The sequence below is a fragment of the Paenarthrobacter sp. AB444 genome (assembly GCF_028736865.1).
GTDB classification, from domain to species: Bacteria; Actinomycetota; Actinomycetes; order Actinomycetales; family Micrococcaceae; genus Arthrobacter; species Arthrobacter nicotinovorans_B.
Genome location: NZ_JAQZBY010000008.1, coordinates 115,344 through 173,014 on the forward strand (window position 1 = coordinate 115,344; position 57,671 = coordinate 173,014).

45 protein-coding genes and 1 tRNA gene (1 of these 46 only partly in view) are annotated in these 57,671 nt (G+C 64.1%); 28 read left to right on the plus strand and 18 right to left on the minus strand.

Translation table 11 applies throughout. From position 1 onward, the window contains the following. The 3 genes in view from PQ627_RS11700 to PQ627_RS11710 are tightly spaced (at most 11 nt apart) and all read right to left on the minus strand, a layout consistent with a single transcriptional unit that may run on beyond the window. Window positions 1–1,491, minus strand: the 5' portion of a protein-coding gene (locus tag PQ627_RS11700) for an LCP family protein (RefSeq protein ID WP_274261154.1). Its footprint begins 150 nt before the window's first position; only the first 1,491 of its 1,641 coding nucleotides appear in the window; its start codon is at window positions 1,489–1,491; the stop codon falls past the left edge of the window. Window positions 1,492–1,502: 11 nt separating this feature from the next. After that, a complete protein-coding gene (purE, locus tag PQ627_RS11705; RefSeq protein ID WP_274261156.1) occupies window positions 1,503–2,066 on the minus strand; it encodes a 5-(carboxyamino)imidazole ribonucleotide mutase in 564 nt (187 codons plus the stop codon). After that, the gene (locus PQ627_RS11710; RefSeq protein ID WP_274261157.1) at window positions 2,063–3,250 is read right to left on the minus strand and encodes a 5-(carboxyamino)imidazole ribonucleotide synthase; all 1,188 of its coding nucleotides are present in this window, start codon (window positions 3,248–3,250) and stop codon (window positions 2,063–2,065) included. The genes purE and PQ627_RS11710 overlap by 4 nt, the downstream gene beginning before the upstream one ends. A 179-nt stretch (window positions 3,251–3,429) precedes the next feature. On the opposite strand from PQ627_RS11710, the gene PQ627_RS11715 reads away from it, so the two are divergent. Next, window positions 3,430–3,996 carry a GtrA family protein gene (locus PQ627_RS11715; RefSeq protein WP_144661919.1) on the plus strand — a complete coding sequence of 189 codons (567 nt, stop codon included), beginning with the start codon at window positions 3,430–3,432 and terminating at the stop codon, window positions 3,994–3,996. 36 nt (window positions 3,997–4,032) lie between these two features. On the opposite strand, the gene PQ627_RS11720 is transcribed toward PQ627_RS11715, so the two are convergent. Further along, window positions 4,033–4,728: a TIGR03089 family protein gene (locus PQ627_RS11720; protein WP_274261159.1), complete on the minus strand. Its 696-nt coding sequence runs from the start codon at window positions 4,726–4,728 to the stop codon at window positions 4,033–4,035. A 375-nt stretch (window positions 4,729–5,103) separates the two neighbouring features. Here PQ627_RS11720 and PQ627_RS11725 point away from each other — a divergent pair, with 375 nt between their 5' ends. The 3 genes from PQ627_RS11725 to PQ627_RS11735 are packed head-to-tail and all read left to right on the plus strand — an operon-like array spanning window position 5,104 to window position 10,758. Next, window positions 5,104–5,649, plus strand: a complete 546-nt coding sequence (locus PQ627_RS11725) for a WhiB family transcriptional regulator (protein WP_144661921.1) — start codon at window positions 5,104–5,106, stop codon at window positions 5,647–5,649. An 11-nt stretch (window positions 5,650–5,660) separates the two neighbouring features. Beyond that, window positions 5,661–9,029 (plus strand): glycosyltransferase, encoded by a 3,369-nt coding sequence (locus tag PQ627_RS11730; protein ID WP_274261161.1) that lies wholly within the window; start codon window positions 5,661–5,663, stop codon window positions 9,027–9,029. Next, window positions 9,022–10,758, plus strand: coding sequence for a DUF5719 family protein (locus PQ627_RS11735; RefSeq protein WP_274261163.1), 1,737 nt, complete (start codon window positions 9,022–9,024; stop codon window positions 10,756–10,758). Before PQ627_RS11730 ends, PQ627_RS11735 begins: the two co-directional genes overlap by 8 nt. A gap of 7 nt (window positions 10,759–10,765) precedes the next feature. Here the strand turns inward: PQ627_RS11735 and PQ627_RS11740 are convergent, their stop codons facing one another. Next, window positions 10,766–11,284, minus strand: coding sequence for a metallopeptidase family protein (locus PQ627_RS11740; RefSeq protein WP_144661924.1), 519 nt, complete (start codon window positions 11,282–11,284; stop codon window positions 10,766–10,768). A gap of 142 nt (window positions 11,285–11,426) precedes the next feature. Between PQ627_RS11740 and PQ627_RS11745 the strand changes: the two genes are divergently transcribed. From PQ627_RS11745 to PQ627_RS11765, 5 genes are all read left to right on the plus strand, one after another. Further along, window positions 11,427–11,804 (plus strand): DUF3499 domain-containing protein, encoded by a 378-nt coding sequence (locus PQ627_RS11745; protein WP_186313630.1) that lies wholly within the window; start codon window positions 11,427–11,429, stop codon window positions 11,802–11,804. Between the two features lie 173 nt (window positions 11,805–11,977). Then, complete coding sequence (locus tag PQ627_RS11750; protein ID WP_144661926.1) at window positions 11,978–12,196, plus strand: Trm112 family protein; 219 nt, start codon at window positions 11,978–11,980, stop codon at window positions 12,194–12,196. A gap of 70 nt (window positions 12,197–12,266) precedes the next feature. Then, window positions 12,267–13,745, plus strand: a complete 1,479-nt coding sequence (ahcY, locus tag PQ627_RS11755) for an adenosylhomocysteinase (RefSeq protein ID WP_274261166.1) — start codon at window positions 12,267–12,269, stop codon at window positions 13,743–13,745. A gap of 105 nt (window positions 13,746–13,850) precedes the next feature. After that, on the plus strand, window positions 13,851–15,083 hold the full coding sequence (locus tag PQ627_RS11760) for a L,D-transpeptidase (protein WP_400420889.1): 1,233 nt from the start codon (window positions 13,851–13,853) through the stop codon (window positions 15,081–15,083). Between the two features lie 204 nt (window positions 15,084–15,287). Further along, complete coding sequence (locus PQ627_RS11765) at window positions 15,288–16,112, plus strand: pentapeptide repeat-containing protein (protein ID WP_274261170.1); 825 nt, start codon at window positions 15,288–15,290, stop codon at window positions 16,110–16,112. A 30-nt stretch (window positions 16,113–16,142) separates the two neighbouring features. On the opposite strand, the gene PQ627_RS11770 is transcribed toward PQ627_RS11765, so the two are convergent. Beyond that, complete coding sequence (locus tag PQ627_RS11770; RefSeq protein WP_274261173.1) at window positions 16,143–16,949, minus strand: RDD family protein; 807 nt, start codon at window positions 16,947–16,949, stop codon at window positions 16,143–16,145. A gap of 138 nt (window positions 16,950–17,087) precedes the next feature. On the opposite strand from PQ627_RS11770, the gene PQ627_RS11775 reads away from it, so the two are divergent. Together PQ627_RS11775 and PQ627_RS11780 are read left to right on the plus strand one after the other, a co-directional pair. Continuing rightward, the gene (locus PQ627_RS11775; RefSeq protein WP_274261175.1) at window positions 17,088–18,083 is read left to right on the plus strand and encodes a stage II sporulation protein M; all 996 of its coding nucleotides are present in this window, start codon (window positions 17,088–17,090) and stop codon (window positions 18,081–18,083) included. Between the two features lie 137 nt (window positions 18,084–18,220). Next, window positions 18,221–19,342 (plus strand): TIGR01906 family membrane protein, encoded by a 1,122-nt coding sequence (locus tag PQ627_RS11780; protein ID WP_274261178.1) that lies wholly within the window; start codon window positions 18,221–18,223, stop codon window positions 19,340–19,342. 59 nt (window positions 19,343–19,401) lie between these two features. Here PQ627_RS11780 and PQ627_RS11785 read toward each other — a convergent pair whose 3' ends face one another. The 6 genes from PQ627_RS11785 to PQ627_RS11810 form a co-directional block, all read right to left on the minus strand. Beyond that, the gene (locus PQ627_RS11785) at window positions 19,402–20,316 is read right to left on the minus strand and encodes a sporulation-delaying protein SdpB family protein (protein WP_274261180.1); all 915 of its coding nucleotides are present in this window, start codon (window positions 20,314–20,316) and stop codon (window positions 19,402–19,404) included. 10 nt (window positions 20,317–20,326) lie between these two features. After that, on the minus strand, window positions 20,327–20,830 hold the full coding sequence (locus PQ627_RS11790; protein ID WP_274261286.1) for an SdpA family antimicrobial peptide system protein: 504 nt from the start codon (window positions 20,828–20,830) through the stop codon (window positions 20,327–20,329). Window positions 20,831–20,961: 131 nt separating this feature from the next. After that, window positions 20,962–21,663, minus strand: coding sequence for a hypothetical protein (locus PQ627_RS11795; protein ID WP_274261182.1), 702 nt, complete (start codon window positions 21,661–21,663; stop codon window positions 20,962–20,964). Continuing rightward, window positions 21,660–22,130 carry a hypothetical protein gene (locus tag PQ627_RS11800; RefSeq protein ID WP_274261184.1) on the minus strand — a complete coding sequence of 157 codons (471 nt, stop codon included), beginning with the start codon at window positions 22,128–22,130 and terminating at the stop codon, window positions 21,660–21,662. The genes PQ627_RS11795 and PQ627_RS11800 overlap by 4 nt, the downstream gene beginning before the upstream one ends. A gap of 152 nt (window positions 22,131–22,282) precedes the next feature. After that, window positions 22,283–24,115 (minus strand): AMP-dependent synthetase/ligase, encoded by a 1,833-nt coding sequence (locus PQ627_RS11805; protein WP_274261185.1) that lies wholly within the window; start codon window positions 24,113–24,115, stop codon window positions 22,283–22,285. A 10-nt stretch (window positions 24,116–24,125) separates the two neighbouring features. Then, window positions 24,126–25,817, minus strand: coding sequence for a dolichyl-phosphate-mannose--protein mannosyltransferase (locus PQ627_RS11810; RefSeq protein WP_400420986.1), 1,692 nt, complete (start codon window positions 25,815–25,817; stop codon window positions 24,126–24,128). Window positions 25,818–26,043: 226 nt separating this feature from the next. On the opposite strand from PQ627_RS11810, the gene rsmI reads away from it, so the two are divergent. After that, the gene (gene rsmI / locus PQ627_RS11815) at window positions 26,044–26,934 is read left to right on the plus strand and encodes a 16S rRNA (cytidine(1402)-2'-O)-methyltransferase (protein ID WP_400420984.1); all 891 of its coding nucleotides are present in this window, start codon (window positions 26,044–26,046) and stop codon (window positions 26,932–26,934) included. 159 nt (window positions 26,935–27,093) lie between these two features. After that, window positions 27,094–28,575, plus strand: coding sequence for an NAD-dependent succinate-semialdehyde dehydrogenase (locus PQ627_RS11820; RefSeq protein ID WP_144661936.1), 1,482 nt, complete (start codon window positions 27,094–27,096; stop codon window positions 28,573–28,575). 152 nt (window positions 28,576–28,727) lie between these two features. Here PQ627_RS11820 and PQ627_RS11825 read toward each other — a convergent pair whose 3' ends face one another. Genes PQ627_RS11825 through PQ627_RS11835 form a run of 3 tightly spaced genes read right to left on the minus strand, consistent with a single transcriptional unit; the run spans window position 28,728 to window position 33,777 of the window. Then, the gene (locus tag PQ627_RS11825; RefSeq protein WP_274261192.1) at window positions 28,728–31,229 is read right to left on the minus strand and encodes a transglutaminase TgpA family protein; all 2,502 of its coding nucleotides are present in this window, start codon (window positions 31,227–31,229) and stop codon (window positions 28,728–28,730) included. Next, a complete protein-coding gene (locus PQ627_RS11830; protein WP_274261194.1) occupies window positions 31,226–32,677 on the minus strand; it encodes a DUF58 domain-containing protein in 1,452 nt (483 codons plus the stop codon). The genes PQ627_RS11825 and PQ627_RS11830 overlap by 4 nt, the downstream gene beginning before the upstream one ends. Window positions 32,678–32,688: 11 nt before the next feature. Continuing rightward, window positions 32,689–33,777 carry an AAA family ATPase gene (locus PQ627_RS11835; protein ID WP_274261287.1) on the minus strand — a complete coding sequence of 363 codons (1,089 nt, stop codon included), beginning with the start codon at window positions 33,775–33,777 and terminating at the stop codon, window positions 32,689–32,691. Between the two features lie 164 nt (window positions 33,778–33,941). On the opposite strand from PQ627_RS11835, the gene PQ627_RS11840 reads away from it, so the two are divergent. From PQ627_RS11840 to PQ627_RS11860, 5 genes are all read left to right on the plus strand, one after another. Continuing rightward, entirely contained in the window at window positions 33,942–34,838 is an 897-nt protein-coding gene (locus PQ627_RS11840; protein WP_274261196.1) for a TatD family hydrolase, read from the plus strand. Window positions 34,839–35,129: 291 nt separating this feature from the next. Further along, complete coding sequence (locus tag PQ627_RS11845; protein ID WP_274261198.1) at window positions 35,130–36,284, plus strand: resuscitation-promoting factor; 1,155 nt, start codon at window positions 35,130–35,132, stop codon at window positions 36,282–36,284. A 26-nt stretch (window positions 36,285–36,310) separates the two neighbouring features. After that, on the plus strand, window positions 36,311–37,192 hold the full coding sequence (gene rsmA, locus PQ627_RS11850) for a 16S rRNA (adenine(1518)-N(6)/adenine(1519)-N(6))-dimethyltransferase RsmA (RefSeq protein WP_274261200.1): 882 nt from the start codon (window positions 36,311–36,313) through the stop codon (window positions 37,190–37,192). Beyond that, window positions 37,189–38,181 carry a 4-(cytidine 5'-diphospho)-2-C-methyl-D-erythritol kinase gene (locus PQ627_RS11855; protein WP_144661942.1) on the plus strand — a complete coding sequence of 331 codons (993 nt, stop codon included), beginning with the start codon at window positions 37,189–37,191 and terminating at the stop codon, window positions 38,179–38,181. Before rsmA ends, PQ627_RS11855 begins: the two co-directional genes overlap by 4 nt. 43 nt (window positions 38,182–38,224) lie before the next feature. Beyond that, on the plus strand, window positions 38,225–40,060 hold the full coding sequence (locus tag PQ627_RS11860; RefSeq protein WP_274261202.1) for an ABC-F family ATP-binding cassette domain-containing protein: 1,836 nt from the start codon (window positions 38,225–38,227) through the stop codon (window positions 40,058–40,060). 125 nt (window positions 40,061–40,185) lie between these two features. On the opposite strand, the gene PQ627_RS11865 is transcribed toward PQ627_RS11860, so the two are convergent. Next, the gene (locus tag PQ627_RS11865; protein WP_274261203.1) at window positions 40,186–40,587 is read right to left on the minus strand and encodes a VOC family protein; all 402 of its coding nucleotides are present in this window, start codon (window positions 40,585–40,587) and stop codon (window positions 40,186–40,188) included. Between the two features lie 124 nt (window positions 40,588–40,711). Beyond that, window positions 40,712–41,311: a TetR/AcrR family transcriptional regulator gene (locus tag PQ627_RS11870; protein WP_144662034.1), complete on the minus strand. Its 600-nt coding sequence runs from the start codon at window positions 41,309–41,311 to the stop codon at window positions 40,712–40,714. Window positions 41,312–41,587: 276 nt separating this feature from the next. Here PQ627_RS11870 and PQ627_RS11875 point away from each other — a divergent pair. The 10 genes from PQ627_RS11875 (at window position 41,588) to sufU (ending at window position 56,302) form a co-directional block, all read left to right on the plus strand. Further along, a tRNA-Gln gene (locus tag PQ627_RS11875) sits at window positions 41,588–41,659 on the plus strand. A 123-nt stretch (window positions 41,660–41,782) separates the two neighbouring features. Next, a complete protein-coding gene (gene glmU / locus PQ627_RS11880; RefSeq protein WP_274261204.1) occupies window positions 41,783–43,282 on the plus strand; it encodes a bifunctional UDP-N-acetylglucosamine diphosphorylase/glucosamine-1-phosphate N-acetyltransferase GlmU in 1,500 nt (499 codons plus the stop codon). After that, window positions 43,279–44,259, plus strand: coding sequence for a ribose-phosphate diphosphokinase (locus tag PQ627_RS11885; RefSeq protein WP_011774071.1), 981 nt, complete (start codon window positions 43,279–43,281; stop codon window positions 44,257–44,259). Before glmU ends, PQ627_RS11885 begins: the two co-directional genes overlap by 4 nt. Window positions 44,260–44,574: 315 nt before the next feature. Further along, window positions 44,575–45,153 (plus strand): 50S ribosomal protein L25/general stress protein Ctc, encoded by a 579-nt coding sequence (locus PQ627_RS11890; protein WP_274261208.1) that lies wholly within the window; start codon window positions 44,575–44,577, stop codon window positions 45,151–45,153. 119 nt (window positions 45,154–45,272) lie between these two features. Next, entirely contained in the window at window positions 45,273–45,857 is a 585-nt protein-coding gene (pth, locus tag PQ627_RS11895; protein ID WP_144661947.1) for an aminoacyl-tRNA hydrolase, read from the plus strand. 142 nt (window positions 45,858–45,999) lie between these two features. Next, window positions 46,000–48,732, plus strand: a complete 2,733-nt coding sequence (locus PQ627_RS11900) for a LuxR C-terminal-related transcriptional regulator (protein WP_274261210.1) — start codon at window positions 46,000–46,002, stop codon at window positions 48,730–48,732. Between the two features lie 41 nt (window positions 48,733–48,773). After that, the gene (locus PQ627_RS11905) at window positions 48,774–51,431 is read left to right on the plus strand and encodes an AAA family ATPase (protein WP_274261212.1); all 2,658 of its coding nucleotides are present in this window, start codon (window positions 48,774–48,776) and stop codon (window positions 51,429–51,431) included. A gap of 468 nt (window positions 51,432–51,899) precedes the next feature. Further along, entirely contained in the window at window positions 51,900–54,389 is a 2,490-nt protein-coding gene (locus PQ627_RS11910) for an ATP-binding protein (protein WP_274261214.1), read from the plus strand. A gap of 80 nt (window positions 54,390–54,469) precedes the next feature. Then, a complete protein-coding gene (locus PQ627_RS11915) occupies window positions 54,470–55,795 on the plus strand; it encodes an aminotransferase class V-fold PLP-dependent enzyme (protein WP_274261216.1) in 1,326 nt (441 codons plus the stop codon). Between the two features lie 36 nt (window positions 55,796–55,831). After that, the gene (sufU, locus tag PQ627_RS11920) at window positions 55,832–56,302 is read left to right on the plus strand and encodes a Fe-S cluster assembly sulfur transfer protein SufU (protein ID WP_274261217.1); all 471 of its coding nucleotides are present in this window, start codon (window positions 55,832–55,834) and stop codon (window positions 56,300–56,302) included. On the opposite strand, the gene nhaA is transcribed toward sufU, so the two are convergent. Then, on the minus strand, window positions 56,299–57,588 hold the full coding sequence (gene nhaA, locus PQ627_RS11925) for a Na+/H+ antiporter NhaA (protein ID WP_274261218.1): 1,290 nt from the start codon (window positions 57,586–57,588) through the stop codon (window positions 56,299–56,301). The two genes, sufU and nhaA, sit on opposite strands and share 4 nt — an antisense overlap. Between the last annotated feature and the right edge of the window lie 83 nt (window positions 57,589–57,671).

Genomic DNA, 57,671 nt, shown 5'->3' on the forward strand with positions numbered 1-57,671 from the left:
CAGCTGGCTCGCAGGCGCCAGGGCGCTGACAGCTCCGGCGGCCATGACAGCTCCGGCTCCCGCCGCGGCACCGCTGCTGCCGGAGGGCACGACGGCGTCACTGGCCTTGGGGCTGTTGCTGGAGGGAGTCAGCAGTTCCTGGACCTTGGAGTGGATCACGTCGAAGTCGGGAACCGTGGAGAAGGAAGCATCGAAATCCGGTGGCCCGATGGTGAGGCGTTTGACCGGCTGGTTCTTGGACTTCAGTGCGAGATCCACGAAGCTGCCCAGCTGGTTGGACGAGATATTGGAATCAACCACCTTGGTTCCGGCGTTGGCGATATCCTCGAACTTGGTCAGGAGGGTGGCAGGGTCCAGCTGCTTGAGCATGGCCTGCTGCACGCACTGCTGCCGCGCGATCCGGGCGTAGTCGTCCACGAATTCCCGGGAACGTCCGTACCAAAGGGCGTGGAAGCCATCCAGGTGCTGGTCTCCGGCAGGGATCCAGCCGTCGGGCATCCCGTGGATGCCGTTGGCCTCGTCGGTGACCGGGCCACTGATCGGTACCCAGCCCCCGGCCTTGATGCGGATGCCGCCCATGGCGTCGATGAGCTTGGCAAAGCCGTCCATGTCCACCAGGACGTATGCCTGGACGGTGATGCCGAGCGTGCCAGAGACTGCTTCCAAGGTTGCCTGGGCGCCGGGGTCCTGGACGCCCGGGTAGAGGTCTTTGTACTTGTTGGTGACCTCGGTATTGACGGCGTTGATGAGGCATTCGTCGCCGCAGTTGTAGCCGTCCGGGTAGATCTTCCGCATGGGCGACCCCTCGCTGAACTGGGCGTTCTGGAGGTTGCGGGGCACGGAGATGATGGCGCTTTCGCCGGTCTTTGCGTCGACGCTGATGACGGACAGGCTGTCCGGACGTCGTCCGGTCCGGTCATCTCCGGCGTCGCCGCCCATCATCAGGAAGTTGTAGCGGCCGTCCACGGGGTCGATGGCTGGACCGGCTTCGAAGATGCTGCCGATCGCGTTACGGCTCACGTTCAGGACATAGGCGATGTAACCGAGCGATCCGCTGGCGAGAATCGTGGCAAGTGCCACTACTACGGCGATGATGGGCCGCATTCCAGGAGCGAGGAGCGTTGGCCTGATGATCCGCAGGGTATTGAGGAACAGATACGCCCAGCCCAGGGCGAGGGCCACCAGGACCACAATGATGAACAGCGACCCGACCGGGTGGGTCACAATGCCCAGCAGCAGCGTCCGGTTGGCCACAGCAAGGACGATGGTCACCAGCGCCAGCGCCCACACTGTGAGCGTCACGCGCAGGGCCAGGCGTCCAAGCTTGCGGTCGCCCGCGACGATCTGGGCACTGCCGGGAACAAAAAGGGTGAGGAGGACCAGCACGAAGGCGCGTTTGGTCCGCACCGGTGCACTGGCACCGGATGGGTAGCGGACTGGATCAGTCAGGGCGGAACCGGGCTGACTCGGGTTCTTCTGCATGGTAGTCATCCGCTGCCTTCCTAGCGGGTGCTCCGTGCTGAAGCGTTGTCCGGGGAGAAGACTTCCTCTACTTTGCGGCGAAGGTTTTCGCCCTTCTTGCTGGCCACATCGTTGAGTTCCTGTGCGAACGCGAGAAGGTCGCTCCGGAGCTTTGCAGCCAATTCGTCGGTGCCGGATGCGAGCATGCGTACGGCCAGGAGCCCTGCGTTGCGGGCACCGGCGATGGACACAGTGGCTACGGGAACTCCGGCCGGCATCTGCACGATCGACAGCAGGGAGTCCATCCCGTCGAGTGTCTTGAGCGGAACAGGAACACCGATGACGGGAAGTGGAGTTACGGAAGCCAGCATGCCCGGCAGATGGGCTGCGCCGCCGGCACCGGCAATGATGACGCGAAGGCCACGCTCATGCGCACTCTGGCCGTAGCTGATCATTTCCGTCGGCATGCGGTGGGCGGAGACCACATCTGCTTCGAAAGGGATGCCGAACTCGGCCAGGGCGTCCGCGGCTGCCTCCATGACGGGCCAATCGGAATCCGAGCCCATGACGAGTCCTACCAGCGGGGCTTGCGGTGTGGTCGTCATACGGTCTCCTCGAGTGGGGTCTGTTCGGGCGTGCGGCCATCACGGATGATGTTGGCCACAGTGGTTGCGCGCTCACGTACGGAGTCGACGTCGGCCACGGAGCTGCCGACGAGGTTGACGTGACCGATCTTGCGGCCGGGGCGAACGGATTTGCCGTAGGAGTGCACCTTCGCGGCGGGCTCGTACGCCAAAGCCGTGGGGAAGGCCTTGAAGAGATCCTGGTTTTCCCCGCCAAGGAAGTTCTTCATGACAACGACCGGAGCCAGGGCATCGGTGGCACCCAGCGGCAGGTCCAGTACGGCGCGCAGGTGCTGTTCGAACTGGCTGGTGATGGAACCATCCTGGGTCCAGTGGCCGGTGTTGTGCGGACGCATGGCCAGTTCGTTGATCAGGAATCCCGCCCCGACGCCCGGAGTTTCGAACAACTCCGCAGCCATCACGCCGGTGACTCCGAGCTCGTTGGCGATGCGGAGGGCGGCTTCCTCGGCAGCGGCAGCGACTTCCACGGCAATATTCTGGGCCGGGGCAATGACTTCGTCGCAGACGCCGTCAACCTGGATGGTGTGCACCACGGGCCAGGCGCGGGACTCACCGCTGGGAGTGCGTGCCACCAAGGCGGAGAGTTCACGGCTGAAGTCCACCTTCGCTTCGGCCAGCAGGGGACTCATGGCCTGGAACCAGTCCTCGGTCTCCAGGGCCTCGGCGGCGGAGTCGACGATCCTGACGCCCTTGCCGTCGTAGCCGCCGCGTGGCGTTTTCAGTACTACGGGCCAGCCGATCCTGTCCCCGAAGGCAACGAGCTCGTCCACGGTGTGCACGGCAGACCATTCCGGGTTGGGCAGGCCCAGCCGGTCGATGGCGGCCCGCATCACGAGCTTGTCCTGGGCGTTGACCAAGGCATCGGGACCGGGCTGAACGTTCACGCCGGCATCCAGCAGGGCTCGCAGGTGCCCCGTGGGGACGTGTTCGTGATCGAACGTCAGAACGTCCAGGCCTTTGGAAAACTCCAGGAGAGCGTTCAGGTCCTTGTAGTCGCCAATGGGGGCGGTAGCCACGGCGGCAACCGCCGAAACGTCCTCGCCTTCGGCCAAAACGCGCAGTTCGAAGCCCAATGCGGTAGCGGGCGGAGCCATCATTCGTGCGAGTTGGCCGCCGCCAACAACGCCAATTACTGGAAAAGTCACAAGGTTCAGCCTACCGAACCAGCGGCAGGATCACTGATTCTGTGGCTCATTTGGGCGCTTTTATCCCCGGTTCTTTACCCTCTATTGGCGTTCTCACAGCGTACTCCCGGGCAGTACGTGGAAATCGGCGCTAAAATGGTCAAGGCCCATCGGCCCACTTTCAACGGCCATGGAGGGTCATGATCACCACACTTGCAGATCGCATCCGCGGACTTGCTTCGCTCTTCTGGCGCGAAGTGGCCAAGTTCGGCGCTGTTGGTGGTGTTGCGTTCGTTATCGACAACGGCCTCACGTACTACCTGATGCACGGCCCGATGACGGACAGCCCGTCCAAAGCGCGTTTTGTTGGTGCCGTGGTGGCAACAATCTTCTCGTGGATCGCCAACAGGTTCTGGACTTTCCGGCATCGCAGGCAGGACAACGTCGTGCGCGAGTTCGTGATGTTCGTCATTATCAATGGCATCGGCATCGGAATCTCGACGGGCTTCACGTTCATTGCCAACTACTGGTTGAACATCACGGACAAGAACCTGCTTTTTGCGGCCGGTGTAGTGGGCATTCTTGTGGCCACGGTAGTCCGGTTCTTTGCCTACCGCTTCCTGGTCTTCAACAAGGAACTGGATCAGGAACCGGAATTTTCGCACGACCACGAACTTCTGGATATCCACCCCAAGGCCAAAGCCGGCGCGGAAGCAGGAGCAGGCAACCCGGCAACCGGCGAGCTTCCCTCCATCAAGAAGCCCTGACGCCCGATACCCCGGGCCGCTGCCGAACGGCTGACACTAGGAGCGGCTGACCCGCTCGTTGTCCAAGAGGTGGTCGGTGACCTCCACGTCGTCGTGGACGAGTACTACGGAGCCGTCCTCTTTCCATGCGCCGAGGGCCGCGGCGAGGCATGATTCCAATCCATCGCCAGTGCGCACCAGAAGCCGGACTGAAGGCTGCTGCGCAGCGGCGAACCCTTCCAGCAGCCCGGAGTGCAGGTGCCCGTCGGAACCGCGCACGGCGGGGCTTCCACCCTCGGGGTCGTCATGTGCCATAAAGACGTCGCCATGGGAGCGGACTTCTGCCGCGTAATCCACGACGCCGGATGGCAGCTCTCCGGGCCAGCGCATCGCAAGTGCCGCGAGCGGCACGGCGACCACCGCATCGAAGCCGGCGCGGGCGCCGTCGTCGGGCTTGTCGGTAACCAGGAGATCTGCGGAGGTGCCGTCCAGGACAACCTCCATACCCAGTTGCCAGGCAGCGAGAGCCCAAACAAAAGACTTCCAGTGGGCCGGCAGGTCCAGGCGGATGGCCATGCCGGGTTCGGCGTCGAGTTCGTCCTGGAGCAGGTTGCTTGTTTTTGCCACCCAGTTGTCCAAAACGCGCCCGGACAGTTCAACGCGCTCGGAGTCGGGGCCGTACCAGGTGAGTCGGGGCGATGTTGAGTGCCCGGACCGGAGGGTGGTCATCAAGTTCACTGCCGGAATGCTCATGGGTCAATCTTGCCACGGCGGTCCCGCGCCACTGCCGGCAACAAGGCGCTGGATGTGATTTGCGCTACAGGCGGGTTTGTCCAGTCGCTGGTGGTGTCCGCCGCGCCTTTGCCGATTCCGCGGAAATTCAACGAATGTTCACACAAGCGATTCAGCGGTCCCGTTTCCCGCTGGTTTCGATTGGGGCAAGGCGCGGGATCTTGGGCGTGGCGCATCCCACTTTTCCACAGCTTCTTGATTATTATCCCGGCGCGGCTTGACTGACTGTAGTTACACGCGTGTAATTAGTAATCAACGCCGCTGCACAGACATCCGGAACACCACCGGGGGTCGGAAATACATCCAAGCAGCAGCTGCAAACTCAGGAGGGACGCCATGGGGCAAGCGTTGCGTATCCAGGAAGATGCAGTCGTCGCAGAACATGCGTCGGTGAAATACCGTTCGCGGGAAGTGCCGGGTGACTGGTACGTGGACCCTGCGGATCCGGAAGCGGCAGACCGTTACAACCAGAATGTGCAGCAGTCTTTGGAGGACCAGGCAACGGCCCTCCTCGCCGCACATGAGGCGTTGATCGGTGACCTGCCGTCTGGCCCGGAAGATGACCTCGACGATCCTCCCATGGAGCTGCGCCGTCCGCTTGAGACGCCCGGCCAGCCCGTCTGGATCGGTCTCCCCGGCCAGGGGGAATTCGACGACGAAGGCGAGCTTGGCTGGCAGACGGACGCGCTGTGTGCGCAGACCGATCCCGAAGCGTTCTTCCCCGAGAAGGGTGGATCCACCAGGGATGCCAAAAAAGTCTGTGGAGCCTGCAACGTGCGCTCACAGTGCTTGGAATACGCTCTGGCCAATGACGAGCGGTTCGGTATTTGGGGCGGGCTTTCCGAGCGGGAGCGCCGTCGGCTAAGGAAGCGAGCGGTCTAATTCTCAAGGAAGTGCACGTTACCGCCGTAGTGGTTTCCCACGACGGCGGTAACTACCTGCCCAGGACATTGGCGGCATTGTCGGACCAGACGCGTTCGGCAGATGCCGCCATTGGCATTGATACAGGTTCCACGGATAACTCCTTGGGTCTGCTCCGCGGTGCCTTCGGCGAAGGCAATGTCACCACCTTCCAGCAAGCGAAGAGCGGCTTCGGCGCTGCTGTCAGCGCGGGTCTTCAGGAGCTTGCTCCTGCAGGGACCCGCTCCGGCGAGGGCCAGCCTGTGGAGTGGATTTGGCTGCTGCACGATGATGCCGCCCCCGCCCCGGACGCCCTGGCAGAGCTGCTGCACGCCGTCGAGCGCGCGCCGTCGGTAACCGTTGCCGGTTGCAAACAGCTCGGCTGGGACAACGGCCGCCACCTCGTGGATGTTGGACTTTCAACGAGCCGCTGGGCCGAGCGCCTGACCCTGATCGATGCCGACGAAGTGGACCAAGGCCAATACGACGCCCGGTCGGATACGTTTGCCGTCAACTCCGCAGGGATGCTGATTCGCCGGGATGTCTGGGAGCAGCTGGACGGGTTCGATCCCGCGCTGCCAGGCAGCGGCGACGACGTCGACTTCTGCTGGCGTAACTGGCTCGCCGGCAACCGTGTGGTTGTTGTGCCCTCTGCCCGCATGTTCCACGTGGAGCACCGCCCCCATGGCTTGGGCACGGCTTCGGCAGCGCGAAAAGCCCAGATCCATCTTCGGCTCAAGCACACGCCGTGGTGGAAGGTGCCGTTCCAGGCTGTTGGTGCCTTCTTCGGAGCTCTCGTCCGGCTGGTCCTGAGCATCCTTGTGAAGGAACCGGGGTACGGCTTCTCCCAGTTCACAGCAACCATCGCAGCATTGATTCGTCCTGTCGCGATTGCCCGGGGGCGCCGCGTCGCCGCCAGGACGCGGCGGGTCCATCGTTCCGTGGTGCGCGGCCTCCAAACGCCGACGCGGGAGGTCCGGGCCCATCGGCGATCCCTGTTGGAAGCCATCCGCCCCGGTGAGGACTCCCAGCCCTCCAGCGATCTCCTGGCTCCTGAGCCCAGCGGCGATGCCGCAGATGACTTCGCAGCGCTGGCCACGAACGAGCGGGGCTGGGTGGGGACCGGCGCTGTTGCCGCAGCCTGCATCGCCCTCGCAGCGGCCGTGGTCGGGTTGCTTGGACTCCTTCGCTCCGGTTCTGTCACCGGGGGAGGGCTCCTGCCTCTTTCGGAATCCCCTGCGGACATCTGGGCCAACGCGTCTACATGGTGGATCTCCCTTGGTGCCGGCTTGCCGGGCCACGGTGATCCTTTCGGCTACGTCTTGTGGATTCTCTCCCTCCTCGGAGGCGGGGACGGGAACGCAGCCATGGCATGGCTCCTCATCCTCGCGATGCCGTTGTCCGCTGTTGGCGCCTGGTTCGCGTCGGGCGCGTTGACCACCAAGCGCCGGTTCCGGACCGTGGCAGCCTTGATCTGGGCGGGATCTCCGACTCTTCTGATTTCCATCAATGAAGGCCGCATCGGTGCCTTGGTGGCCCACCTGATGATGCCGCTGCTGCTGCTTGCCTTGGTGCGGGCATCGGGATCGGCCATCGGGCAGTCGAGGGCACCGTATTCCACGACGTCCCACGCACCCTCCGGTGCCAGACTCGCTCCTGTCCGCAGCAAGCCCGGCATTAATGGGACGCCTTCGTGGACGGCGGCAGCTGCAGCCGGTTTGGCCATGGCTGTGGTCACGGCATCGGCGCCATCGTTGCTGGGTCCCGTCGTCGTTGCCGTTGTCCTGGCTGCCGTGGTGCTGGGGCAGCGCGGCAAAACCATGTGGTGGTCGTTGCTGCCCACTCTTGCTTTGTTCCTTCCCTACGGCCTTTCCGTACTCGACAGGCCCCGCTCCCTGCTGGCTGATCCCGGACTTCCCCTCGGGTTCGATGCCGCCCCGCTGTGGCAGCAATTGCTCGGCCAGCCACTGGCATTCGGGATCGACGGCGGTCTGACCGGACTGTCGCTGTTCGGTCCGGGCCCTGTGCCATGGGCGTTGATCCTGGCCTTGCTCATTGGTGTGCCCGTCGTTCTGCTCGCCGTGGCGGCGTTGTTCGTGCCCGGCAAGCGCACAGCCCTGGCGCGGGTGTTCTGGCTGGCTGCCCTGGCCACCTTGGGAAGCGGCTGGCTCGTGGGGCACGTGGCCACCGGCGTCAACAACAACGTCATAGTCGGGCCTTTTACCGGCCCGGCCGTGTCCGCCTCGGGGATGCTTTTGTTGGCTGCTGCCTTGCTCGGGGCTGAGAAGATCTTCTCCGCGAGCCGCGGAACGTCTGATCCTGGCCGCCGGAGGCTTCCGCTGCGACGCGCTGCTTCGGCCGTCGTGGTGATCCTGCTGGTTGCGGGGCCTTTGGCTGGAATGGGAGCCTGGGCTGCGCAGAACGTCTTTCAACCCTCGACTTCCACGGGTTCCCCGGCGGTCTCCAAAACTCCGCAGTCGGCCGGGTCCCTGGGCGCCCACCGCCAAGTGTGGCCCACCGGGTCCGGCACGCTGCCCGCTACCGCCGTCGATCGCGGCCAAGGGCCCGAGCGTTCGCGAACCCTGGTGATCACCAGTGGCGAGCAAGGCGCCTTCACATCCTCCCTCATGCGCGGAGCCGGAACAACGCTGGACAGCCTGTCCACGATCGCTTCCGCCAGGACCATCATTGGCGCACCGGGCCGGGAAGAACTCACGAGCGATGACTCCGCTACCGCGTCGTTGCGGAGGGCCGTGGCGACGATCGTAGCCAGCACGGGTGTGGATCCCCGCCCCGACCTCGAGCAACTTGGCGCGGGTTTCGTGGTGCTGAAGGCTGCGGACAACGCGGACCAACTGACCGCGAGCAGGATCGACGCCGTTCCGGGGCTCGTTGCCGTCGGTCAAACGGATGCGGGCTGGCTGTGGCGTGTGACGCCGCGCGGCCAAGCGGCGGCCAATGCTGCCGATGCGACGCACCGCGTCCGTATCGTCAACGGACAAGGTGCAACCGTGGGCACGCTGCCCTCCGACGAGGTGGCTGCCAAAGCCAGCGTCCCCTCCGGAGACGACGGCAGGAAAGTGGTGCTGGCTGAACGGTCTGATCCCGGCTGGTCGGCCCTGTTGGATGGCAAGCCGCTGACGGCGACAACATCCGGGTGGTCGCAGGCATTCGACCTCCCGGCCGGTGGCGGCGAGCTTGAAATCCGCTACACGAACCCGTGGGCTGTGTGGCTGGGAATTCTGCAGGTAGTGGTCATCGCCTTGACAGTCCTCCTGGCGATTCCGATGCCGGCCCGCCGTTCCCGCACGGGTATGTCGAGGGATGAAGTCTCCCTCCGTAAGGAGTACAGCAGTGTCTGAGGACCAGAAGAACACGGCCGACGAAGCAACACCGGCGGCTGAGGCGAAGCCGGCCGAGGACCCATCCCGCAGCAAGAAGTCCTCCCGCAGCGAGAGGTCCTCCGGCAGCGACAAGTCGCCGCGCAGCGGGAAGTCCTCCCGCACGAAGGGTCCGCGACGGTCCAACTCGGGCATGGTCACCGGAGTGCTCTCGGCAGTGGTCATCCTGGCTGCCGGCGGAGGCGCTGTGGCTGCCACGTCGATGGTTCCCGGACCCTCCGGCGGTACCGGCACCGACATCCGTCAGGCTGACGTTCCGGCCGGCCGGGCCCTCGGAGTCTGCCCCGAACCGGCACGGCTGGTCAGTGGGACGGTGGTGGGTACGGACGCCGACTTCAGTCCCGTCTCGACCACGGCCTCAAGCGCCCTCAATGCCGTAGTCCTGAGCAATCCCGCTGGAACAGTTCCCGGCAGCAAGGTCACGGCCCTGGGTGGCGGGGCAGTCGCTGAGATTGCGAAGACTCCCACAAGCACTCCAACGCCTACGGCGGGGCCACCGGTTCTTGCAGCAGGTGTGGCGTCGATCAGCCCGGTGACCTCGCCGTCTGTGGTGGAGGCGGCGCCGATTGGAAATGAGCAGGCGACCATGGCCGCCAACCTCGGCTATTCGGCCACGGACGGTGACCTCCGTGGCCTGGCGTCCGCGCAGTGCCAGCCGCCAAGCAATGATTCATGGCTGCTGGGCGCGAACACCTCGGTTGGGCGCACCGCGGTCCTCAACCTGAGCAACCCCTCTGAAACCCCCGCCACGGTGAACCTCGACCTCTTCGGCTACGAAGGCCAGATACAGGCCCCGGGAGCCAGGGGACTGCTGGTGGCTCCCGGAACCACCCGCTCCTTGAACCTTGCGGGGCTGGCTCCGGGAGAATCGCAGCTGGCCGTCCACGTACGCAGCACTGGCGGCCCAGTGGCGGGAACCATCCAGCAAAGTGTGCTGCGTGGGCTCGCTCCCGGCGGAGTTGAATACCTTTCCCCGGGCGACGGGCCATCGAACGTCCAGGTGATGTCCGGCGTCGACATCCAGGATGCGGACGGCGTCAAAGCCCTGTCCGCAAAGTCCGGGTTCGCCGACGCGGTGCCGGCCTTCCAGATCGCCGTTCCCGGTTCAACGGATGCAGTGGTGCAGGTCAGCTTGTACGGCGCCAATGGCGAGCGGAAGCTTCCCAACGGGGGAGTGGTCACGGTCAAGGGTGGTTCCGTTGCCACGATGAATCTTGATGGCGTTCCGGCCGGCAGTTACACAGTCCGTGCCAGCTCCGACGTTTCGTTTGTGGCATCGACCAGGGTCACCCGTGGCGCCAAGGCTGAAGACGCCACGGATTTTGCGTGGTCACCGGCATCGGCGCGGCTGGGTAGCCAGCATTTGGTGGCCGTTCCACGTGATGGGCTGCGCTCCCTGAGCTTTGGCGTTCCCGAGGGCCGCGCCACGGTCAACTACGCTCCGGTCACGGCCGACGGCAAAGTAGGCAAGGCTGTTGACCTTGACCTGGCCGGCGGCACCACGTCTGTAATCGAGCTCCCGGCAAAGTCCGGAGACTCCGTCATAGCCGGATACGTGGTTTCTGCGTCAGGCGATCCCGTCTACGGCGCGATGATTCTTGGAAAACAGGGCCGGAACGACGTGTCCGTGGTGGCGATCCAGGATGCTGCGGCGGGGTTGGAGAAGGTTCCCGTCACAGTCGTCTACTAGCCGGCGGTTACTGGTAGCGGCGGCGGTACACGGGGTCCAGGGTTTCCGGGGGTACCCCCAGCATCTCTGCCGTGTACTCCACCACAACGTCATGGACCAGGTCCTGCAGCTCGTCGCGGGTGGTGGTGCCCTGCTCCACCACCCGGCGGAAGACTGTGATCATGGGCGGTTCGCCGCGACCGCCGGGAGTGTAGGCACCCATGGGCGCCGGGTTGCCCGAGGCCACCAGTTGTTCCAGGTTCGGCGGGATCTCGTCCACCGCGAAGAGGACGCCGTCCAGTTGTTTGCCCCACATGTCCTGGAGGCGTTCGGCGGAGTCAAGCACCATGTCGTCGAACCGCTCCGAGCGGGTGCGGAAACCTGGGAGGTTGGGAAGCATCAGCTCGCCCCTCAGCCCCCTGCCGTGGCGGTTGCGACGGCGCTGCCGGAATCCCCGCCCGCTTGATCCGGCGTGTTCCTGTGTCTGATCGCCATCGGCGTCAGTCCACCGGACGGTAAATCCGGGAACATGTGGCTGTGACTGCATATATCGACTTTAGTCCCGGGTAACGGCCAGCGCGACATCATTGTCCACACCGCGCCGAAGTCGCCGGAACCACGCCGTGCATTGGCAGCCACGGGGCCTCAATGCGCACCACACGTACCAAGTGGCGCTAATCTGGGATGTTGTGGGTGCTATTCGTCAGTGTTCAAGATCAGCCTGCCGCCAATCTGCGGTGGCCACTTTGACGTACGTGTACGCAGACTCAACGGCTGTCCTGGGTCCGCTTGCCACCTATGCGGAGCCGCATGCGTATGACCTCTGCACACAGCACGCCGACAGCCTCACGGTTCCGCGCGGCTGGGAAGTGCTGCGATTGGCGATGCCTGCGACACCCCCGCAGCCTGGCCCGGATGATCTCCTGGCGCTGGCGAACGCAGTCCGCGAGGCAGCGTCCGCCGCCCCGGAAACACCTGCACGGCAGAGCCATCCGCACATTGAAGCACCGGCCAGCGCCGAAGGTACACGCAGGGGCCATCTCCGCATTCTCCGCGAACCGTCCTAAGGTTCCAGCGCCGTAAGTTCCACCGCCGTTTGAGCGGACGACGGCGGCCTGTACCGCCGTCGTGACCCAAACCGTCGCCGTAAACCAAAGCCTGCGCTCCCGCGCGGTAGTCTGGAAGCTGCAGATAAATCCGCCAGCGGCGCCAGGCCGGCGCCACCCAGGGAGCATCATTCATGCCAAAGGTCAGTCCTGAACTGTTGTCCATCCTGCGCTGCCCCGTGACGGGTTCACCGTTGGTCCAGGAGGGCGAGGAGCTGGTGTCGACAGCTGAAGCCGCGGACGGCACCAAGCCCCGCTACTCCATCGAGGACGGCATTCCGCTGCTGCTGCCTCCGGAGCTTCTGGCTGCGGCCAATGCGGCCGGCTCGAGCCAGCACGACTCCAAGGCCTAGCAGCCCGTTTTCCTACCGGGCTCGGATTCACAACGCACGTTTAACACCCGCACGGCACCTAAGGACTTCCATGACTTTCGACTACAAAGTGGCTGACATTTCGCTCGCTGAGGCAGGCCGCCACCAGATCCGGCTTGCTGAGCACGAGATGCCCGGCCTGATGTCGCTTCGCGCCGAGTTCGGCGCTTCCCAGCCGCTCAAGGGCGCGCGGATCGCCGGCTCGCTGCACATGACGGTCCAGACCGCCGTGCTCATCGAGACGCTCACGGCGCTTGGCGCGGAAGTCCGTTGGGCCTCCTGCAACATCTTCTCCACCCAGGACGAAGCCGCTGCCGCGATTGTGGTCGGCAAGGGAACTCCGGAGGACCCCCAGGGTGTTCCGGTCTTCGCCTGGAAGGGTGAAACTCTGGAAGAGTACTGGTGGACTGCCGAGCAGATCCTCACCTGGCCGGGTGCCGACACCAACCCCGAGCTGGGTCCCAACATGATTCTCGACGACGGCGGCGACGCCACGCTGCTGCTGCACAAGGGCGTGGAGTTCGAGGCAGCGGGCGCTGTCCCGGCGGCAACGGAAGAGGACCCCGAGGAATATGCGATCATCCTCGACCTCCTGCGCCGCACGCTGGCTGAGGACCCGCAGAAGTGGACCCGTATCGCAGGCCTCATCCAGGGCGTCACCGAAGAAACCACCACGGGTGTCCACCGTTTGTACCAGTTGGCTGAGCAGGGCAAGCTCCTCTTCCCGGCCATCAACGTCAACGACTCCGTCACCAAGAGCAAGTTCGACAACAAGTACGGCATCCGCCACTCGCTTCCGGATGGCATCAACAGGGCCACCGATGTCCTCATGGGCGGCAAGGTCGCCGTCGTCTGTGGCTACGGCGACGTCGGCAAGGGCGCGGCCGAAGCGCTGCGCGGCCAAGGTTCGCGCGTCATCGTTACCGAGATCGACCCCATCTGTGCGCTTCAGGCGGCCATGGACGGCTACCAGGTGGCCAAGTTGGAGACGGTGCTGGCACAAGGCGACATCTTCATCACCACCACCGGCAACAAGGACGTCATCCTTGCCGAACACATGCTCGGCATGAAGAACAAGGCGATCGTGGGTAATATCGGCCACTTCGACAACGAGATCGACATTGCCGGCCTGGCCAAGGTCGAAGGCGTCAAGAAGGTCCAGATCAAGCCGCAGGTGCACGAGTGGGTCTTCGACTCCGGCACGGACGCGGAGCGCTCCATCATCGTGCTCTCCGAGGGCCGTCTGCTGAACTTGGGGAACGCCACCGGCCACCCCTCATTCGTGATGAGCAACTCGTTCGCCAACCAGACGATCGCCCAGATCGAGCTGTGGACCAAGAAGGACCAGCCGGAGGGTGAACGCGAGTACCAGAAGCAGGTTTACGTTCTTCCGAAGATCCTGGACGAGAAGGTGGCACGCCTGCACCTGGATGCCCTCGGCGTGGAATTGACGGAACTGAGCAAGGAACAGGCCGAGTACCTGGACCTTGACGTAGCGGGCCCCTACAAGCCGGAGCACTACCGCTACTAAGGGCTCTCCGTAATCCACAATCGATGGAGAAAGGCCGGCACGCGATCAGCGTGGCCGGCCTTTCGACTAGAATTGGGTATTCAGTATGGCTTGCCGGGGGACAGGATGACGGGAAACATGACGGAAGTCGCCAAACGGAAAACGGGCAAGGTCCTTGCCATCATTGGGATCTGCGCGGCCATTGCCGTGGGCGGAATCGGCGTGGCCACCGTGCCTGGACTGCTGCCCGGATCCTCGCAGGACACCGGCACCGCCCCGTCTCCCACCCCGACCGTGGAGGCCAAACCCGTCGAGGTAGGCATCACCCCGTTGGACGGCGCGGTGGAGTGGAACCCAGTGGTAGGTCCCCAGATCAAGGCAGTCAACGGCAAGGTCAAGAATGTCGTGTTGACTCCAGCTGATGGCGGGACTCCGGTGGTTGGCAAGATCAGCCCCGATGGCACCACCTGGACCACCCAGGAAGTCCTGAAGTTCAAGACCAAGTACAACTATTCCTATACGGTGGTGGACACCGCGGGGAAGGAAACCACCAAGTCCCAGAGCTTCACCACGGTGTCGGCCGCTTATGAGGCAGATGCATCCATCTACCCGCGAAACGGCACCACCGCCGGTTCCGGCCAGCCGATCGAAATCAACTTCAGCGAGCCCATCCTGGACAAAGCGGCCATGGAAAAGCGGGTGGCCATCACAGTCTCTTCCGGCCAGCCTGTCGCGTGGCATTGGTACTCGGACAAGAAGGTGCGCATCCGGCCTGAGGCATTCTGGGCTTCCGGAACCACTGTCACCGTTGACATGAAGCTTCTGGGTGTCGACTTCGGCAACAACATGATCGGCAATGGGGATGTGGTGTCCACCTTCACCACCGGACCGCAGCGGATAGCAGTGGTCGATGACACCACCAAGACCATGAACGTCTACTCCGACGGGCAACTGGTCCACACAGCCCCTGTGTCCCTCGGCGGCGAGGACTGGTTGTCGCCCACGGGCTACGCGGTCATCCTCGAACAGGAACGCAAATCCAATTTCAACGCCGGCAGCATCGGCCTCAAGCCCGGAGACAAGGGCTACTACCCACCGATGGTAGTGGACTATGCCAACCGGCTGACGTGGTCCGGAGTTTACGTCCACCAAGCACTTGAGGCTGCGTGGGGCGCCATTGGCAGGGTGAACGTCTCGCACGGTTGTGTGGGTCTGCTGCCGGATGACGCCGCATGGTTCTTCAACAACATGAAAACCGGCGACGTCGTGCAAATCCTGAACACGGGGGCACCGGCCGTTGAACCATTGGAAGGTTTCGGTGACTGGAACATTCCTTGGGCGAGCTACGCCCAGCGGTAATCCAGCTGTTAGGATCGGCGCAGTGATTATTTCTTGCGCTCTTTGACCCGGACTTCTCCTTGACCCGGATTTTCTGTGCCGACCATCTGTTGGCCTCCGGTTTTGTGCTGCCCTCCATCGTGATGACAGGTGTCCCTGAGGGGAACCCGCTGACGGGTTCCCCAGCTCCTTCCACCGGACCCACTTCATCACCTGGAGCACCATATGACCACCCAACCAACCCTTCGCCCGGACTGCGGCAATTGCTTTGCGCTGTGCTGCACTGCCTTGGGATTCGCCCGCTCTGCGGATTTCGCCATCGACAAGCCTGCCGCTTCGCCGTGCCCAAACCTGGATGCGGACTTTTCCTGCACCATCCATCAACGGCTGCGGCCCCGTGGGTTCACAGGCTGCACAGTTTTTGATTGTTTCGGTGCGGGCCAACTGGTCTCCCAGCACACCTTCGGTGGGACCAGTTGGCGGGAACGCCCCGCTTCCGCACCCGGGATGTTCGCCGTGTTCAAAATCGTCAGGCAGCTCCACGAGATGCTTTGGTACCTGGACGAAGCCCGGCAGCGGACCTTCGATCCCGAGCTCGCCACGGCGGCAGCCAGCCTTGCCCAGCACGTGGCGGACACCGCCCGTGGTGACGCCACTACGGTCCTGGAGGCCGACGTCGAAAGCCTCCATGGACGGGTGCGGAACCTCCTCATGGAGGTCAGCGGGGAAGTCCGTGCTTCCTACGGCGCGGACGAACGGCACTTGCCCGACGGCGGCCTGCAGCCAGGTGCCGACCTGATCGGCGCCCAACTGGCGAACCTCAGACTCTGCGGCGCGGACCTTCGCGGTTCCTACCTGATAGGGGCCAAACTGACCGGCAGTGACCTGACGGCAGTGGACTTGCTGGGGGCGGATCTTCGCGGGGCAGACTTGTCGGGCGCGGACCTTTCCTCAGCGCTCTACGTGACTCAACCGCAGATCAACGCAGCCGAGGGCAACTCCGGGACACTTCTGCCTCCGCGGCTCCGCAGGCCTGACCACTGGGGATGAGTCCGTGCCGGTCGCCCGGCCCGGGCCGAACTAAGGTTCATGGCTGAACGGGAGCTTGCGCAACCGTGTGCCGAGCACGGCGTTCCTCTGCTCGGCCTGACGCAGGCGCGCAAGTTCCCGGTTGCGACGCTCCCCGAGGACTGCACCTATGTAGTCCTCGGGGATGGTCCCCGGCGGGGGAGGCGGTGCGACGTACCGGGCCAGCTCCGTGGCCAGGGATGTTGCCATGGACAGCCGTGATGCCGGTGCCATGAGGTACGCCTGCTGGACAAACGTACCGGCCCGGCGTGCGGTGGCGTCCGGTACGCGGCCGATGTCCGCCACGCTCACCCACCCTTGAAGGTAAGGCGGTGCAACAGGCATGATCCTGGGTTTTGACGGCACCCGCAGGCGGAGTGAATATGTTCCGGCAACGATGTCGCCCAGCCGTTTGGACTTCTCGTTGAACAGTGCCACCCCGATGGCCAAGCCACCGAAGGTCATGTAGATCTCCAGGAAGCCAAGCAGTCCACGGATCAGGGCGTGCCGGAAACGGATGGATCCGCCGTCGTCGCGCACGATCCTCAGACCCATGGCGAGCTTCCCCAACGAGCGCCCGCGGGTGAGGGTTTCCACGGTGACGGGCACCACCACGGCCGAGAAGACGATGCTGCACAGTACCAGTGCTTGGATCGCCGAGTCGTCAAGGTCAGAAGACGCCGACAGGACGAGGATGATCAGCAGGATTGCCAGAATGACCTGGGAAATGACGTCGAGAACGAGGCCCAGTCCCCGGGCCGCAAAAGACGCTGAGCGCAGCTCCAGGACCACTGCCTCGCCTGTGATGATCGAACTCAACCCAGCCCCCACGCTTTCCGTACATGCGGTGCCCAGCGGCGCCTGCACAACGAGTCTAGCGGCGTGCAAGGGGAATGACGCCGGTTTCCGGTGTACAGGTCGGTCCCAGGGGTGCGCTTCAGGCGTTAGGGTGGTGCCGTGGACATCGATGCCTTCTCGGCCGTACATGGGGATAAATGGTCGCGGCTTCATTTCCTGGCGCATAAGCGCCGGTTGACGGGGGAGGAAGCGGACGAGCTGCTGCGCCTCTACCAAACGGTTTCGGGCCACCTGTCCCTGATCCGTTCGGTGGCTCCTGAAACCAGCCTGTCGTCGTCGCTGTCGGCAGCCCTGGCGCAGGCCCGCACGAGATTTACCGGCGCGCGCTCGAACTTCATGGAGGACCTGGCCCGCTTCTTCGTTATCTCACTGCCGGCCGCGTTCTACCGGATCCGCTGGCTGACCTTGTGGTGCGGGCTGGCGTTCACTGTGGTCGGCGTCGCGTACGCTTTCTGGATCGGTACCTCGCCGGATGCGCTGAGGGCGGCCTTCGGCAGCGACGAAAGAGTTCGCAGGTACGTCGAGGAAGACTTTATCGACTACTACTCCGAGAACCCGGCGGCATCGTTCGCCGGGGCAGTGTGGACCAACAACGCGTGGATTTCAGCCCAGGCCGTAGCGTTCGGCATCACCGGGTTCTGGGTGCCTTACATTCTTTTCATGAACGCCCAGGCAGTGGGGATCGCCGGGGGAGTCTTCATCGCATCAGGAAAAACCGATGTGTTCTTCAGCTACATCCTCCCGCACGGGTTGATGGAACTCACGGCTGTGTTCATCGCCTGCGCTGCGGGGCTCAGAATATTCTGGGCCATGGTCCGCCCCGGCCCCAGGACGCGGATGCAGGCAGTCGCCGATGAGGGACGGTCGTTGATCACGATCGCCCTGGGCTTGGTGCTGGTCCTGCTGGTGTCGGGCATTGTTGAAGGTTTCGTGACGCCCAGCCAACTCCCGGTCTGGGCGAAGATCACCATCGGAGCCATTGTCCTGGCCGGATACTGGACCTACACGTTGATTCTCGGGCGCCGGGCCGTACATGCCGGGGAGACCGGTGACTTGGAAGCCAATGACGGCGGTTACAGAAGCATCGCCGCATAGACCTTACAGTTACGTTTCAATCTGGCGTTAGGCGGCTTGGTTCCTCGTGTCGCCGCGAACCCGGGCGGTAGGCTCGAATGCAGACAAGAGAGCCGGCAGCACGCATTCGCCGGTGGATGCCTACGGAAGTGAACCCTGTGAGCGACAAGAGCCCAAAACCACAAGAACCGGACACGGACGTCCACGAGGACCCCGATGAGCCGGCCTTCGACTGGATGAAGCCAAAGACGTCCAGTGGTGCCTCCCCGGCGGCCGCTGCGACGACGTCTACCGCCGCAGCAGCCGGCGCCGGGCAGCCGGAGAGCCGCGCTGACCGGAAGGCAGCAGAAGCAGCCGAAGCCCCTGCCGAGCCGCCGCTGTTCGCTGACACGCTCGCGGATGCATCGTCGGGCAAGCAGCCCTCGCACTATTCTGAACCGTTGCCGACGTCGGCCCTTCAGGTCCGTCCGCCGGAAGACGAAGTGGCTCGGCGCAATGCTGAACGCGAGCAAGCCGCCAAGGTGAAGCCGGTTGGTCCCCGCGTCTTCCAGGTGCTGTTGGCGGTTTTCTACCCCGTCATCCTGCTGGTGCTGGCCGTGAGGGCAGTGACCAGCCCCCTGTTCCTGTGGGTGGAGTACAACCGTCCGGGTTTCCCCGGCGATGGCTATGGCTTCAACACTGATGACCGCATGACCTACGGCTCGTACGCCGTGGACTACCTCAGCAACTGGGCCGGTCCCCGGTACCTCGGTGGCCTGGTCAACCAGGACGGCGCCAAGCTCTTCAAGGACAGCGAAGTGGCGCATATGGCGGACGTCAAAACGGTGATTCTGTCATCCTTCGGCGCCGGGCTCCTGCTCATCATCCTCAGCATCATTGCCATCATCTACTTGCGGAAACGGAGCAACGGCGGAATCCGTCGCGGGCTGTTCGCCGGCTCCATCGTCACCCTGGTTATCATCATCGGCCTCGCCGTATTGGCGGTACTGAGCTGGCAGCAGTTCTTCACCGAATTCCACCGGATCTTCTTCGCCAACGGGACCTGGACCTTCTCCTTGGAAGACACCCTCATCCGGCTCTTCCCGGGACAGTTCTGGGTCGATGCGGGCATTGTGATCGGTGCGCTCGTGTTCATTGCTGCGACGTTGACCTTCATCTTCACGTGGCCGACCAAGCGGCGTCGTGGCCTGGTGTCCCGCGAGGCAGAACGCGACGCCGAGGACCAGGATGAATCAAGCGATGAGGTCTCCGACCCCGCTGTTGCGGGGGATCGGGGCTGAAGCGAGGCGTACGAACGGACACGAAGCCGAAAGCATTTCGGCTCCGTGTTTGTTTTTGGTTATCGCGATCCTGTCAGTGCTTTCCTGAGCGAGAAGTGGCGAAGGCTGAATCCTGTGGCGTAGACCGGCGACGTTGCTGGGACAGTCAACAATAGTAAGGCAGCCAGCATCGCCACCTGAAAACTCCATATCCCCAGGAACAGTGCGATGCCTGTATGGAGCGAGACGCCGAGAACAAACAAGACAAGTCGGTATTTGACGGGCGTCAGTAACGTCACTGCCAGCAATAACTCGATCAAGAGCGCGCCCCACGACATGGCAAGGGATATCACGGGGTTATCCGTCAGCAGGGCAAAGGCATCTTTGAGCGCCCCGGAGGGACCGAAGAACCCTGACCCAATGTAGTACAAAGCTGAACCCTCGGCCCACTCGGGCTGAAACATCTTTCCGGTCATGGAGTAGAAGTACAAAATTGAGACCTGGACTTTCATGGCAATCAGGAAAGCAGCGGCGATTCCGGCGCGGCTTGACGTGCACAAGGAACCCAACCTTGGCCCAGACCAGTGGCTAAGTCTCGGATCCGTGAGGCAGATCGGTGCCAACAGCAGTGTCAGATTTGATGTGATTTGGTCACCGCCATCGGGGATAGAGATGCCCGTGGCCACGCTGAACGCAACCCATGCGTGCAAAATACCGGTGAGCTGTGGCAGTGGACCGGAAATCACTAGCAACAGGATGATGATGCCCAAAACCTTGGCGAGTCCGAGTTGTTCACGCGGCATGACACAAAACAGGCCCAGGGATTCAACTCCGCGGCACAGCGGATAGCTGCCCACGCCAAGAACTGGGCGGAATAATGCGTCGTTACTTGTAAAAATTAGTGTCAGTAAGGTGCCGAGAGCCAAGATGCTTCGTAGGACTCCGATGAAGGGCGACCAAACCAACGGGAGTGTAATTCGTCTTGCCTTCAACATTGTTGACACCTCATTGGCCTTCGCAGCTCACATGCACCTTGATAAATTTGTCGGCCCTGTCCCGTAGTGGGGTTTGGTGCCTAAATGACCAAGGCACCGGAGTGGTTTGCACGAGCAAGACATCACCACAAACCGTTGGTGACGGCACGGCGTTGGTAACGGCAGTCGATGGTTCGTCACGCAAAAAATCTGTGCATTCCTGCAATGCTGGACTGGAGCAGTCAATCCACTCCTCGAGCCCTGCCTGGCTGGCAATCAAGGCGACCTCTACGCCCTGGGCGCGCCCCTCCCGGCTAAGCCCAAAGAGATTCTCAACCCGCGTAGTTGGAAGTTTGCTGATGGACTCATACGAGCCGTCCGCGTCTTCGCGGTAGGGAGCAATAGACGGATCGCGGGGCGACTTCGAAAAGAAGGCCCACCCCTGCGGCATAGCCGATACCGCATTCGGTTTGACTTGATCGAAGTAGGGCAGTTTCAGAATCGTGGAGGGAATGGATGACAACAAGGAGTACATACCCACAATGAGGAGTACAGCTACTGGGAGCAACAGGTGAATGGCTCTGACTTGTGGCTCCCTTGAGGGTGTCCGGCCAATAGGGGGGACACCCTCAACGGTACGCTCACAGCTCATAATCGCGGCCTAGATCAGTCCTGCTTTAGTGCCGCTGTGAACTGCGAGATACTGTTCTCGCTCTCCAGACGTGTTTCAGTGGTGCCCGCGGAGGGCCAAAAGGCGACTTTGGCGTAGACCACTACAACGGCTGCGGCGGCGACGGCTACGTTGACGCCGACGGCGTAGTTGACCGCCGCTGCGACATCCCAGACTGCTGCCGCCCAAATGAAGACGGGTACGGCTGCCAGAGGATTTGCAGTGTCTGACTTTGCCAGTGCCGAAACCTGCTGTGGCTCAGACTTCAGAAGGTCGCTGATTTCCTTTTGAACCTGCTTGAATTTTGTATCAACCCTCAGGACATCACCGCTAGTCAAGGCCGAGTAGAAGCTAGCGAAGAACCTGGGATTCTTGGCCTCGATGGCAGACACAACAGCATCTGCTGCCTGAGCTTGCCCCTCTCGCGTGGATGCTAGCTGCGCGAATGATTCGTAGGAACTGTCGTTCAACTTATCTTGCACCTCAACCACCTGGGGTCCTACGCCAAAATAGATCGCTTTGAAGAGGCCTTTGCCCGCGGAGGAGGAATCTTTCGCTATCTGTCTAGTGACGGGGTGGCTCTGCTGGGGTGCTGAGGATGCGGCCGTGGTTGAGCCTAGGACCATAGTGGCAGTTAGAACGATGGCTCCAGCCGACATTGCCCACGTTTGTTTCGACAATTGGTTCTCCTTCTTCACTTGTTTTCTTCAGACAAAAGACAAATAAGCTGCTCTGGACGATCCGTGCTTGCGATAACGGTTTTGCCGTTGTTCATCGTGATGCTGACCTCGGGACCGCCGACGAGGTACCCGACCATGCCTGGCCCCATATACCGGAGGCCGTAGCCGTTGATGCCGACGGCGTTGTCGGTGGTGATCGTCGCGATTTCGTCCCGTTGCAGGATGCGCTTGAAGATGTCGCAGAAGGTTATGACAACTTCCCGCTGATCAGCTCTCACCGTCACTGTCATGAAGGCGACAAACGATCCCGTCGGAAGCATGATTAAAGGGACCAACAGGAAGTCGATCCGGCGTTGAGCCAATGCAAGCGCTATGAAGAGCACGCCGAATGCCATGATGGTGAGACCTATGGATCGGGGCAAGAGCGTTGCCCGCACCCGGGAGTAGTAGTGCGCCCGGTTCGGCTCAGCGGCTGGATCTTCCATGTGTTCCCCCTCGAACGTTTGCTTCGTGAAGAAACGCTACGGGTACAACAACGGCACTCAGGGAGCTTTGGATCCAATTAGGTGCTGACTCGGAGAAAAATAGGTGGTGAAAACGACAAACTAGGTGCTCGGAGACCGACGTCTAGGTGGTGCTACTTCGCGTAGAGCTTCTCCACAGTCGAGGAAAAGTCTGCAACCACGGCCGACCGCTTGAGCTTCAGTGACGGCGTCAGGTGCCCGGACTCGACGCTGAGCTCTGCCGTGATGAAGGCGAACTTCCTGATGGACTCAGCCGCCGAGACGAGCTTGTTCGCCTCGTCCACAGCAGACTGCACGGCCGCCCTCACACGCTCGTCGTGGGCTGCTTCTTCAAGGCTGAGGGCACTGTATTTGTTCTCGGTGCACCAATCCGCGAGGCCCTCAGGGTCCAGACTGATCAAGGCCGCCACGAAGGCTCGCCCATCTCCCACGACCACAGCCTGGCCCACCAGGGGGTGTTCGCGCAGCTTCTCTTCCAAAGGAGCGGGGGCCACGTTTTTGCCACCGGCAGTCACCAGGAGATCCTTCTTGCGGCCGGTGATGGTCAGGAAACCGTCAGCGTCCAGCTCACCCAGGTCTCCGGTCCGGAAGAAGCCACCCACAAAGGCATCGTCAGTGGCTTCCTCGTTGCCGTGGTAGCCCTTGAACACCCCGATGCCCTTGACCAACACCTCGCCGTCCTCGGCCACCCGGATGGTGGTTCCCGGCAAGGGGATGCCCACGGTACCGATGCGCGACATGCTGGGCGTGTTCACCGTGCAGGGGGCGGTGGTTTCAGTCAGTCCGTAGCCTTCCAGAACGGGGACACCAGCGCCGTGGAAGAAGTGGTTGTCCCGCAGGCTCAGGGGGCTGGCTCCAGAGACCGTGAAGCCTACGTTGCCACCGAAAATCTCCCTCACCTTGGGATAGAGGAGCTTGTTGAACGCGCTGTGCTTGGTTCGCAGCAGCCAACCCGGGCCCGCGCCTTGCCCGCGCGAGGCGAGGTCAACCGCCGTCGAATATTCGACGGCGGTTGCGGACGCCGCCGCGAAAAGGCCGGCTTTTCCGGACATGGCGGCCTTGTGGCTGGCTCCGGCGTAGACCTTTTCGAAGATCCTTGGGACAGCCAGCAGGAACGTCGGCTTGAAGGATCCGAGGTCTGCCATCAACCCGCTGGCTCCGGCGCTGTGACCCAGGGTGATGCCAGCGGTGAGGCACACTACCTGGACGGCCCTGGCGAGGACGTGTGCCAGTGGGAGGAACATCAAGGTCCTTGCTCCCGGTTGCATCAGGAGCTCCGGCAGGAACGGGATAACGTTCCGGGCCACCAGCACGAAATTTCCGTGGGTGATTTCGCAACCTTTTGGCTTGCCCGTGGTTCCTGAGGTGTAAACGATGGAGGCGACATCGGCCAGCTTTGCTGCGCTGCGCTGACGCTCCAGTTCTGCATCCATGACGCCGATCCCGACGGCGGACACGCTGGTGAGGTTGGGGGCGTCGCCGTCGTGTTCCATCCGGATGATGGCGATGGGGTCCTCGCCGAGGAGCGCGGACTGGTCCACTACGGAATGAACCAGTTGGGCCTTCGCGGCGTCCTCCACAAAGATGCGCCGGGCTCCGGAATCGGCCAGGATCCATTCGATCTGGCCTGCGGACGACGTCTCGTAGATGGGCACTGTGACGCCGCCAGCCATCCAGATTGCGAAGTCCACCAGGGTCCACTCGAAGCTCGAATGCGACAAAACCGCCACGGGGTCACCAGGGTTGAGTCCGCCGGCGATGAGTCCCTTGGCCAACGCGGTGACGTCCGCGAGGAACCGCGCGGCTGAAACGTTGAGCCAGCCGTTGGCTGTGTTGTGCGCGTACAGGACGCCGAACGGATCCTTGGCGCACCGCTCCAGAAGCAGGTCCGTCACATTGCTGTCCTCGTCGGCCTCGACCAGGAGCTCCGTGCTGGCTTCCCTCACTGCTTGCCTCCTAGATCCACGACGGCATCCACATCCTCATTCGCCATTCCTGGTAGCTGATGACTTCCGCCGTCAGCACCGGATAGAAGAAGGCCGTGGCAATGACGGCCAGAACCACGACACCTGCCACCACATACAGCCCGGTGCGTTTACGCCAGGGGGGATCGGTGCTGCGCCCGAGCACCAAGCCCAAAACGTACGTCAGGGCAAGGACCAGGAACGGTTCGAACGAGACCGCGTAGAAGATGAACATGGTGCGTTCGGGGTACATGAACCACGGCAGATATCCGGCGGCGACCCCGGCGAGGATGGCTCCGGCCCGCCAATCGCGGCGTCCCGCCCACCAGAACAGCAAGATGACCAAGGCGATTGTTCCACCCCACCAGACCACGGGATTTCCCACTGGCAGGATCGCCGAGGAGCAGGTTTCCACGAGGCAGCCCGCGGTTCCCTGCTTGGGTGACTGGTAATAGAAGGACGTGGGGCGGCCCATGACGAGCCAGGTCCATGGACTGGATTGATAGGGATGTTCGGCGCTGAGCCCCTGGTGGAACTTGTACGCCTCCAGGTGATAGTGCGCCAGGGAGCGCACGGAATTGGGTAACCAATCCCAGCCCGGCGCCGGGTTGGTGACAGCCCACTGGCGGTAATAGGCGTCCTTCGACAGGAACCAGCCTGTCCAGGTCGCGGTATAGGTGACCACCATGACAGGAATGATGGTGAAGAACGCAGGGATGCCGTCTTTGATGACACCGGCACTGAACCAATTCCTGATACCCGCGATCCGGCGGGCGTTCAGGTCCCAGAGCACGGTCATGACTCCAAAAACCGCCACGAAGGACAACGCAGACCATTTGGTTCCCACGGCGAGCCCGAGGCAGATGCCGGCAACAAGGCGCCACCACCTCATTCCCAACCAGGGGCCGGCCACCAGTTGGCTCGCCAGCGGCCGGTTGCCGGGCGAAGCAGCCGCTTGCGCGGCGAGACGGGAGGCCAGACGACGGCGGCCGTCGTCGCGGTCCATCAGAAGGGCGCCAAAAGCGGCGAAGAGCCAGAACGCGAGAAAGATATCAAGCAGCGACGTCCGTGAAAGGACCAGATGATGCCCGTCAACGGCGAGCAGCAGACCCGCAACGGCCCCAAGAGTGTGGGAGCGGAACAGCTTCAGGGCAATGAGCGAAACCAGGAAGACCGTGAGCGTGCCGGTGAGGGCTGCTCCAAACCGCCAGCCGAAAGGGTTGTCGGCGCCGAAAAGCCACATGCCGAAGGCGATCATCCACTTGCCAACCGGTGGATGGACGACGTACTCGGGGGTGTTCAGCAGGATGTCGGGGTTGCCGGCGTTGAAGGAGTCGTTGGCATTGGCCGGCCAGCTACGCTCATAGCCGCTCACCAGATAGGAGTATGCATCCTTGACGTAGTACGTTTCGTCGAAAACCAGGCTGTGAGGGACGTCAAGCCGGAAGAACCGGAGGATGCCGGCAAGGACCGCGCTGATCGTGGGAATCAGCCAGAACCACAGCCTCAACGATGCCGGGTAATCGCGCCAGCTCTGGATACCGCCGATGAGGCGCTGCTTCAACGCTTCGACGCTGAATGCCTCAGCGGGGCGCTCAATCCAGCGGTGCCCCTCGAGACCTCGACCAGCCCCTGGCTTCTTCTTCCCGTCGCGGACTGTTCCCGGAGGTTGCCAAGCAATCAGTTTCCTTACCGGATCCCGTGAAATTGTCCCGTCAGGGCGGTGGCCCACCACGCCCGGCAGGTCCGGCGTTGCGGGACTCCCGGATGCGGTGTCGGATACGGGTGACTGGTTCACCCGCCCATGCTACCTGTCGATCCTTGGCGCAAAGCTGAACTGCTGTTTCGCCCGGCGTGGGCAGTAGGCTTGGCAGGTGGACGAAGAGCGAAGCACCCCCGTTGAAACCCCGTTGGACAACGAATCCCGTGAACCGGGGAAGCCTGCGGTTCCCAACGGGTTCGCCCCTGGAGTTGGCCGAATCGTCCTTGCCGCCACGCCCATAGGCAACGTCGGCGATGCGTCCTCACGGTTGATTGAGCTCCTGGGAACCTCGGACATCATCGCGGCGGAAGATACCCGCCGCCTGCACCGGCTGGTCCAGTCCCTGGGCGTGGAAGTCTCGGGCCGGGTCATCAGCTACCACGAACACAACGAGGCCACCAAGACCGCTGAGCTGCTGGATCATGTGCGCGCCGGGAAGACCATTCTCATGGTCAGCGACGCCGGTATGCCGGCAGTCTCGGACCCGGGTTTCCGTCTGGTGGAGGGTGCTGTGGAGGCCGGATTGACCGTCACCGCGGTTCCCGGTCCGTCCGCTGTCTTGACCGCGCTCGCCCTGTCAGGCCTGCCGACGGACCGCTTCTGCTTCGAAGGCTTCCTGCCGCGGAAGTCCGGAGACCGGAATTCCCGCCTGGCCGATCTTGCTGATGAACGCCGGACCATGGTCTTCTTCGAGGCTCCGCACCGGCTCGAAGTCATGCTGCGTGCACTGCACGAGCGCTTCGGAGCGGACCGTCGGGTGGCCGTGTGCCGGGAGCTCACCAAGACCTACGAGGAAGTCATCCGGGGCACCCTGCGTGAGCTTCTGGAATGGGCAGAGAACAATGAGGTCCGCGGTGAGATCGCCGTGGTCGTGGCTGGTGCGCCTGAACAGGAGCCCGGCAAACCCGAGGACCACGTTGCCGCAGTGAACGAGCTCGTTTCCCAGGGCATCCGCTTGAAGGAGGCCGTGGCGGCCGTTGCCGAGGACGCACGCGTCAGCAAGCGGGAGCTGTACTCAGCGGTGTTGGCAGCCCGCTGACAAAGCTGTGCAGCTGCACAAAATGGCGTCTGTATGGCAGTGCGTGAAGGCGTAGACACTCCTTCCGGCGGGGCAGTACCGTGGCAGTAATTCAAGCCACTTCCGGCAAGGAACCCCCGTGGTGCAAATCTCCAAAGCACCCAAGACGAAGGAGTCGCCATGACTGTCACGGTTGAACGCGAAAGCGAACTGCTGGCTTCCGTTCCCACCGGCCTGCTGATCAACGGTCAGTGGCGCCCGGCTGGGTCGGGTAAGACCTTTGATGTAGAGGACCCCGCCACGGGCAAGGTCCTGCTCAGCATCTCCGACGCCGGTGCGGAGGACGGCGCCGCCGCCCTCGACGCCGCCGCTGCCGCACAGGCCGACTGGGCCCGCACGGCCCCGCGCGAACGCGGTGAAATCCTGCGCCGCGCCTTCGAGCTTGTTACCGAACGTGCCGAGGACTTCGCCCTCCTCATGACCCTGGAAATGGGCAAGCCGCTGGCCGAAGCCCGCGGTGAAGTGACCTACGGTGCTGAGTTCCTGCGCTGGTTCTCGGAAGAAGCTGTCCGCGTATCCGGCCGCTACTCCGCTGCCCCGGATGGCAAGAACCGCCTGCTCGTCCAGAAGAAGCCGGTTGGCCCCTGCCTGCTGATCACCCCGTGGAACTTCCCGCTGGCCATGGCCACCCGTAAGGTTGCCCCGGCTGTGGCCGCTGGTTGCACCATGGTCCTCAAGCCTGCCAACCTCACCCCGCTGACCAGCCTGCTCTTCGCGCAGGTCATGCAGGAAGCCGGCCTTCCCGCGGGTGTCCTGAACGTCATCCAGACTTCCACGGCCGGCGCGGTTACCGGCCCGTTGATCAAGGACGACCGCCTCCGCAAGATCTCCTTCACCGGCTCCACTCCGGTGGGCCAGGCCCTCATCCGTGAAGCTGCGGACAAGGTCCTGCGCACGTCCATGGAACTGGGCGGCAACGCGCCCTTCGTCGTGTTCGAAGACGCCGACCTGGACAAGGCTGTTGAAGGCGCCCTCGCTGCCAAGATGCGCAACATGGGTGAGGCCTGCACGGCTGCCAACCGCTTCATTGTGCACGAGTCCATTGCTGACGCCTTCGCTGAGAAGTTCGCCGCCAAGATCGGTTCGCTCACCACCGCCCGCGGCACCGAGCCCGAGTCCAAGGTCGGCCCGCTGATCGACGGCAAAGCACGCGACGGCGTCCACGCCCTGGTCAGCGAGGCCGTTGAAGGTGGCGCTGAGGCAGTCACCGGTGGTGCCGCCGTCGACGGTCCCGGTTACTTCTACAAGCCCACCGTGCTGAAGAACGTTGCCGAGGACGCCCGCATCCTCAAGGAGGAGATCTTCGGACCTGTAGCCCCGATCATCACTTTCTCCTCCGAAGATGACGCCGTTCGCCTGGCCAACAACACCGAGTACGGTCTGGTGGCCTACGTCTTCACCAAGGACCTGAACCGCGGCCTGCGCATCAGCGAAAGGATCGAGACCGGCATGTTGGGCCTGAACGCCGGCGTCATCTCCAACGCCGCCGCTCCGTTCGGTGGCGTCAAGCAGTCCGGTCTCGGCCGCGAAGGCGGTTCAGAAGGCATCGAAGAGTACCTCTACACCCAGTACGTAGGTATCGCGGACCCGTACGCCGACTAGGCTGCGAAGGATCCCGTCGGCCGCTCTCGCAACAAGAACGGTTGACACCCAGGGCCCGGCCAGGAACCACAAGTTCCGGCCGGGCCCTGTGCCGTTGGTGCTAGTGTGCCCTTGGCGCTCATGCGCCGTTGGAGCCTCAGCGACGCTGGGCTTTAGCGACGTTGGGGGAGAACCTCGCGCAGGGAGCGCCAGCCACGGACAACCGCCCATGCCAAGCCTTTGCCCAGCCTGCCCACCGCCCTGAACGGCGCACCCAAGGCCCGGCCCCAGCGGCGCATCATCGACGGCGGAAGCCAGTCGGCGCGGAATCGAACCAACCAGCGTGCATTGTTCCGTAACGACTCACGCACGACGGCGATGCGGGGCGACGCAGGCGCGGCCGCCACCGCAAGGCGGCCATAACGAAGCCGCTCGTAGTCCGCGGTGAGGGACGCGACTGCGGTGTGAGCGGCGTCGTCGAGTCCTCCCGACTCTCCCAAGGCCGCACTGGAACGGAGCCTCGCGGAGAAGTGCCGGGGTGTCTCGCTGGGCGTCGAGGATATGCCGTAGTCGGTGGCAAGGTCCTGCAGCTCGGCCCACGCCAAGTCCGGTCCGGGGTCCTTGTACCCTGGCGGCAGTTCACCCGTGTTGTCCCGGGGTTTGCTGTTCAGCCGCCGTCGCCTGAGAACGGTCCTGCTGAGCCTGGGGGAGCCCAGGAAGCCGAGCAGGAGCACCACACCGGCCGTGACGGCACCGATCACAGGGAGGGGGTTGACGTTGCGCGGGCCGGCTGCCGGTGCCCCGGCATCGGGGACGGGGAGCGGGGCCGTAGCCACCGGGGCGGGGGTGGTCAGGGGTTCCTTCTCGTCGGTGTTGGTGCTGAGGTTGCCCGTGACGGAGTTTTCCGCGGCGTATTCGGGGACAACGCCACGGGACGGGGTAGGTTCAAACGGGACCCAGCCGAGGCCTTCGAAGTAGAGTTCCGGCCAGGCGTGTGCGTCCCGGGCATCGACCTCGTACTCGGGGAACGAGCCCTGCCCCACCAATGCAACCGATTCACCGGTCAGGCGCCCGGGCGCGTAGCCGACAGCGATGCGGCTCGGAATGCCTTCGGCCCGTGCCATGACCGCCATGGCTGAGGAGAAGTGCACGCAGTAGCCGCTCTTGACCGCCAGGAAATCGGCCAGGACAGAGAGGCCGTTTCCGTCGTAGCCGTTCTGCACGGGAGCCTGCAAGGAATAGGTGAAGGCGCCCGAACGCAGGTACTTCTGGATGGCCAACGCTTTGGCGTAATTGTTGTTTCCTGCCGGCGCCGTGACCGAATCCGCGGTTTGACGCACGATGTCGGGCAGGTTGGCGGGGATCCTCAGGAAGTCGTCGGAGATGGATCGCGGCGGTGCCGTGGCTTGCGACAGGGCTGCTGCGGTGACCTTCGGCGCGGCTGAGAAGACCACGTAGCGTTGCGCCCGCGTTGTGGTCTCCGTGCTCATGATGCTCAGCGTGTTTGGATCCCAGGTCCACCGTCCGTTGAGGCCATTGACCGATGCCGGGGCGAACGGGGCCGGGAGGTAGGGACTGGTGAACAGGCCGGCATTGACGGAGGTCACGGCATTGACCACCTGGCCTTGGACCGCGTAACCGGTCTCAATCCTGTCCGCCCCCGCACGGCGTTCAGCCACACGGTCATTGGGTGCCCAGGTTTCGCCGTCGAAGTTGTCGATCGTGACGGATCTCAGGTACAGAGGCGTCGTGGCGCTTGTCGCATAGGTGATCCGGCCGGACCCTGTCGGGCTGCGGAGACTGTTGCCCAGGGTGATCATCGGATTGAGCCCGTTGGCGGTGCCCCAGGGACTGAGCCGTGAACCTTGGGGGAACGTGCCCGTTTCGAATCCGGGGATGGCGAGGGGCACAACCATGGTCAGCGCCAGAGCCAGCCCGCCGGTGACCAACGAGCGCCTGAATTGTCCAGGGCCCCGCCCCGTTCCCGACTGCAACCGGGCATCAGGGGCGAACCAGTGGCTGCATCCGAGGATCAGGAGGTAACCCACCGCCGCGCCCAGGAAACCGGCAATCCCCACGCTTTGCGGTTTGATGGTTGCCGGAACCACCATGATCGCCAGGATGCCGATGCCGCTGGCGGCCGGCATCGAAAGCGGAACCGCCAACGCGTCGATGAGGATCACCAGCAGTCCAAGGCAGGCGCACATGACAAAAACTATCCCGGCGTTCGGCGCGACTGGCGCACTCTCGGAGACGACGGTCTCCGCGGCCCGCTTGATATGGCGGCCGACGGCGGTGAACGTTGCCGGAGTCGGGATAAAGCCCGCCAGGCTCTCCTGGCGGCAGAACGTGAAACTGAGAATGGCCGCCAGGGACACAAAGGACCCCAGGGTGGCCAGCAGGGGCTGGGCGCGCAGGGACCTAAGGGCTGCCAGCGTCACGGAGACCACAAGGACCGTGGTGATCAATGGCATGAACCAAGCCCAGCCCCTGAGGACGCCATTGAGCGACAAAGCGGCACCCAGGACTGCCACCGAGATGGAACCGGCCATCATCCACGGGTAGGCCCCGGGGCCGGCACGACGCGGCTTGGGTTGTCCGCCGGGCGGGACTGGGCGGGGGGCTCCACCGGCGGGGCTCGGTGGCGGGCTGCCGCGGTGGGAGGTGGTGGTCATCGCGGCACCGCCGCTCCACGACGGACGTCCATGGCAGCACCGGCAGCGGCGACAATCCCACCTTCGTCAAAGGCGGACCAGGCAGATGCCAGCTGGGACTTGGCTGTCACGGGGGCTACCCTCCATCCGGCGCGTCGCAGGATCTCCAGCGCCTCCTCACTGCCTCGCGACGGGTCGCTGATGACCAGGGCGAAGGCGTTGGCCCCATAGGCCGCCGCAGGAGCCAGCGCCCTGGCCTCAGCCGGAGTCACAGCGCCCAGCAAGGCCAGAAGGGGTCCACGCAAACGGTGGGCCGCAAGCTTGTCCATGAGGCGGTCATCAAAGACTGACTCCGGAGCGTCGGTGAACGCCTGTCCCGTACGGGCCTCACGGTGATCGGCTCCGGGGTTGTCAGTGCGGTGATGTTCGGCCCTGACGTGCCTGGGCCCGCTGAGCTCGATGGCCGCCAGGCCCTCCGCAATGGCCTGCAGGCCGCCCGCGCCGGAGAACTCCTCGGTGTCCGGATCCGGCGCCGAGCGGGAACGAAGGAACGCGGGGGCGCCGAAGGAATCAAGGACCCGCAAGGAATAGTTCCGCTCCGACAGATGCGCCGCAACGGACATCGCGGCGGTCACCATCCACTCAAAGTGAGGGCTAGTGAACAGGTCCGAATCTTCATCATGGGAGCCAAAGACAGACCCCGCACCGGTGGCGAAGGCAGAAAAACGCTGATCCAGGATGAGGGTGGCCTCCGGAGTGGTCACGGACTCTTCCTGGCGAACCATCAGCTGACCATGACGTGCCGTGGCCGCCCAGTGGACCCGGCGCATGGGGTCCCCGTGACGGTATTCACGGGTCATGATGTCGTCGTCGCTGGGGTTGGCGCGGATCCGCGTCGCCGTCACGCCGTCGTTCCCCCTCGCCCCGGCCAAGCCGGTGACCGGAAGTTCGACGGCGGCCGGCGTCACGGTGAGGAGGTCGCCGTCGTCGATCGAATGGCGCCTCAAGGAGAGGCCGAAGGGATCGCTGAACTCGGCCGTGACCGGACCGATCCGGAACTGACCCCGCTTACCCGAGCGAAGATGGTACTCATAGCGGCTGGTGCCGCCCGAGGCGGAGCGGGCCGGGAAACGGAAGGCGGGAGGCTCGCCAAAACGGGGCGGCAGCTGCTCCTCCATGATGACGTGCCCGGTGGAATAGTTCGTCCGCGCAACAGCGAGGCGGACGGTGGTGGTGCTGGAGGTTTCCACAGTGGAGGGATTGAATTCCCGGTACACCTGGAACTTGGGTTTGAGGACACGGACGCCGGCAAGGGCCACCAAGGGGAGCAGGAGCAGCAGGACCGCCAGGGAGAGCAGATCGCGCCGGCCCATGACATAGGCAGAGCCCAGGGAAATCGCGCCCGCAGCCAAAAGGCCCCAGCCCCGGGTAGTGAACAGGTGCTTGGGAAGCCGGTCCATGAATGCCATCGCGGTGCCTCCTAAACGGCGTGGCGGTCCCTGCGCCACGCGCCGGGCGGTTCCTCGGCAACCGGAAGGGATGCCAGGATTCCGCGGAGGACGGTTTGGGGGGTGTCGCCGGAACTGGCCGCCTTCCGATCCAGGATGATCCGGTGGGCGAGCACGGACTCCGCAACATCCACCACATCATCCGGAAGAACAAAGTCCCGGCCATCCAAGGCCGCTGTTGCCTTTGCAGCACGCAACAGTTGCAGCAGCGACCGGGGACTGGCGCCGAGGCGCAGGCGGGCGCTGTCGCGGGTGGCCCTTCCGATGGCCACCGTATATTCCTTGATGGCGGTGGATACATGGACCTGCTGGACCGTAGCGATCATGGCAGCGACATCACCGGCCGTGACCACCGGAGTCACCTTGACCAGGGGAGAGGCGGCCTGATGGGTTTCGAGCATCTCGATTTCAGCGTCCTTGTCGGGATAGCCCATCGAAATCCTGGCCATGAAGCGGTCGCGCTGGGCCTCGGGCAACGGGTAGGTGCCCTCCATCTCGATCGGATTCTGGGTGGCCACCACCATGAACGGCGAGCCCAGCTGGTAGGAATGGCCATCCACGGTGACCTGACGCTCCTCCATGCACTCCAGCAGCGCAGACTGGGTTTTGGCCGAAGCCCGGTTGATCTCATCGCCGATCACGATGTTGGCGAACACGGCTCCCGGACGGAATTCGAACTGCCGCGATGACTGGTTGTAGATCGACACACCTGTGACATCCGAAGGCAGGAGGTCGGGGGTGAACTGGATGCGCGAAACCGTACAGTCCACGGTGCGGGCCAAGGTCTTTGCCAGCAACGTCTTCCCGACGCCCGGCACATCCTCCAGCAGCAAATGGCCCTGCGCCAGCAGGACCGTCAGCGCCAACTTGGCGGCATCGGCTTTTCCGTCAATGACTTTGTTGATTGAATCCAGGATGCGCTCGCTGGCATCGTGGAACCTGTCCTGATCCATGACCTGCGGCCGGTGCCCGTTCAGTCCCGCGCCGTCCCGGGGCAGCGGACTGTATGCCCCGCCCTGGAGGGGCGAGGATTCAACGGTGACTTGTCGCTTGGACTCCATGGATTGCCCTTCAGCCTTGGCCGCGGCACCGCCGGTGCTGGCCGCTTGTCCGTTCCAGACTACCCAGAGTTTGGCCGTCCCTGACATAGTGCTTCCGGAATTTATGTGCCAACTGGAATTTATCGGGCACAACAGGGGGACCGTAGTCCGATTAAGGTGGGAGCATGTGCAATTCCCTTGCTCCCGTCCCGTACCGTGCGTCACAGGACGCCGAAGAAAAGCCGGATCCCCGCCGGGAGTACCCGCCTGCCCCGGAGCCCTTGCCGGTGCCGGTGATGGACAACCACACGCACTTGGACTTCCGGCAAGGTCTGCTTGAGGTGTCAGTGCGGGACGCCATGGACTCCGCCGAAGCCGTGGGCGTGCAAGGCGCCGTCCAGGTTGGTTGTGACTTGGAGTCCTCGCGTTTCACCCTCCAGGCCGTCGAGGCGGACCCCCGGCTGCTGGGTGCTGTGGCAATCCACCCCAACGATGCCCCCGTGTACGCGGGGCGGGGTGAATTGGAGTCGGCGCTCGCGGAGATCGAGGACCTCGCATCCCACCCGCGGATCCGCGCCATCGGCGAAACAGGACTGGATTTTTTCCGCACCCACGGGGAAGGCCTGACGCATCAGCGCTACTCGTTCCGGCGCCACATTGACATCGCCAAGCGACTGGGGCTCACCCTGCAAATCCACGACCGCGACGCCCACGACGACGTGGTCCAGGTGCTCCGGGAAGAAGGTGCCCCCGAACGCGTGGTGTTCCATTGCTTCTCCGGCGATGAGGAACTGGCCCGGATCTGCAACGACAACGGTTGGTACATGTCGTTTGCCGGAACCATGACGTTCAAGAATGCCGGAAACCTGCGTTCTGCCCTGGCCATCGCCGAACCGGGCCGGATCCTGGTGGAAACGGACTCGCCGTTCCTCACGCCGCACCCCCACCGGGGACGCCCCAACGCCAGCTACATGGTTCCGTACACCGTTCGGTCCATGGCTGAAGTGACAGAAAATGACTTGGCCGAACTCTGTTCGCGCTTGGCCGAAAATACGCTGGAAGCATACGGTTCCTGGGCGTAAACGGGATTTTTTCTCCCGTGGAGGCAGTCCTCTCATGAATACCCGGTATGCAGAAGTCTTGGCCCGTTTATAACAGATCGGTTACTGTGTTAAACAAGTAGCCGGGGTCGGGGAAGGCCTTCGGACAACCGGGACGGTTGATTCCGTACCCATCAGTTGAATGTTTTTGGCGGCGCAGATGCCGGCAGCAAGAGTGGGACCAGGCAGTTTTGCCTGGCCCCTCGGTTTTGCGGCTGGCATTATTTCTGTGCTTTTCCCCGTGCCCGGATGGTCTGAGAGTTATGGGCAATCGTGATCAAGTTCTTCACAACGGATGGCAAGTTCAGCTTCCTCAAAGTAGGTGCCCAGTTGCTGGTGGTTGCAGCGCTGGTGGTCGGTGTGGTCGCCTTTGTCGGCAACAACAAGACCGTCACCCTCAACGTCGACGGAAAAGTGAGCTCCATCCAGACCTTCGGCGGCACTGTAGATGAAGTAGTCAGGGCAGCCAAGGTCGAGTTGAAGGACGCAGACCGCGTTTCGCCGGCTCTGGACGCACGGGTCGACAACGGTTCCGTGGTGAACATCAACCTCGCCAAGGCCGTCTCCATCGAACTGGACGGTGCGCGCAAGACGGTCAACACCACCGCCTCCAACGTCGAAGGCCTGGTCAGTGAACTGGGCGTGGCAAGTTCCTCGCAGGTTTCCCAGCCGAAGGAAGCTGCACTGGAAGTCACGGGTTCCTTCGTCTCCATCTCGACCCCCAAGACCATCAGCGTGGTAGCCGACGGCAAGAGCACCAGCACCACCACGACGGCGGCCGACGTCGCCAGCGTCCTGAAGGACGCCGGTATCACTGTTGGCGCCAACGACCGCCTCTCGCAGCCCGGTAACGCCCCGGTCATCCAGGACATGGTGATCAAGGTTTCCCGCGTTGACACCAGCAAGACCGCCGAGGCCACTGAAGAAGTACCTTTCGACAGCGTCAAGACTGAAAGCGCCGATCTGTTCAAGGGCGAAGAAAAGGTCACACAGGCAGGCGTCGCGGGTTCCCTGGTCAAGACATTCAAGCTGGTTCTCGTCGACGGCCGCGAAGCATCCCGAACGCTGGTCTCCAGCAACGTAGCCACCCCGCCTGTGGCCGAAAAGATCAGCGTAGGCACCAAGGCCCGTCCCGCCGCCACTCCCGCAGCCGCTGCCGCCCCCGTAGCCAGCGGACCCACCGGTGCCCCGAACGAAGCCATGTGGGACAGGATCGCCCAGTGCGAGTCCGGTGGAAACTGGGCCATCAACACCGGTAACGGCTACTACGGCGGTCTCCAGTTCTCCGGCCCCACCTGGCTTGCCAACGGCGGTGGCGCGTACGCTCCCACGGCCAACCTGGCCACGAAGGCCCAGCAGATCGAAATCGCCAACCGCCTTTACGCCAAGAACGGCCTCAGCGACTGGGGCTGCGCCCACGCAGCGTGATCCCGGACAGACGATACGATACCTAGGTGACTGAACCGAATTCCGAACCCGCCGCCGTCGCGCCTTTGCTTGGCGCCACAGACATCCGACGGCTCGCCGAAGAAATCGGTGTACGCCCCACGAAAACATTGGGGCAGAACTTTGTGATCGATGGCAACACCATTCGAAGGATCGTCTCGGCGGCCGGCATTGACGCTGGCGAGACGGTCCTCGAGGTAGGGCCTGGACTGGGCTCCCTGACCCTGGGGCTCTTGGATGCCGCCAAGACTGTTGTAGCGGTGGAGATTGACCCCGTCCTGGCCGAAAAGCTGCCCGAGACGGTTCGCTCCTGGCGCCCCGAGGCCACGGACAACTTCCACCTGGTCCTCTCCGACGCCATGAAAGTGACGGAACTTCCGGTTGCCCCCACGGCGTTGGTGGCCAATCTGCCCTACAACGTGGCCGTGCCCGTGGTCCTGCACCTGCTCCAGCATTTCCCCAGCCTCCAACACGGCCTGGTCATGGTCCAGGACGAGGTTGCCGACCGCCTTGCCGCCACCCCGGGGTCCAAGATCTACGGCGTTCCCTCGGTCAAAGCGGCCTGGTACGGTCACATGCGCAAGGCCGGTGTCATCGGCATGAACGTGTTCTGGCCGGCGCCGAAAATCCATTCCGGACTCGTCGCGTTCACCCGGCACGAACCTCCCGCCACGCACGCCACCCGCGAACAGGTCTTTGCCGTCATTGACGCGGCCTTCGCCCAGCGCAGGAAGACCCTCCGCGCGGCCTTGGCAGGCTGGGCAGGAAGTGCCGCCGAGGCCGAACGCTGCCTCCTGGCTGCCGGCGTCGACCCCACAGCACGCGGCGAAGTCCTGGACATCTCCGCCTATGTCAGGATCGCCGAAGCCCGCCACCCCGTGGGCGCATGAATCCGGGAACCCGTAAGCCCGGCATCCTCCCTTTTGCGGGGGACCGGTTCCATGCCCGGACAGTCCGCGTCAAAGCGCCGGGCAAAGTCAACGTCTCCTTGAGCGTTGGACCGCTCAGGGCCGATGGCTACCACTCCGTGGCGAGCGTCTACCTGGCGGTGTCCCTGTATGAGGAAGTAGCTGCCACAAGCACGGAAACGCCGGGAATCACGGTGAGCATCAGTCCGGACAGCACGCTGGACCTGGACGGTGTGGACATCCCGTTGGACGAACGAAACCTCGCGTACAAAGCTGCGGCGATCATGGCCGAGGTCTCCGAAAAGCCCACGGGTGTGCATTTGGAGATCACCAAGCGTGTCCCGGTCGCCGGCGGCATGGGTGGCGGTTCGGCCGATGCCGCGGCAACCCTGCTGGCTTGTGACGCCTTGTGGGACAGTGGGCTGTCGCGCGAGGAACTCGCGCACCTGGCGGCCGAGCTGGGCGCGGACGTGCCGTTCTCGCTCCTGGGAGGCACCGCCGTCGGACTTGGGGTGGGCGACAAACTCTCGCCCGCGCTGGCAAAAGCCCAGATGGACTGGGTCCTCGTGTTCGCCGACTACGGACTGTCCACTCCGGACGTGTTCCGTACCCTGGATGGGCTGCGCGACTCTGAGGGCGTGGACGTTCCCGAGCCCGTGGACGTGGATCCCACCATTCTCCAGGCCCTGCGCAATGGAGATCCGGAGACCCTCAGCCGGGTACTCATCAATGACCTTCAACGGGCTTCGATCACCCTGGCGCCGCAGCTTCGCGACACCATCGGACTGGGTGAAGCACGCGGTGCCCTGGCGGGCATGGTCTCAGGCTCCGGGCCCACGATCGCGCTGCTCGCTCGGGACTCCGTGTCAGCCAGTGTCCTTGCCGAGGAGCTGACCCACCGGGGCCACACCGCCGTCGCAGTTCACGGACCTGTTCCCGGAGCGCGGATCATCTCCGATACGCTCCTCTAATACCCCTGTACCTCCGCATTCCAGCAGTAGAAAGTAGTACCCATTGGCTCACCTGCTCGGCGGCGAAAACCTCACCGTTTCGTTCGCGACCCGCACTGTCCTCGACGGCGTCACCCTCGGTTTGGAGGATGGCGACCGGATTGGCATGGTCGGCCGCAACGGTGACGGCAAATCCACGCTCATGCGGCTGCTTGCCATGCGCTCGACCCCGGATTCGGGCAGGGTCACCAAGCGCGGTGACGTCACCGTGGGCTATCTGGACCAGGCTGACGTACTCGACGGCGACCTGACGGTTGGCGCCGCCATCGTTGGCGACCGCGCCGACCACGAGTGGGCAGCCAACCCCAAGATCCGCGAGGTCATGGGCGGGCTGGTTGGTGATGTCGACTGGCACGCCAACGTGCACTCGTTGTCAGGCGGCCAGAAGCGGCGCGTTGCCTTGGCGAAGCTGCTCATCGAAGATCACGACGTCATCATGCTGGACGAGCCCACCAACCACCTCGACGTCGAAGGCGTCGCCTGGCTGGCGCGCCACCTCAAGTCGCGCTGGCGCGCCAACCAGGGTGCATTCCTGGTGGTCACCCACGACCGCTGGTTCCTTGACGAAGTCTGCAACTACACCTGGGAAGTCCACGACGCCATGGTGGACATGTTCGACGGCGGTTACGCCGCCTACGTTCTGGCCCGTGCCGAGCGTGACCGCATGGCCGCTGTCGTCGAAAACAAGCGCCAGCAACTCGTCAAGAAGGAACTTGCCTGGCTGCGGCGCGGTGCGCCCGCCCGGACGGCAAAGCCGAAATTCCGGATCGAAGCTGCCAATGACCTCATTGCGGACGTACCCGAGCCCAGGGACTCGGTGGCGCTGAGCAAGATGGCGACGGCACGTTTGGGCAAGGACGTTCTGGACCTTGAAAATGTGACCCTGGATTTCCAGGGCGGCGAGTCCGGGCAGAAGCTCTTCGACAACATCACCCTGCGCCTGGCACCGGGGGAACGGCTCGGGCTGGTTGGCGTCAACGGCGCCGGTAAGTCCACCCTGCTGAAGCTGCTCAACGGGGAGATCCAGCCGACGTCGGGCAAGGTCAAGCGCGGCAAGACAGTGGTTACTGCTGTCCTGACGCAGGACGTGAAGGAGCTTGACGAAGTATCGGACCTGCGGGTCATAGAAGTGATCGAGCGCGAAAAGCGGTCCTTCAGCGTTGGCGGCAAGGAATTCACCGCCGGCCAGTTGGTTGAGCAACTCGGATTCACGAAGGAAAAGCAGTGGACGCCGGTCGCGGACCTCTCCGGTGGTGAACGACGCCGGCTCCAGCTGCTTCGCCTGCTGGTGGGGGAGCCGAACGTCCTCATGCTCGACGAGCCCACCAACGACCTCGACACCGACACCCTTGCCGCTGTTGAGGACGTCCTGGACGGCTGGCCCGGGACCCTGGTTGTGGTCAGTCACGACCGCTACCTCCTGGAGCGCGTCACCGACCACCAGATGGCATTGTTGGGCGACGGAAAGCTCCGCGGGCTGCCCGGCGGTGTGGATCAGTACCTCGAGCTGCGTGAGGCCGCGTTGGCCTCCGGCGCAGTGTTGGGTGGCTCCACGGCTCCGACGGCGGCCAGCGGATCCCCAGGTGCGGGCTCCGCCGCCCAGTCCGGGGCCAGCGAGGCCGAGAAGCGGGAAGCCCGGAAGGACCTCAACAGGATTGACCGGCAACTCGGGAAGCTGGCGCAGCAGGAGGAGAAGCTCCACACCCAGATGGCAGCGAAGTCCGAATCCGGCGACTTCGATGCCCTGAGCGAGCTCAACGTCAAGCTTCGGGAGCTGCTCGACGAGAAAGAGGGACTCGAGCTGGAGTGGCTCGAAGCTGCCGAGGTCCTGGGCGAGTAGTCCCAACCCTCACTCACGTCCCCCGGCTTTGGTGTGGACGCTCGCTCACGTCCCCCGGGGTTGGTGTGGACGCTCGCTCACGTCCCCCGGGTTTGGTGTGGACGCTCGCTCACGTCCCCGGGGGTTTACGCCCCGGGTTCGTAGCCGATCAGCCAATGCAGGCCGTATCGGTCGATGACCTGTCCGTCCGAGGCGCCCCACGGTTTGGGCGCCAACGGGTCAACGATCCGGCCGTCGTCGGCGAGCCTGTCGAACCACTCGTGCAGGAGCGGAGGTTCCGCGGCGTCGAGGAGGGAGAGCATGGCCCCTTCCATATGGACCGACTTTTCCCCGTTGGCAGCATCGGAACCCATCAACGCCACGACGCCGTTGAGAACGCCGTGGGCGATGGCATCGGAAGGTCCGTCGTCGCGCCCGAAATCCGCGTAGGAGTGCAACGATAGTTCGCCTCCAAAGACGTCCGCGTAAAAGCTGAGGGCCTCGCGCGCCGTGCCAGGAAAGCTGAGGTAGAGCTGGGGTGCTGTCATGCGCACATCCTACTCATGCCGGAAATTGCACCAGGTGAAGCGGTGGGGTGTGGGTGAGGGATTGGTTCAATGTGGTGGGTTGTGAGTGAGGGATTGGCTCAATGTGGTGGGTTGTGAGGGAGGGTCAGCCCTCCGAGCGCAGCTCCGGTTCCTTTTGCAAGCCGGTCAGTCCGTTCCAGGCAAGGTTGACCAAGTGTGCCGCTACAGCGCGCTTGTCCGGCTCACGGCTGTCGAGCCACCACTGGCCGGTCATTGCAACCATTCCCACTAACATCTGGGCGTACATGGCGCCGTCGGCCGCGCTGAAGCCGCGGCGTGCGAACTCGTCCGAGAGCAAATGTTCCACGCGGGCGGTGACATGGGAGAGCAGGGTGGAGAAGGCGCCTTCGGGTTGCGAGGGCGGGGCGTCACGCATAAGGATCCGGAAGCCGTCAGTGCGGTCCTCGATGTAGCCAAGGAGGGCCAAGGCCGCGCGCTCCACCAGGACGCGGGGCTTGGCTTCGGTGCTGAGGGCCTCTGTGATGGAGTCCAGCAGGATACGGAATTCGGTCTCCACAACCTGCCGGTACAGGCCTTCCTTGGAACCAAAGTGTTCGTAGATCACCGGTTTGGAAACGCCCGCCGACGCAGCGATTTCCTCGATGGTGGTGCCATCCAGGCCGCGGGCGGAGAACAACGCCCTGCCGATGCCGATCAACTGTGACTTGCGCTGCTGACCGGTCATCCGGACCCGCACCTGCTGGCCGTTGGAACCGTGGTCCAACGGGGCGGACGTGCCCTCAGGCCGGGAAAGTTCAGTGCGCTTGCTCACCTGACCATCATGCCGCAGATGCCGTGCCGGGCGGGTGAAGGCGCCGTGCGATGGTGCGTCGCGAAGGGTTTGCCGGTAGGCCAAGTCGCGAAGCACGCAATGGTCATGGCAAACTAGTTTCTTGTGTGTGGAACCCGGTACTCCGGGAGACCCTCCGGGCCGTTGGTCCGAAGGAGGAGCCACACACGGTCCGCTCTGGTGTAACGGCAGCACCCCGGCCTTTGGAGCCGTGGAGTATAGGTTCGAATCCTATGGGCGGAACGGTCGGAAAACGCGCTCCTTCTCTGTACCTGTGACGGCTCTAACGGTGCCTGGGTCCATTGTTGGATGGCAGCGATCCGAAGCCGGGTTACCCGGGACATACAGAGCAAGGAGAGCCAGTACGTGAGCCCCGAAACCAACGGTCCCGCAGCGGTGATCGTCTTGGCCGCAGGCGCCGGAACGCGCATGAAGTCGCGCACTCCCAAGATCCTCCACGAAATCGGCGGCCGGTCAATGGTTGGCCACGCTCTCCTCGCAGCCCGCGCCATCAACCCCGCAAAGCTCGCGCTGGTTGTCCGTCACGAGCGTGACCGGGTGGCCGAGCACGTCTCGGCACTGGACCCCGAAGCACTGATCGTTGACCAGGACGAGATCCCCGGCACCGGACGCGCGGTGGAAGTGGCCCTGAACGCGCTCGACGCCGAAGCCCCCCTCACCGGCACAGTCGTGGTCACCTACGGCGACGTTCCCCTCCTGACCGGTGAACTGCTGGCCGAACTGGTTGCCGCGCACGAGTCCGAAGCCAACGCCGTAACGGTCCTCACCGCCGTCCTGGACGACGCCACCGGCTATGGCCGCATCCTGCGTGCCGAAGACGGTACCGTGACGGGCATCCGCGAACACAAGGACGCAAGCGACGCCGAGCGCAGCATCCGCGAAGTCAATTCCGGTATCTACGCCTTCGACGCCGCTGTCCTGCGCAAGGCACTCGAAAGCGTCACGACGGATAACGCCCAGGGTGAGATGTACCTCACCGATGTCCTCGGATTGGCGCGCGACGCCGGTGGCCGGGTCGCCGCCGTCGTGACTGAAGACCGCTGGCAGGTTGAGGGCGCCAACGACCGCATCCAGCTTTCGGCGCTGGGCGCCGAGCACAACCGCCGCATCATCGAAGCCTGGATGCGCGCCGGCGTGACTGTGGTGGATCCCGCCACCACCTGGATCGACTCCACCGTCACCCTTGACGAGGACGTCCGCCTCCTGCCAAATACGCAACTGCACGGCTCCACCACGGTGGCCAGGGACGCCGTCGTCGGACCTGACACGACCCTCACCGACGTGAACGTCGGCGAAGGCGCGAAGGTGGTCCGCACCCACGGATCCGGTTCCACGATCGGTGCGAAGGCAACCGTAGGTCCGTTCACCTACCTCCGGCCGGGCACGGTCCTGGGCGAGACCGGCAAGATCGGTGCATTCTATGAGACCAAGAATGTGACCATCGGCCGGGGCTCGAAGCTCTCCCACCTGGGATACGCCGGCGACGCCGAAATCGGCGAAGACACCAACATCGGTTGCGGAAACATCACCGCAAATTACGACGGCGAGAAGAAGCACCGCACGGTGATCGGCTCGGGCGTCCGCACGGGTTCGAACACGGTCTTCGTCGCTCCCGTCACAGTCGGCGACGGCGCCTACAGCGGCGCCGGGGCAGTGATCCGCAAGGACGTTCCCGCTGGGGCCCTTGCCGTCAGCCTCGCAGCCCAGCGCAACGCCGAAGGTTGGGTCATCGCCAACCGTCCGGGCAGCGGCTCCGCCAAGCTGGCCGAAGCAGCGCAAGAGCTGACCTCCACCTCCATCTCCACACAATCCCCGGCAACCACAGAAGAAGGCAATCAGGCATGAGCGAAATTACCGCACACGGCGAGAAGAAACTGATTCTCGCCGCCGGAAGGGCGCATCCGGAGCTGGCGCAGGAAATCGCGAAGGAGCTGGAGACCGAGCTCCTGCCCATCGACGCCTACGACTTCGCCAACGGTGAGATCTACGTCCGTTCGGCCGAGAGCGTGCGAGGCACTGATGCCTTCGTCATCCAGGCCCACCCGGCACCGCTGAACAACTGGCTCATGGAGCAGTTGATCATGATCGATTCCCTCAAGCGCGCCTCCGCCAAGAGGATCACGGTCGTTTCCCCGTTCTACCCGTACTCCCGCCAGGACAAGAAGGGCCGCGGCCGCGAGCCCATCTCCGCCCGCCTTGTTGCCGACCTCTACAAGACCGCTGGCGCCGACCGCATCATGTCCGTCGACCTGCACACCTCGCAGATCCAGGGCTTCTTCGACGGTCCCGTCGACCACCTGATGGCCATCCCGCTGCTGGCTGACTACATCCGCACCAAGGTTGAAGCAGACAACATCACGGTGGTTTCCCCTGATACCGGACGTGTCCGCGTGGCCGAGCAGTGGGCCGAACGCCTGGGCGGCGCCCCGCTCGCGTTCGTGCACAAGAGCCGTGACCTCACCGTGCCCAACCAGGCCGTCTCCAAGACGGTTGTGGGCCAGGTGGAAGGACGTACCTGCGTTCTGATCGACGACATGATCGACACCGGCGGAACCATCTCCGGCGCCGTCCAGGTCCTGAAGAACGCCGGTGCCAAGGACGTCATCATCGCCTGCACCCACGCAGTCTTCTCCGACCCCGCGGCGCAGCGCCTCGCTGACTCGGGTGCCCGCGAAGTTGTTGTCACCAACACCCTGCCGATCCCGGCGGAGAAGCGCTTTCCGTCGCTCACCGTGTTGTCGATCGCGCCTTTGATTGCGCGCGCCATCCGCGAAGTGTTCGACGACGGTTCGGTCACCAGCCTGTTCGACGGCAAGGCATAACCTTCAGACACACAAAACGGGCCATCCGCCGCCTCCGTGCGTGCGGGTGGCCCGTTTTTGCGCCCGTTTTCACCGAATGCGGGCAGCGCTGCTAGACTCTTGGGGATACCTTGGCGAGGGAGAGCACATCCGGTCCGCGTTTCGTGGACCAGGGTTGCGGGTCTCCGTTATCGACTGGGTCTGCATCTCCTTCAACACAGGCGGAACGGCTACACGCGGCCGTGCTCAGCCGGGCGTCGAAGGTCTCCAGACCTCCGCCCTTGCTGATAGACCAGCCCGGACTTCACCGGGCGCCACAGTAATCAAGGAGTACACATGTCTGAGCAGAAGCTCACCGCAGAACTGCGCACCGAATTCGGCAAGGGCTACGCCCGCCGTGCACGCATGGCCGGCCAGATCCCGGCTGTCATCTACGGCCACGGCGCAGAGCCGCTCCACGTCAACCTGCCGGCCAAGGCCACCACGCTGGCTGTCCGCGTTTCGAACGCCCTCCTGGCAATCGACGTCGACGGCGAGCAGCACCTGACGCTGGTCAAGGACATCCAGCGCGACCCGGTAAAGCAGATCATCGAGCACGTTGACCTGCAGACCGTCCAGGCCGGCGAGAAGGTAACCGTTGACGTTGCCATCCACGTGAGCGGCGAAGTTGCTCCGGGCGCTGTCGCGACCCTCGAGGCCACCACCATCTCCCTGGAGGCCGAGGCAACCCACGTTCCCACCGCCGTCGAGGTTGACATCCAAGGCCGCAAGGCCGGCGAGAACGTCCACGCTTCGGACCTCGTCCTGCCGAAGGGTTCCACCCTGCTCGCCGACGCCGAGACCCTGGTTGTCCGCGTTGCCGAGGAAGCCGCAGCTGAAGAAGCCGAGGAATCCGAGGAAGCAGCTGCCGAGTAGTCTTTGACTGCTTGAGGCTGATGCCTTTGAGTGGCCGGGTCCCTTGGGGTCCGGCCACTTTCCTTTTCCATGACGCCCTTATCTTCGCTGCGTCGCACAACGTTTCCTAGGATGAGACCATGACTGACACCTGGCTGATTGTCGGCCTCGGCAACCCCGGCAGTGAGTACAGCAACAACAGGCACAATGTGGGCCAAATGGTGCTGGATGAACTGGCCTCCCGCATGGGTGGGAAATTCAAGGCCCACAAAACGCGCGCCCAGGTAGTGGAGGGCCGCCTTGGTCTTGGCGGCCCCCGCGTGGTGCTCGCCAAACCAATGACCTACATGAACGTCTCCGGCGGTCCCGTGGCAGGGCTGTGCAAGTTCTTCGACATCGCGGCCGACCACGTCATTGCCGTCCATGATGAGATCGACATCCCTTTTAACACAGTCAAGCTAAAAATCGGCGGCGGGGAGGGCGGCCACAACGGCCTCCGCGACATCTCGAAAGCCCTGGCAACAAAGGACTATTTGCGTGTCCGCGTGGGCGTCGGAAGGCCCCCGGGACGAATGGATACCGCTGATTTTGTGTTGCGGGACTTCGCCACGGCTGAGAAGAAGGAACTTCCTTTCCTCTTGGACGAAGCCGCCGACGCCGTCGAACTGCTGATTGGCGAAGGCCTGCTCGCGGCCCAGCAGAAGCACCACCCCGCGAAAGCTTGAGCAAACCTTGAGTAAAGCCTGATCAAAGACTGACGGCTTCGGGCAGCTTTAGGCCTACACACTGTCGGCGCCCGAAGGTAGTGTGCATGGTACGCAGATGAGCGGTGGGGGACTATCGCGATTGTGTTAGCTAAGGATGCAGATGTCGGCGGAGTTGCTAAACAGGAGCGGTGGAGGCGCAGCGAGGGCTGCGGCTCCCGATCTCGTGGGCGGACCAAGCGACCGGCAGACCTGGTCACTGCTGGCCCGGAGCCATGATTTGTCCAGGGCCGTCAAGTATCTTGACTCGCCGGACTCTTATGGTGTGATCCTCACTGGCGAGCGGGGGATCGGCAAATCCGGCTTGGCGCGGGCCGTTGTGTCGTCCCTCGGCCCCAAGGTCCACAGCCTGCAGCTCCGCAACACGGTAGCGAATGGCCAAACCCCTTACGGGTGCCTCGGTTTCCTGTTGGCCCGTTTGCCCTCGGAGGCTGTCGGTTCTCCCACTGGCATCCTCCATGCCGTAACCAGCCTGATCAGGAGCGAAGCCGCGGGGCGGGAGACCGTCTTCATCCTGGACAACGCAGGCGGCATGGATCCCATGAGCACCGGCGTTTTGCTGAACCTGATGGCCACGGGTACCGCCAAAGTGGTGGCTACGGTCCAGCGCGCCAGTGATCTTCCCGCAGATTTCCACCGGATGGTCCTGGACGGTGAACTGGGCGAGGTCCACCTGAACACGCTCAGCGAGGAACAAACCAAGCAGGTGCTGGGCTCGGTCCTGGGCCACTACGTCTCCACAACGCTGGCGGGCTCCTTGCATGCGGCCGTGGGCGGCAACCCCATGCTGTTGCACGCGCTCCTGGAGGAGCAGCGCCACAGGGGCAACCTGGTCCTTAACGACTCCGTGTGGACCCTCCGTGACCGGATCACCCTCGAGGGCGCCACGGTGGTGGAGGATTTCGTCCGGTCCAGACTGGCGCGCGAACCGCAGGCCAGCAGGACGGTGGTGGAAGTCCTGGCATGCGCGCAGCGCGCCAGATTGGTGGATCTCGCAGCCATCTTCGGGACACAGGTCCTGGTGGAGATGGAGGAATCCGGCCTGCTCACGGTGGAGCGGGAGGCAGAGCATTGGGTGTGCCTCCGGGACCCCTATGTAGGCGAAGTGGTCCGCAGTTGGCTCAGTACGCGCCGCATGAAGGAACTCCGGGTCATGCTGCACGGTTCCGAAGAGCCTGAACCCAGCGGCCTGGCACCGCAGGACCTGTTGAGCTACGCCGCCTGGATGCACGCCTGCGAGGATGAGCCCCAGCCGTCGCCGGCATTGGCTCTTGCCGCCGGAGTCGCTGCTTTGGACGATTACGACCCCAACTTCGCCATCCAATGCACCGTCTCATTGAGCCCCGGGGACGCCGAATGGGTGCGCGGGCAGCGGCTCAAAGCCGCTGCCTACCTCATGCTGGACCTGCCCCTGCACGCCGCCCAGGCGCTGGACGAGATTTCCGAGGCACACATCGCCGGACTGGATCCGCTGGAGTTTGCGGAGGTCACGGCCGCCCAATGCCAGGCCATGACTTGGATTGACGGCCGGTCCGCCATGGTCCCCGGAGTCCTCTCGGAGGCCTCCGAAAGGCTCGAAACGATGGCCCCCGGCTATCCTTCGGCAACGATGACCAAGGCCCGGAACAGGCTGCAGCTGTGCAACTACGAGTACAAGACCTTCATGGGCGAGTACGCGTCCATGGTCGAGGACCTTGAAAAGGAGTTGGCGAAGGACATCGCCGAGGACCGTGAGCATTGGCTCCGCTCGTCCTTTTTCCTGATCGAAGCCCGCTGCATTCTGGGCCGGGAGATGGAGGCCCAGCAGCTTGCCCGCAGCGTCTCACGGCATTTGGCGGACTCGGACAGGCCGGCACAGTTGGAGGAAGCTTTCGCTCGGCATGCGTTCCTGGTCCTTTTGTTGTCGGGCCAGTGGCGCAAGTGCATCGAATTGATGAGGCGTACTCCCTCAAGGCCCTCCCGCCTCCAGTACCGGGGTGCGCTCACCGAGCTGGGCGTCGGCCTGGCGTATGCCTATGCAGGCAAGCCGGCCAGCGCCGTCGAACCGCTGCGCTCCGCAGTTGCGCAGTTGGAGCTCCGGCCCGCCATGAACATGAACAAAGTGGCGTACGCTGCCACCGCCTTCGCGTATGCCCAATTGGGCAATTTCGTCGAGGCCGGCCGCTACCTGGACTTGTACAGGACCTGCAGGGGAGCGGGGATGTACTTCTCCGAGTCGGTGGCGGTGTTCTGCGCCGAGATGGCAGGCAGGTGGATGGGTGACCCCGATGTGAAGGAGCGGTTGCTTGAGCGCGTTCACGACGACATCGATGAGCAGCGCTTCACGACGGCCGGTATCTGCCTTTTCGGGGCCACCGTGGAAGGCACTGATGAGGAGTACCGGCTGCTGGAGGACATTGCCGGCCGGCGCCAGGGACCGCTGGCCAAGATTTCCGGGGACCTCGCCCGTGGCTCCTTGAACAAGAGTTCCCGCAGCTTGCTGGAAGCCGCCGATGCCGCCGCGTCCCTTGATCTGCTGGTGGTGGAGGCGCGTTGCGTGGCCATGGCCTTGGACTTTGCCCGGGATGCCGGCGAGACCACGACAGCCCGTACGGCCCAGCTGAGGTTGGAGCGCCTGGAGCATTCCGTGTCCGCGCTTCCCATCCAGCCGCGTTCCGACGCGCCGGTATTGACCGAGCGGGAGCGCCAGATTGCTAAACTCGCGGGAAAGGGTGTCAGCAACCGCGAAATCGCGATGGATATTGGGGTGTCTGTGCGGACTGTAGAAGGCCATTTGTACCAAGTGTTCACCAAGCTCGGTGTGTCGTCTCGGGGCGAGCTTAATGGGCTCCTATGAGATAGGGCGGGCGGCATCCACATTCTGCGTGCGGGCTGCCCATGCAGGCTGAGTACCTTGTAGGCCGGGACACCGATCTTGAACTGGCCTTGGAGATATTGCGTCAGGAAGGCACCGGGGCCGTACTTGTCGTGGCGGACGCCGGCATTGGCAAGACTGCATTTTCCGACGAGCTTGCAGCCCGTCTGGCCTCGGAAATGGTGGTGATGCGGATCCACGGGAGCCCTGCACTGTCTGCCGTGCCCTTTGGAGTCCTGGCACCCTACTTGCTGGATCTACCCGTTGAGCAGGCCACTTCTCCGGTAGCGATCCTCCGCGAATTCTGGTCGCAGTTCGAGAAGCGGCGCGGCGGCGAAGGTGCGCGCCTCTTGCTCGTGGTCGATGACGCGCACGACCTCGACGAAGGCAGCACCCAGATCCTTGCCGAACTGGTCACCGCCGGATGGGCGCGGCTGGTGGCCACCAGCAGGCCCAGGCCCGGTCTGCCGGCAGCGCTGCTTCAACTCTGGTACGACGGCCTGGCCGAGCGTCTGGAGCTTCATCCCTTGGACAAGGACACCTCAACCGAACTGGTAGAGAAGACGTTGGGCGGGACGGTCATGCCCAGCGCGGCGGAGGTACTGCACGCCCTGTCCGAAGGTAACCCGCTGCTGCTGCGATGCCTGCTTGACGACTCACGGGCGGACGGGAACCTGGTACGGCGGAACGGTGTGTGGCTCCTGACCGGCGAGCTTTCCGGAAGCGGCGAAAACCTGGCCGAGGTTGTCAGGAACAGGGTGCTGCGGACCAGCGAGGCCGAACGGGAGGCGATGTTTGTCATCGCCTTGTCCGAGCCCGTCCCTGCCGCCCTGCTGGACGCGGAGGTGGGCAGGGAGACCGTACGATCCTTGATGGACAACAGGCTGGTCATCCCCACCAATGGTGCCGGCAGCCCGCTTAAAATGTGGCATCCCATGTACAGCGAGGCACTCCGCCAGATCGTTTCGCCCGCCCGCAGCCTCCAGATCCGACAACGGATGGTCCAACACCTTGCCTCGGAACCCACCACCGCCGAGGGTCTGCTCCGGACGGTGAGCTGGGCGCTGGACTGCGGTGCCGACGTCGATGACCAGCTGCTGTTGCGGGCCGCGTTCCTGGCCGTCAAGCTCCTCCAGAACCCGTTGGCGCTTGCAGCGGCGGGCAAGGTCCGCTCCGAGGCGCTGCGCCCGCGCGCCCGCGCGGTCATGGCAATGGTCAGCTATAACGACGGCGACTATAACAGTGCCGTGCGCCTGCTGGAGGAGGGCAACGGGTTCCTTGATGCCGATCCGCTGGGACCGACGGGTGCGGGCCTGCTATGGGCGGCCGCCCGCTCGGCGCGAGGCGATTCGGCGTCGGATATCGCCTCCGATGCCCGGACGGCGGCCAAATCACTGACCGATGGGACTGGCCCCTCTGACGCCGTGGCCGTGCAGGTCAAACGGCACGCCTGGACGTTGGAGTTGGCCGCGCTGGCCCAAGAGGGCCGCTACAGCGAACTTCGCGATGGCCTGGACTCGTTTGCCGAAGAGCTCCGGACGGATGACCCGGACAGTGCGGTGAACCGGATCTTCCTGCTGGCCATGCAGTGCGAGCTGCTCACTGTTGAGGGGCAACCCGGGCATGCGCTCGACGCAGGCCGCGAAGCGCTGGTCCTGCTCGATGAACACGGCGGGAACCTGCTGTACGTGGCCGACTTCGTCGTACTCCGCTACGTCCTGGCGGCCTTGGAATCAGGTGACTGGGGTGCAGCCGATGCCGCCCTTGACCGGTACGCCGCCAGTTCGGCCATGGGGCTGATCACCTTCGGGGGAGACATCCAGACACTCAAGGGGCTGGCCCTCGTGCGTCAGGGCCGCACGGATCAGGCCATGGCACTGCTGACTCCGGCCGTCGAGGCACTCCGGGTGAAGGACCCCCAGCTGCTCGTCAGCCTGGGACACGCCTTGGCGCTCTATGCGGCAGCCAAATCCGGCAACACGTCGCTCGCGCAACGCTTGGCGGGCGAACAGGTCCCCGGCAGCGGCAACAGCTACGTTGAGGCGCTGGCCGGCCTTTTCGCCCTGGCCGGCCATGAACTTCTCAGCAAAGGGTCCGGACTGCAGAAGCTTCGGGAACTGCCGGAAGCCGGGGGCCTGCACGCGTTGCCGGGGTTGCTCCTGCAAAACCTGGTCCTCAGGACGGAGCTCGGGGACGCCAGTGCCACCGAGTCCATCGAAGAAACCGCCTCCCTGATGACAGGAGCCTGGGCGGCTGGATGGCATTCGTTGGCCGCAGCCCAACTCAGCGGCGCCGGACAAGGCTTCGTGAACGCGGGAAACTTGATGTCGGCGGCAGGGATGCCGGGCCCGGCAGCGGCTGCGTTCGATAAAGCGGCCGCAACCTTCGACGCCGAAGGCAAACGCCCCGAAGCCCGACAGGCGGCCGTCATGCGGGACGTCAGTGAGGCGAGCATGGGCGACTCCCTGGTCCGCGATCCCAACACCGATTCCGATCACTCGGTGCCACTGACACGTCGTGAGCAGGACATCGTGGCGCTGGCCGTGTCGGGCCTCACCGATCGCCAAATAGCGGAGAAACTCATGGTGTCGGTGCGAACCGTGGAGGGGCATTTGTACCGCAGCTACGCGAAGCTGGGGATCCGCCGTCGTGAAGATCTTGGCTCTGCTGTCCGACGCTGACGCAGTGTCCGTTTGAGTACCCCAAAAGAGACCCTTGGCACCCCTGTGCCCGATTTCCGCAGGATTTAACCAATCGCTGGAGTAATCGGCCTGCGTTTCGTGTCGGAACCAAGTAGTGCCGCCTGCGGGTACTGAGTACAACACAGTATCGGCCGGTAAAAAGCCTCCAAGTAATCGAGTACCGATTACTGGTGTTTGCCTTTTGCGCCCCCGGCAATATTGATCTTGGAAGAACGGTTCAGCCCCAAGCATCACCGGGATTCCGAAAGTCGCATCAATCGCATCGGTGGTCTCTTTAGCCGATGCCCCGGCCACCGGAAGGTGGTCCGGCCCTGAACGAAGCCGGCGGCGACAGAGTCTTCTGAGACCGAGACTCTCCCCCCAGCCGCCGCCGGCTTCTAAGCCAGGGACCCGCGAATCGCCAAACAAAACTTTCCCGGACATGGGACTGCTGCAATTGGAGTGTGCATGCTGCCGGACCCTTGGCTGGACGAAGACCACGTCACAGCCAGGCTGGGATCCCCGCACTTCCCCGACAGGGCACAATTGCTGGAGCTGGTTCTTTCCACGGTACGTTCTCCCTCCACCACAGGAATCGTGGTCGCAGGAGAGAAAGGTTCCGGAAAAAGCCACTTGCTGCTCTCGCTCAAGGCCGGCCTCCCCGAAACCATGGATGTCCGCACCTTCGCCGGAAGCCTTGATGCCACCAAGTACGGAGTCCTTGCCCAGGGGGTTCCCGGCGCGGCACCCAGGCCCGGAGTGAGCGCCACTGCCGCATCCAGCTACTACTCACCGGCCCACCGCCCCGATGCGGCCATGGACGAGGGACCGATGCCGGGACTCCACGTCCTTCGTGCCCTCACCAGCACCCTCGGGCCTGCGAGCTACGTGTACTCGGCTCCTGCCTTGCGCCGACGCAGCAAACGGCATGACCTGTCCTCCAAGCCCCAGCTGGTCCTTCTGGTGGACGACATCCACTACGTCGACCCAGCGTCCCTTGGGGTCCTGCTGCAGCTCATTCCCGGATTCGGTGCCAAACTCGTAGCTACCGCGGACAGCCGGCGCCCGTTGCCCCAGGACCTGTACCAGCTCTGGGAAGACGGCTTCATGGAGCAGTACCTCCTGCCGCCGTTCACCCTCACCGAAGCGCATGCAGTGTGCGTGTCCCTCCTGGGCGGGAAGGTCCAGCAGCGGGCGAGCAGCCTCCTTGCAGCGATGAGCGGATTCAATGTGGCCGTCCTGTGCCTCGCCGTGGAGGACGCGCGGCGTGCCGGGCTTCTGGTGCGGCGGGAGGGCTATTGGACGATCGACACCCGCGCCCACTGCTACTGGCCGGGCGTTGTGGAGCATGTCCAAGCGGACAATGAAGTCCGCCCGGCGGAGGAGCGGCTCGCTTTGGAACTGGTCGCTTTGGCCGAGCCGGTCGCCTTCGAGATCCTGGAACGCCATTGTGGGCAGAAAGCCGTGGAAAACCTGCTGGCGGACCGTCGTATCAGGCTGATGCCAGGCTGGCGGCCCATGGTTCGCATGGGTTCATGGCTGTGGGGCGAGGCTACCCGGCTTGCTGTCCCGCGGTCCCGGAGCCTTGCCCTCCACCAGCAAATCGAGGAACCGGGCCTCACACGGGAGACGGCGCCGAGCATGTTGCGATGGATGACCTGGACCCTGGACTGCGGCCTCGACCTCGCCGATGAGCTCCTTTTGGCCGCAGCGCCTGTCGCGGACCGCCCCTCCACCGCCGAACTCGTGCTCCAAGCGGCCGCAGCGGTCAAAGGAGCCGATCACGTGGAAGAAGCCGGAATGATCAGGGCGAGGGCTTTGATTGCCGAAGGCCGGATAGCCGAAGCCACGCCGGTCCTTCGGCAGTTGGCGGTGGCAGGTCCGGACGAGGTGAAGCTCGACGCCGGCCATCGGCTGATGGCGTTGGAGCTGCTGGGTGCGGTGCGGGCTGATCTGCCTGCCGGGGAGGTCGCCGACGACCCCGCGGGCCGGATCGCAGCGGATGTCCGCGAGGCCGAACGGCTGCTCCTCTCCGGCGCGGCAACGCAGGCTCTGGTGCGTTCCACCCAGGCAATGAAGGCCGTGGGCAATGATCCGGCGATGGAAACGTTCCGCGCCGGAGTGCTTCTGCGGCACGTGATCTGCTTGCGCCACAACCTTGGCTGGAACGCCATGGGTCCGCTTCTGGATGATCCGGCCCACGACATACCCAGGCCTGTGGCCGAGTGTTCGGAGGTTGCACGGGCCTATGTCCAGCTCAGCCAAGGGTTCGCGCGGGCTGCGCGCGTGACCTTGGAGGAGGTGCTGGCGGAACTGTCCGACGCCGGCCTGCCGCCGGTCCGCTCTTTCGCCCAGGCGATGCTGGCCTACTGCGAAGCGTTGAGCGGTGACCCGGCCGCGGCCCTGGCCCGGGCCAAACAAGGTACCCGGAAAGCGCACAGGGCTTCGGCCAGGACATCGCCCGAAGACCTCCTGCCCCAGCTCAGCTCCCTCTACATTGCAGGAGCCCGGGACGTCGCTTCAGGCACAGCGACGCATCTTCCGGCGCTGGCGGGGCAGTTCCACGGCCAGGGCAAGGTGTTGCTCGAAGCTGAGGCGCTCTCCCTCCTGGCGCTCAACGCAAGCAGCACCGCCGTCGTCGACGATGCCGTGCCAAGCCGCCTGGCGGCCGCCGCGACCGCCGTCGAGGGTGCTGGAGGGGCCGCCCTGCGCGCCTTTGCCGGCGCCCTGTTTGAGGACGAGCCCAAGGCACTGGAGGCGGCAGGGCGCTCGCTGTCCGCGGACCGGCTGTTCGCCCACGCCGAGCTCTGCTATGCCAAGGCGGCTCCTGCGTACAGGGCCCGCTCACGCGCTGCGGCGGCCCGCAGGTCGGACGCCCTGGCCGAGCGGCTCCGCAGTGTCCTGGGCAGCGGGACTGTGCCGCCGCTGGGGTGGCTCCCCGGGAGGGCAGGCAGCTGACGTGCTGAACGGCACACTGCCCGATCAGGCCCTGCGTGGGATAATGGGGAGTCCCTGAAGGATTTTCCAAGGAGCGCCCCTTGACTGCCGTATCAACTCCCGTCTCGTTGCAACAGTCCGTGCATGCCATGGACAACGCGGAGGTGTTGCGGATCCGGAACGACTTCCCGGTGCTGGATCAGCTGGTCAACGGAAAGCCCCTGATCTACCTCGACTCCGGCGCCACCTCGCAAAATCCGCTCAGTGTCATCGAAGCTGAGCAGGAATTCTACGAACAACGCAACGCGGCGGTACACCGCGGAGCGCACCACCTTGCCGTCGAAGCGACCGAGGCGTTCGAGGACGCCCGGCAGACCGTGGCGGACTTCATCGGCGCCCGGTACGAAGAAACCGTGTGGACCTCCAACGCCACCGAGGGCCTGAACCTCGTCAGCTACGCCCTGTCCAACGCGGCTTTGTGGGCTGCACAGGGCCGGGGCGGCTCCGGATTGAAGGACCTGGCCATCGGCCCGGGCGATGAAATCGTGGTCACCGAAATGGAACACCACGCCAACCTCATTCCCTGGCAGGAGCTCGCGTTCCGCACCGGCGCCACACTGAAGTACATTCCCATCACCGACGACGGCGCCCTTCGACTCGATGCTGCCGCGGAGATCATCGGGAACCGGACCAGGCTGCTGGCCTTCACGCAGGCTTCGAACGTCCTGGGCACCATCAATCCCGTGGCCGACCTCGTTGCCATGGCACGGCGCGTAGGCGCGTTGGTGGTCCTGGATGCCTGCCAGTCGGTTCCCCACATGGCCGTTGACGTGAAGAAGCTCGACGTCGACTTCGCGGTGTTCTCCGGTCACAAGATGCTGGCCCCCACAGGCGTCGGAGTGCTCTACGGCAAGCAGGAGCTCCTTGATGTCCTGCCGCCGTTCCTGACCGGTGGTTCCATGATCACCACGGTCACCATGGAACGCGCCGAGTACTTGCCCGCGCCCCAGCGCTTCGAGGCCGGAACACAGCGCATCTCCCAGGCTGTGGCGCTGGCAACCGCCGTCAATTACCTGTCCGAAACCGGAATTGACCGCATCCATGCCTGGGAAGCGACTTTGGGTCAGCGCCTGGTCAAGGGCCTTGAGAGCATTGAGGGCATCCGCGTCGTGGGTCCCGCCTCCGGTGCCGAACGGATTGGCTTGGCAGCGTTCGACGTCGCAGGAGTCCACGCTCACGACGTCGGGCAGTTCCTTGACGACCGTGGCATCGCCGTCCGGGTCGGCCACCACTGCGCCCAGCCGCTCCACCGCCGCCTTGGCCTGACGGCCACCACCCGGGCGAGCACCTACCTTTACAACACCACGGACGACGTCGATGCCTTCCTCGATGCCGTCTCCGGAGTACGGGCCTACTTCCAGGCCTGACCACAACGATTTTTTGAAGAAACGGGCGTCGGCACCATGAGTCTTGACCAGCTGTACCAGCAGATCATCCTTGACCACTCCAAGCAGCGGCACGGCAGCGGCCTCGCCGGAACACAGGCGCCGTCAGGAGCCGCTACCGGCCAATCGCACCAGTTGAACCCGGTCTGCGGAGACGAGGTAACGCTTAGGTTGGCCGTCGCGGACGGGACCGTGAAACAAATCAGCTGGGATGGTGCGGGCTGTTCCATCTCCATGGCTTCGGCTTCCGTGCTCAGCGAGCTGGGGGAGGGCATGTCCGTTACGGAACTGCACTCGGTGATCGACAACTTCCGCGAGGTACTCCGTTCACGTGGAAAGGTCCAGGCTGATCCGGAGATCCTGGGCGACGCCGCTGCCTTTGAGGGGGTTGCCCGTTACGCGGCCCGCGTCAAGTGCGCCATGATCTCCTGGGTCGCCGCTGAGGACGCACTCAACCAGGCGACCACAGGCCAAGTACCCCAGGCCTAGGCACGCGAGAAGACGTCAGGCACCCCGTCGCCGTCGTCGTCCCGTTCTTCATCCGCCTGCACCTGCCGGTACCGCCGGTTGCGGGCCCTGAGCACGACGGCGGCCAGCAGCGCCGAGAGCAGGGAACCTGCCAGGATGGCCACCTTGGCGTGGTCGTTGTGGGCCGAGCCGGCGCCGAAGCTCAGCTCGCCGATGAGCAGCGAGACTGTGAAACCGATGCCGGCCAGGAGGGCGAGGCCGAAGAGGTCGATCCACGCGATGCTCGAATCCAGGGTCGCCCGGGTTGTCTTGGTGACCAGGAACGTCGTGCCGAAGACACCGACAGCCTTGCCCACCACCAAAGCTGCAACGATGCCCAAGGCCACCGGATCCTTCAGTGCGTCGCCCATGCCTTCCAGTCCGCCCAGGGCAACGCCGGCGGAGAAGAAAGCGAACACTGGCACTGCGAAACCCGCCGAGAGGGGGCGGAGCCGGTGTTCGAAGTGCTCGGCCAAACCCTCGGCCGGTTCGCCTTTCTTCCCGCTCGCGAAGACCGGCACGGCAAAACCGAGCAGGACGCCTGCCACCGTGGCATGGATGCCGGAGGCGTGCACGAAACCCCAGGTTGCCAAGGCCAGCGGCACCAGGAGGTACCAGCTGCGGATCCGTTTCTGCACCAGGAACGTGAAGAGGGCCAACGGTACTGCGGCGGCCAGCAGCATGAGCGGCTGGAGGCCGGTGGAATAGAAAAAGGCGATGATGCCGATGGCGATAAGGTCATCCACTACGGCGAGGGTGAGCAGGAATGTCCGGAGCGCCGCGGGCAGGTGTGTGTTGATGACCGCCAGGACCGCCAAGGCGAACGCGATGTCCGTGGCCGTGGGGATGGCCCAACCCTTGAGGGTTTCAGGTGATCCAAGATTGAACAGGACGAAGATCAGGGCCGGGACTGCGACTCCGCCGATCGCCGCCGCCACCGGGACGATTGCCCGGGCGGGCTTGCGGAGCTCGCCGGCCACGAATTCGCGCTTGAGTTCCAGGCCGGCCAGGAAGAAGAAGACTGCGAGTAGCCCGTCGGATGCCCAGTGGCCGAGGCTGAGCTCAAGGTGCCAGGGTTCGAAGCCGAGCTTGAGGTCGCGGAGGGCGAAGTAGCCGGCCGCTGCGGGGGAGTTGGCCCAGATGAGGGCAACGACTGTGGCTGCCAGAAGGAGCGCGCCGCCAACGGTTTCCGTGCGGAGGATCGAGAGGATCCGGCGGTACTCGGGGTAGCTGGAGCGGGAGAAGACGGGTGGTGAGTGCTGGGCCATGGGGTTCCTTGCCTGGTTCGGGGTATCACTAAGACTCCGCCGACCAGACTTCCCGGCACACCACAGTCCATCCTACCCAACTA

Bases quoted from the DNA above. Each gene is read 5' to 3' on its own strand.
- PQ627_RS11900 (WP_274261210.1), top strand. From the start codon at position 46,000: ATGTCGGCGGAGTTGCTAAACAGGAGCGGTGGAGGCGCAGCGAGGGCT.
- PQ627_RS11750 (WP_144661926.1), top strand. From the start codon at position 11,978: ATGCCAAAGGTCAGTCCTGAACTGTTGTCCATCCTGCGCTGCCCCGTG.
- PQ627_RS11885 (WP_011774071.1), top strand. From the start codon at position 43,279: ATGAGCGAAATTACCGCACACGGCGAGAAGAAACTGATTCTCGCCGCC.
- PQ627_RS11785 (WP_274261180.1), bottom strand. From the start codon at position 20,316: ATGTTGAAGGCAAGACGAATTACACTCCCGTTGGTTTGGTCGCCCTTC.
- PQ627_RS11870 (WP_144662034.1), bottom strand. From the start codon at position 41,311: ATGACCGGTCAGCAGCGCAAGTCACAGTTGATCGGCATCGGCAGGGCG.
- PQ627_RS11725 (WP_144661921.1), top strand. From the start codon at position 5,104: ATGGGGCAAGCGTTGCGTATCCAGGAAGATGCAGTCGTCGCAGAACAT.
- purE (WP_274261156.1), bottom strand. From the start codon at position 2,066: ATGACGACCACACCGCAAGCCCCGCTGGTAGGACTCGTCATGGGCTCG.
- PQ627_RS11825 (WP_274261192.1), bottom strand. From the start codon at position 31,229: ATGACCACCACCTCCCACCGCGGCAGCCCGCCACCGAGCCCCGCCGGT.
- PQ627_RS11720 (WP_274261159.1), bottom strand. From the start codon at position 4,728: ATGAGCATTCCGGCAGTGAACTTGATGACCACCCTCCGGTCCGGGCAC.
- pth (WP_144661947.1), top strand. From the start codon at position 45,273: ATGACTGACACCTGGCTGATTGTCGGCCTCGGCAACCCCGGCAGTGAG.
- PQ627_RS11820 (WP_144661936.1), top strand. From the start codon at position 27,094: ATGACTGTCACGGTTGAACGCGAAAGCGAACTGCTGGCTTCCGTTCCC.
- ahcY (WP_274261166.1), top strand. From the start codon at position 12,267: ATGACTTTCGACTACAAAGTGGCTGACATTTCGCTCGCTGAGGCAGGC.
- PQ627_RS11890 (WP_274261208.1), top strand. From the start codon at position 44,575: ATGTCTGAGCAGAAGCTCACCGCAGAACTGCGCACCGAATTCGGCAAG.
- sufU (WP_274261217.1), top strand. From the start codon at position 55,832: ATGAGTCTTGACCAGCTGTACCAGCAGATCATCCTTGACCACTCCAAG.
- PQ627_RS11765 (WP_274261170.1), top strand. From the start codon at position 15,288: ATGACCACCCAACCAACCCTTCGCCCGGACTGCGGCAATTGCTTTGCG.
- nhaA (WP_274261218.1), bottom strand. From the start codon at position 57,588: ATGGCCCAGCACTCACCACCCGTCTTCTCCCGCTCCAGCTACCCCGAG.
- PQ627_RS11800 (WP_274261184.1), bottom strand. From the start codon at position 22,130: ATGGAAGATCCAGCCGCTGAGCCGAACCGGGCGCACTACTACTCCCGG.
- PQ627_RS11760 (WP_400420889.1), top strand. From the start codon at position 13,851: ATGACGGGAAACATGACGGAAGTCGCCAAACGGAAAACGGGCAAGGTC.
- PQ627_RS11835 (WP_274261287.1), bottom strand. From the start codon at position 33,777: ATGGAGTCCAAGCGACAAGTCACCGTTGAATCCTCGCCCCTCCAGGGC.
- PQ627_RS11715 (WP_144661919.1), top strand. From the start codon at position 3,430: ATGATCACCACACTTGCAGATCGCATCCGCGGACTTGCTTCGCTCTTC.
- PQ627_RS11910 (WP_274261214.1), top strand. From the start codon at position 51,900: ATGCTGCCGGACCCTTGGCTGGACGAAGACCACGTCACAGCCAGGCTG.
- PQ627_RS11790 (WP_274261286.1), bottom strand. From the start codon at position 20,830: ATGTACTCCTTGTTGTCATCCATTCCCTCCACGATTCTGAAACTGCCC.
- PQ627_RS11830 (WP_274261194.1), bottom strand. From the start codon at position 32,677: ATGGCATTCATGGACCGGCTTCCCAAGCACCTGTTCACTACCCGGGGC.
- PQ627_RS11855 (WP_144661942.1), top strand. From the start codon at position 37,189: ATGAATCCGGGAACCCGTAAGCCCGGCATCCTCCCTTTTGCGGGGGAC.
- PQ627_RS11865 (WP_274261203.1), bottom strand. From the start codon at position 40,587: ATGACAGCACCCCAGCTCTACCTCAGCTTTCCTGGCACGGCGCGCGAG.
- PQ627_RS11740 (WP_144661924.1), bottom strand. From the start codon at position 11,284: ATGCAGTCACAGCCACATGTTCCCGGATTTACCGTCCGGTGGACTGAC.
- PQ627_RS11840 (WP_274261196.1), top strand. From the start codon at position 33,942: ATGTGCAATTCCCTTGCTCCCGTCCCGTACCGTGCGTCACAGGACGCC.
- PQ627_RS11905 (WP_274261212.1), top strand. From the start codon at position 48,774: ATGCAGGCTGAGTACCTTGTAGGCCGGGACACCGATCTTGAACTGGCC.